Genomic DNA, 57,671 nt, shown 5'->3' on the forward strand with positions numbered 1-57,671 from the left:
TGCCTTTGGACGGATCCAATCGTGACGCTTCCATATTTGCCAAGGCAGAAGCTTTTTTAACAATCGCTATCGCTTTAATTAATTCTTCATGAACATGATACCCTGTAATGGGAAAGTTTTCTGTTGCGCGCAATGTCTGAATGCCGTAGTATGCATCAACAGGCACTTCCTTTGATCCTAAAAAATCATACTCCAAACGTGCATCGATGTTAATGTTTGGTGTTGTCATACTAACCCTGCTTTCTCTGAATATTTCATGTCTGTCAATCTGTTTCCTCCCTCTATATAATTATTGAAATATCAGACTCTTATCCATTTTAATTTTTAAAAAATGAGAACGTTGTGCTACTAAGCACCGCATTGACCCAGAATGCCTTTAATAGCTTCCCGAGCCAGGCCAAGTCACTAAAGACCTGAAAAAAGCCCAGGAAGCAGTGTTTTCGTTAGATATATAAATTTAACATTTAATCAAACAACTTAATCCATATTAATCCAAACATTTTTAACTTCCGTATAATTCTGTAAGGCATAAGATCCCATTTCACGTCCAAATCCTGACTGTTTATACCCGCCAAACGGAGAAGCTGGATCGATGACACTATAACAATTCACCCATACTGATCCAGCCTTTAATTTACTTGCAACATAATGTGCATTTTTAAGATTCTCGGTCCACACACCAGCAGCAAGCCCATATGGTGAATCATTTGCCCGATTAATAATTTCATCTATATTATCATACGGCATTGCAACAACAACTGGTCCAAAAATTTCCTCTTGCGCAATCGACATTTTGTCTTCTACATCGGTGAAGACGGTTGGCTCAACAAAATAACCTTTATCAGTATGGTTCCCACCAGCTAAAATTTCGGCGCCTTCGTTCTTTCCTTTATCAAGATAACTAACGACGCGATCCTGTTGTTCTTTTGAAACAAGCGGTCCCATCTCCGTATCTCTATCTAATCCATTACCTTGCTTAACATTTTTAGCATAGGAAACAAGATCGGACACAACATTATCAAAGTTATTTTTCGGAATATAAACTCTTGATCCTGCGCTGCAAATTTCTCCTTGGTTAGCCATTATTCCTGAGAAAACACCTGGTGTTGCCTTTGATAAATCTGCATCGGGAAGGACAACGTTTGGAGATTTTCCTCCCAATTCCAAAGTAACTCGTTTCATTGTGTCAGCTGCTATTTTCATGATCCTTTTTCCAATAGCTGTGGACCCTGTAAACGCTATTTTATTAACCTCCGGATGTTTCACAAGTTCTTCGCCAGCAGACTCTCCGAAACCAGGAACAAAATTAACAACACCTGGAGGAAATCCTGCTTCTTCGATAAGTTCTGCAAGATACAGAACAGAGAGTGGTGTCTGTTCAGCTGGTTTCAATACAACGGTACACCCAGTAGCTAAGGCAGGCGCGATCTTCCAAGCCGCCATCATAGCAGGAAAATTCCACGGTATAATTTGTCCAGCCACGCCTACCGGTTCATGGTAAGTATAATTAAAATAGGAATTGGAAATAGGTATCGTTTGACCAAAAAGTTTTGTCGTCCATCCACCAAAATAACGGAACTGTTCAATCGCATTGGGAATGTCCACATAACGTGTTTCATTAATTGGTTTACCATTATCCAATGTATCTAGTTGAGCTATTTCATCAATATGCTCTTCCATGAGATCTGCCAATCGGAACATTAATTTTCCTCTTTCAGCTGCACTCATTTTTGGCCAGGCTCCTTCTTCAAAGGCTTTTCTGGCTGCATTTACGGCTTTATCTATATCCGATTGACCAGCCTCACTTACTTTAGCTAAAACATCTCCAGTAGCAGGGTCAAGCGTGTTGAAAGTTGATTTAGAGTCGGAATCAACAAATTCTCCATTTATATATAGTTTCTTCTTATCATTCAAAAACTTATTTACCTTAGGGTATAATTCAGTTGTTTTTGTTTCCATTATGTTTCCTCCTTTGTACTCATGTAAGTTGATAAACAAAAGTTAAAACTCTTGTTTATCAACTGTTAGTTGTAGCTGACACATTTTACTTTATTTTCTTTTCAAACGCTGTCAGAGCTTCATCTATAATATTAAAGATTTTATCTATATCTTCCTTATTTACGATTAATGGCGGTGCAATAGCGAGAATATTCACGCCTTTTTCAAAATCAGCTGTACGTAAAATTAAATTGCGTTTGAAGCATTCATCGTCAACAATACCAGCAGCACCTACCGAGTCATCAAACGGCGTATTTGTACTTGGATCTTGTTGTAATTCAAATCCGGCAAGCAAACCAAGCGCTCTTGTTTTTGTAACATGTGGGTGTTTATCCTCTAAATATTCAAAGCCTCTTTTCATTTCAACTTCCATATTCTTTGCATTTTGAACAAGGCCATCTCGTTCAAGAATCTCAAGATTTTTCAAACCTATGGCACATGCTGTCGGATGGCCGCTATACGTAAATCCATGCCCAAGAATCTTATCGTATTCCACCAAGGTATCTCTTATTTCTTGACTCATCAGGACGCCACCCAATTGTGTATACCCACTCGTAATGCCTTTTGCCAGGCTCATAAAATCAGGAACAACATCCCAGTTATCCACACCGAACATTTTTCCTGTTCGTCCGAATCCGCAAATAACCTCATCAGAAATGAGCAGCACGTTATGTTCATCACACAAATCTCTGACAGCTTTCAAATAACCGTCGGGTGAGATATGAATGCCACCTGCACCTTGAACAGGCTCGACTATGACAGCCGCAACATTTTCAGGACCTTCCTTTTCAATGATATCACGTATACTTCCTTCGTAATTTGGATCATTTCTATCCCCGGCCTCACAGTTTGTAAGATGGGCTTTCGCATTTAATATATTAGTGTCTTCTGATCCTGCGAAACTATGAAAGGCATCGATCCCTGTCGCTGTTCCGGCAGCTGAAGTTGCACCATGATAGCCATTTGAAACCGAAATAATTTTTCTCTTCTTATCTTGTCCCTTTAGGCTCCAATAGAATCTTGCCAGTTTAAAAGCGGTTTCATTTGCTTCGGAACCACCTGAAGTGAAATAAACAGCATTTAAATCCCCCGGAGCAAGAGATACGATTTTTTCAGCTAATCGAACAGCCCGTTCATTCGAAAAGCCATAGAAAGATGAACTATAAGCAATATTGGTCATTTGATCATAAGCAGCTTTAGCAAGTTCTTGATTGCCATGACCTAAATTAACATTCCAGAGCATTGATACGCCGTCAATGTAAGTATCTCCGTTTACATCTTTTACGTTCATACCATTGCCTTCAGCAAAAACCAGCTTTGGACCTTGCTCTACAAATGTTTTAGGTACAGTTGTTGGATGTATATAATATTTTTTATCCAGTTCAGCTATTTCTTGTTCTTTTGAAATTCCTTGTGAAAGATCACTCATTATAATAACCTCCTTGAGTTTTTGATTGGTTCAAGTGTACTCAATCATATGCAGTCTACCTTGGACTGACGATGAGTTTAAGGGAAACGTATACATAACAGCTTCTTTATAATCTCCCCCTTTCATTTTACAATTAACAAAATCAACTAATTTCTTTCCTGATTCACTCACGTTTAAGTGTCAGTATACCTATTAAGGAAAAAATCCTTAAATATTCCTTTATACAAATAAGTCTCAACGCCTTCATCCAATTGTCCGCACATCGTATAATTTGGTTATTCATTCACTGAACCACCATAATGTATCTTTAATGAAGGTTAAAGAACCTTTAAAGAAAAATTCTCTATTTTTAACTTTAATAAATATTTAAATTTTTGTCAACAGTATATAATCTTTTCTGAGACATTTATACATTACTTATATCTTCTTTATCGTCTATGGAATGTTCTTCAGTTGAATGCTGTCGATGGTTGGTTAGTTCATCCAACGGAACCGGCTGAAAAACAGGTCTTTTCATTACGTATTTCACCCATATATATGAGTAAATGACGGATAATCCCAGAAATATCAACGAATATTTGTAAACATCAGCGGCTTGACTTGGGTCTGATGAAATATTAAAAATAATGTAAATTAGCCCCACTATACCTATTATTTGGAATGTTACACCGAACGGTGATTTAAATCCTCTTTTTGCCGCCGGATACCTAAAACGCAAAATAATGACATTCAAATGTGCGATAATGTAGGCAATCATCCAACATAAACTACCCGCCAATATAAATGTGGTGATGGATGTTCCTTCAGTAAACCCGATTATTAGAAAAAACACAAACAGAAACGACATGAAAAGAATAGCTGCTGATGGAGTCCCCCATCGGTTAAGCTTTCCAAACACTTTAGGCATTTGACCTTCTCTACCCATGTCGTAAATCATTCGCGCAATAGCATTAATCAATGTGTTTAATGTGCTCGTTGTGGCCAGGACTGTAACAATTCCCATCCAGAAGTATCCTGTTTGGCCAAGAATGGCTTCTGCTGCAACGACATGCGGCGATCCTGATTCAGCCAGATTATCCAACGGAGCATATTTAATTGCCCCAAAACCAAAAAGAGTATGCGCTATGAAAATAATAACCAATCCCAACACCATGGATAATGGAATGAACATATTCGGTCTTTTTATTTCTTCAGCAAGCGGCGTTACAAATTCCACTCCTACAAAAAGCCAAAACGCAAGCGCTGTTAAACTTAACACACTCCAACCCATGGGGTTAAATTCAAGATTTGTTGAAACTGTTTCACCGGTCCCAGACCCAGTTATGGCAATGATTCCTAAAATAATAGTAGAAGAAATTAAGAAAGTTGTCAGAACTACTTGAATGGAACTGAAAACTTTTACTCCGAATAAATTTGTGAAGCCTAAGAGTGCCACCGCTAACAACGATATAATAAGTGGACTAACATTCAAGGAAAACACATCTGTGAACACATTACCGATAATAGCGGCCTCCGCGCTTCCGGAAAAAACAGTGACCAGCACATAGCCACTAATAACCGCAATATTTCCAACTAATGGCCCCATTGCGGGAAGTGTGTAATGATTGAGTCCGCCTGCACGGGGAACGATGCCCGATAGTTCAGAAAACGATAACGCTACAAAAAGATTCAATATGAGCGCAAGCCCAATTGCGATAATAAAACCGGATCCACCTAAGCCAAATCCTTCTCCCAGAGAGACCATGGCACTTGAACTAACGACAATTCCAACTGCTGTTGCAATACCTCCCCATAACCCCACCGTTCGTTTCATTTGTTTACTCATTAATCAGCCTCCTCGTTGCATTTCTTTATCTCCTGATTGTTGGGTAAATGTTAGGGTATTACTTGTTCTTGAAACTGCATAATACAAAAAGAACGACATAATGATTCCTACCAGCCAAGCTAAATCCAGTCCTTCGAATGCTTCGGAGATAGGCCCTTGATAAATTTCAGTATTTATAAAAGGGATTTGACATATTATCGTTACAATATAAACTGAAACGGTCTTTATGTTGATCTTTCCAAATATTCCATTTTTCTTCATTAATTCTCTAGGATCGTAATTGGTGTTTTTTAAGATGTAAAAATCAGTTAATGTAATGACGCTCCAAGGAATGATGAAGAACAAAATAAAGCCTAAATATACTTGGAAATTAGCCATGAAATTATTAGCTCCAAATAAAGAAGTCATCACCACCAATAAACCTATTACAGAAGATGTAATAGTCCTTAGCCTGATGGTAGTTTTGAAGTTAACAAAATTACTGACAATTGATAATGCAATAATCCCCGCACCATAAATGTTTAACGAATTAACCACTATTAGGCCGAGTGATAATAGAAAGGCTATAATAGGCCCGATACCAAACCCTAAATCTTTTATCTGTGACATGACTTCTCCATTAATCGTCATTGTTGCAATCGCTGCACCCAAAATCATTAACCATGTGGAGCTGATATAACTTCCCAAATAAGTATATAAAAATGTCTTTTTTGCGTTATCCGGATGCATATATCTTGAATGATCTGAAACATAAGGTCCATAGGTCAGCTGCCACGTGATTCCAGTGGAAACTACTAGTAAAAATTGAGCGAAAGAAAAACTTCCTTCATTTAATAACTTCATTGACAGTTGGCTAATAACAAGTATACTTAGGACGATAAATACAGCGGCAAAGAAAATGGTATATAATTTCATTGATCGTTCAATTATTCCTTGACCATATATAGCTAACAACACCATAGGAATTATACTGAAAATAATAACTAGATTAAGATTTATTCCTAATGTTTCATTAATACCCTGCCCTACTAATACGGTATTTACAGACCCATAGCCCAAGTACATAATAAATGCAATAACCATGGGAAGAATGACACCGAAATAGCCAAACTGCACCCTACTTTGTATCATTTGTGGCGTACCTGTCTTTGGACCCTGTGCAGAGTGTGCGGCCATGATGCCCGCTCCAACTCCATTTCCAAGAATTAATGCAAGACTTCCCCACCAAAAATTTAAGCCTACAATAATTGCCAATGCACCAGTTACAAGCGTTGTTGAGACCGTGCTAGCAGCAAACCAAGTGAAAAAGAATTGCTTTGGACTGCCCTCTCTTTGCTCCAATGGTATATACTCATAACTTTTACTTTCAATTGATGTATTCGTATTGCCCGAAATTGTAAACGCCTCCATTTATCGGATACCTTTTAGCTATATCTCTTGATTTCCATTCGAACGGTCTTAATTAGCATGAAATAATTGCGAACCGGAATTATACGAGAGTCCCCCTTTGTTTCTATTAGAAAAGCGTTATGTTTTCCTAATAAATGAACAAAACGAAGGGGGGTTATTACACTGGTATGTTTTGTTCTACTATCTAACTTCTTGCCGTACTAGACTTTTCCAAAATACCGATTGAATTTTGATAACGTCGTCGATCGCTTCTTGCTGATTCGGGTAGACTTTATCAGGATAACCGTTTTCTCCTGGCGCAAATGGGTCTTCAACGTCGCTTCTCTTTTCTTTCAACGCTTCTATCACCCTGAGTGTGCAAAATGGAACATATCCATTACTGTATCCGCCTTCATGACATACAGCCAATTTTCCACCACACACATTTTCAGCAATCGTTTTCATTTTAGTAGTCATTTTTCCAAACCCTTCTGCTGTAACGGTCATCCGGCCCAAAGGATCAAACATACTTGGATCTTGTCCAGCGGCGACGAGTATTAACTCCGGTTGGAACTCCTCTGCCAATGGTTGAACAATAGAATCTAAAACCGTTAAGTAACCGGCATTTCCTGTTCCTGGCGGTAAAGGTATGTTAACGTTGTACCCTTCTCCTTCTTCTTCGCCAATATTTTCTGCATAACCGGAGCCTTCTGGGAAACTTAAATGCTGGTGTATGGAGACATATAATGTGCTCGGATCGTTATAAAATGCTTTTTCAATACCATTTCCGTGATGCACATCCCAATCTAAAACCAATACTCTATTTAACCCATAGTGTTTTCTGGCATACTTTGCAGCGATAGCTACATTGTTAAAAATACAAAAACCCATACCGAAGTCGGCTTCTGCATGATGACCAGGCGGCCTGGTAAGCGCATACACATTTTCCGTACGTCCTTCCATTACCGCATCAACTGCCGTCATCGCACCTCCTGCGGAAAGCAATGCAATTTCATACGAACCTTTGCCTACAATGGCGTGATCCCCTGCATCGCCACCTGTTGTATCGCTTAAATGATGCACTTTATCGATGTATGCACCTGTGTGACAGGATTCTATGTCGCTTCTGGTTGCAGAACGCGGACGTAGGTTCACCAATTCATCCATAAATCTGGATCTTTCCAATAAATTATTCACTCTGCGTTTTGTCGATGGAGCTTCAATAAACTCATCCTTTTCCAAATATCCGCCTGACGCTAAATAAAGTGTGCCGCTTCCTGTATCATGCCAAAAATAGCTTTCGTCAAAAATATAACCCGTTTTCAACCTTCCACCTCCATATACTTCTTCCTCTTCACATATTACGATTCTTCATGACATTAATCAACGACGTAGGTTGTTATCTCCTTTCTATATGCCCATTAACGGAAAATATCCTTATTTATTCTGTTATCAGCATTATACAGCGGAGAAGTGTAACTTTCAATATTATTTCTACTATTTTTTTAATTTGAAAGATAGCGTCAAATGTGTAAAGTTATTTACACCAAATCAATAGTTGGAGCGTAACTAAAAAAGGAGATCCTTGTTCTATGACTATTATGCGTCAACTGTATTCATAGAAAGGAAATCTCCCCAATAAACCATCATTTTAATGCATATTTAATCGAAACACTGATTCAAAAATAAGGTAAGAAAAGAATTATTATTACTTGAAACATAACGATATTATTGCGATTGATTAATCGTCTGGCTGTCATACCCGACCTTATTTTGCGAATCTCTCATACTGATAATTACCATAAGAATCAGTGACGTGATCGCTCCCAAAGGGCCTCCGATAAAAGGAGTGGGCATAGGAACAATCTGTGCGATAACCGTCACCGCAAAACCGCCAATCATGCCTGCAAGCGCACCCTGGGATGTGGCTTTTTCCCACCATAAACCAAGGACGAGCGGAACCAAAAATGCTCCGATCATCAAGGATTGCGCCAAGGCCATTACGAGCAAAATCAAATCAGGTGGATTCAACGTTACTAAAACAGCAATAACACCAATGATCACCGCGACAATTCGATTGACAAAAACAACAACATCACTAGACAAATGTTTCCCTGCAATAATACTGTAAATATCATTCGTAATAGCCGAGGTAGCATTGAGCAGCATCGCATCGGTTGAGGACATAGCAGCCGCTAAAACAGCAGCTACAAAAATTCCAGCTACAATTGTTGGAAGCAAGTCAAGTGTATGGAAATACCCCATATCCGGGTTATCCAAATTCGGAAAATTAGCTATTATATAAACCCCAACAATCAAAAGGACAAAATAAAATATACTCAAGTATGTTGTAGCTAATGCAGAAGTCGTTTGTGCTGATTTGTTAGATTTTGAAAACATGTACATGAGATAGACATACGGAGCACTCATGGCTCCCAACGTCATCATGATAAAACAACTGATTGCATATAACAGCCCTTCTTCACCTTTTAAATCAAATACTAATGGCTTATTCTGAAGAGCTTGTGCCGTGGAGCTGCCCCAAGGTTCTGCATTCAACACAACGATAGCTACGGTAATCATTGACACCGCCATCATTATAAACTGTATAAAACTCGCCATGATGGATGAGTGGCTGCCTCCCATGACCACATACGTAATGAAAACAGCACCGATGACAAGAACTCCTATCCAATAATCGATTCCTAATACATATTGTACCGCATATGCTCCGCCCTGTAATTGCGCTAGTATATAAACAAACATGGCGACAATCGTGACAATCGCACTTACAAAACGAACTTTCTTATTATAGCGCATCTCAAAAAATTGCGAAAAACTAAGGGCACCATAACTTCTAAATTTAGGAGCAATAAATATAGTGGCCAATGCAAACCCTATGATAACACCTGCATTTTGCCATAAACCAAATGCTACTCCGAAAGCGTACATGGCTCCCAACGTTCCAAGAAAGCTCGACGTACTGGCATACGTAGACGCTAGTGCGCCACCTCCAAGTCGTGGTCCCATACTTCTATCTGCAACCAAAAAATTTTCCCCATCTTTTGATGCTTTGTTTCTGTAAAGAAAACCAATGAAAATCATGGCTGCTAAATAAAGAATAACAATGACTATAATTGAATTCATCTGTGATCCCCCTGCATAAAAATACTTTTTTAATCAACGAGACTATCTTTTTTAAGTTTTAACTTTATGGATTAAAATCCATACAGTAGGGATAACACTTAAATATAAAACCCATAGCACAAATACATTAAGAGGTAAATGAAACACAGTTATACTGGATCCTGCAAGAAATGGAACCACCAACATCAGTATATCCAAGATAAGGATAATCATCAGCGCTTTTAAAGGTCTCATCGTTCAACAACACCTCACTTTCAATCTCTTTTACTAATATTCGTCTGTTAGCTGAATTCGTTCCAAAATCGGTTTTTAGTATCCAACACAAATGTAAACGCATACATAACAATGTTTTTAAAATATCTGTTCCCCAGTCTCCCTCCTTTTTAAAGGCCCAAATTCATTAAAGACATTATCCTTAAATGTTCTTAAAAAAAGTATACATTCCCTCATTAAGACTGTCAATAATATTTTGATTATTTTAAACTTATATATTCATTGATTTATAGACTGGCATGTCTCTCACAGGATTCTATATATTTTTCTGGGTCGTCCTTTGGAAGTCGGCACTTCTTCTCCCGCTATCTCAGCAAGACCTTCATTTAAAAGACCATTTAATATCCGTCTGGCATTGCGTTGCGTCATGTTTAACCACGTGGCAAGCTGAGACGCCGTTACACTTTGTTCTTTGCTTTGTTTCTGAACAGAAATGATTTTATTATAAGAAGACACGGACACACCACTTTTCTTCAATTTTTCCATCACCTTTGGGTCATCGGTGTGAAAACTGAAAGAAATGGATTGATTTTTTTCCAAGGGGCCTTCCACCGTATTTGTTTCATCTCCCAAAAAAATACACGATGCCTGATGATCTTCTGCGTATTGCAGGGCTAACGCCGCTTTATGATTAGCATGACTTGCTGTATCGCCGTACCCGATGCCAATAAAGACCATGGCATGTGTTATGTCAGTAATAGTTTGAAGAAGAGGACGCCCCATTTTTCCAGGGTTTTGAAAACTTTCCCTAGTTGAAAAGATGATAAATTGATTCATGTTCACAGCATAATAAATTCCGGATACCGATTCGGAATAATTCAGTATTTCTTTTTTTATCCTCAGGTTTAACCGATAAGCGTCGTAACTATCAACATCAATTTGAGAAGACCAATACTCCCGATCGTCTGCTAAGCTTATGTACATAATAGCGATTTGTGACTTTTTAAATTGCTGTGTTTGAAAGTGTAACGAAGCAGACGTTAATGTTTCCTTAATTGTTTGTTTGGATGGTGTGATTCTAAAGACAGGAATCTTTTTTTCTGTTAATGAATCATAAACGGATTTGATACTTGTAACACAACTGTTCACATCATCATTGTTATACAGATTTTCGTGAAAACGAATGATGTCATTGATTCCTCTCACGTCGTGGGATAATTCTTTGATAAAAATTTGATTGGTTGGAAGGTTTAATTCTTCATATACACTTGTTACCGAGTCCTTAGTGATGGTATCAAAGCTAACGTTTTCCAGAGGCATTTTATGGTGATAACTCATTTCAAGCATCGTCTGCTTAAGACTCGAATAATCAAGTTTTAAATAAAAGGAAAGACGGCTTGTGCCATGATTTACAGCATGCAAATAAGGAACAATCCCTGTAAACACCCAAATGTCAACCGTATGTTCATATCGTCTTATTATATCAACTGTCTCTTGACTATGTTGATAAGGAAGTGGAATGATGATTAACCCATCTTCTGATTCAGACAGATGACTGACTCGTTTCACCGAGTTATCAGCTCCCACTATACCAGCCCGTACTTTCATAACTGTTCCCCCTGGATTAGCGTACCTTTCATGCAACACATTTAAGTGTCGATACGAATCCGATATATTTGTCTTGGACGTCCTGCCTGCGCTGTTTCTTTCCCAATAATTTCTGCCAGATCATGGTTCACTAAACTATTCAAAATACGCCGGGCATTACGTTCGGTCATTTTTAACCATTCCGATACAATCAAAGCTGTTAAACTGTGGTTACCACTGTTTCTTTGCACGGATAACATTTTTTTATATGTCATGATACTAACACCAGCATTTTCCAACTTTTCGTTCATTTCCTGATCATCGGTACGATACCCATACGTAATACTTTCCCTCTCTTGCAAAGGCCCTTCTATCGTTCCATTATGATCAACCAGAAAAGCACAGAATTCATCATAGTTTTGTGCATGATAGACTGCTAAACGAGCATTGGCTTCAGCCGTTAATGCTGTATCTCCGTAGCCTATTCCTATATGGGAAGGATGATCGGTTATCAAAGCGAGTCGCTCCAAAAGCGTATAATCTTCGGACACGTGTTGTTCGATTGACCCTCTCGTTGAAAAAACGATAAATTCTCCAATTCCCAATGAGACAAACGAGCCGGTAATCGCTTCTGCGTAATCAACAATGGCCGATTGAAGCTGCAAATTTAAACGATGAGAATCATAAGATATAATATGTTTGTCTTGGCCACTATCCATATTTCCCGTTCTTACAAGCATGACCGCAATTTGCGAATGTTTAAATTGCATGGTTTCCCACCGTTGAAGAGACGTTTCTATCGTCGAGCGTATATTTGATTTTGTCGGTGTCACCCGATAGACCGGTATATTCTGTTTTTTTAGTTCTTCATAAACATAACGTAAACAAGTCATACAAACATTTACTTTGTTTTCATTATATAATTGTTGATGAAAGTTTAAAACTTCATCCAAATTTGTATATCCTGGGTATTCGTGAAAAAATATATCATTAACAGAAAGGTGCAAGTCATCATACGCCTCATAAACATCACGCTGTCTTATCATATCAATGCTTACACGGCTAATGTCGTGATGATCATGATAGTGCATTTTAGCCAGTACACTCGTCAAGCTTGTGCCATTTAATTCGAGGTAGAAAAAAGGTTGTTGGACGCTACTTTTTTTTGCATGGGAATAAGGGGTTAATCCTGAAAACAACCACATATCAACCATGTATTGATTCTTTTCCACAATCTCTACGGTTTCTTCCGCCGTTGTGTACGTGAATAATGACGGTTCGATGCTTTCTTCAAATTCTTTCAATATATTCATGATGACATTCGCGGTATCTTCCGGGCCAACTATGCCAGCTTTGACTTTCGCCATAGGTTCACTTTCCTTTCCGGCTAGTATTTTATAATTGCCTTTATATGCGTTACATACGTATTTTCATACAGGTGATACGTCTTAATCGCACAATAACCGGAAAGCCGTGATGTCGTAATGTTTTGAGTTCGGCATGTGCTTAAATCAAGGTGTGAAAATAGGCAGGGACAGGCATACAAAATTATGTCATTATATATTAAATCTGAATGCCTGTTTTTTCAAGAATAACTGCACGTTTACGTAACAGAAGATCTTAGAAACCGCCCATTTCACTACAATAAGAAACAGTCTATTATTGTTTGTAAAGTGCCTTTTGATCAATCTCTTTTTTAATCAATCGTTCAAAGTCCTCATATGGTAATGTCTTCGAATCGTTCTCTCCATATCGACGCACGTTTACGGCGTCATTATCGATTTCATTATCCCCTATCACTAATGAAAATGGAACTTTTTGCGTCTGCGCTTCTCTGATCTTATAACCAATCTTCTCATCACGTTCATCAACTGCAACGCGAACACCTTGGTATCGCAATTGATCAGCAACTTTTGACGCATAATCCAAATGAGCCTGAGGGGCGACCGGAATGACTTTTACCTGAACAGGTGCCAGCCATGTCGGGAATGCTCCCTTGTATTCCTCAATCAAAAATGCCACAAAACGTTCCATGGTGGATACAACACCGCGATGAATGACAACGGGGCGATGTTGGTTGCCGTCTTCCCCGATATAAGTCAAGTCAAACCGTTCCGGCAACTGGTAATCCAGTTGAACGGTGGACAGGGTTTCATCTTTGCCCAGCGCTGTTTTTACTTGCACATCAAGTTTCGGTCCATAAAAAGCGGCCTCTCCTACTGCTTCGATATAGTCAACATTCATTTCTTCCATCGTTTCCTTAAGCATGGCTTGTGCTTTATCCCACATGTCATCGTTGTCAATATATTTCTCTTTATCTTCTGGATCGCGATAGGATAGGCGGAAATAGTAATCATTAATTCCAAAATCATTGTATACTTTTTGCATAAGCTCTACTACCCGAACAAATTCATCCTTCAGTTGATCGGGACGGGCAAAGATATGTGCGTCATTCAGAGTCATAGCACGAACCCGCTGCAGCCCGGCCAGTGCGCCGGACATTTCATAGCGGTGCATGGTGCCAAGTTCGGCAATTCGCAGTGGAAGATTACGATAACTCCAAAGTTGATTTTTGTAAACCATCATGTGATGCGGGCAGTTCATCGGTCGCAACACCAAATCTTCGTTATCCATTTCCATTGCCGGGAACATATCGTCCTGGTAATGATCCCAATGACCGCTTGTTTTGTAAAGGTCGACACTGCCAAGTACCGGAGTATACACATGATCATAGCCCAAGCGTTCTTCCAGATCAACAATGTATCGTTCAATCGTGCGACGAATGGTCGCTCCTTTTGGCAGCCACAGCGGCAGGCCTTGTCCGACTTTTTGAGAAACGTCAAATATTTCTAGTTCCTTGCCAAGCTTGCGGTGATCGCGTTCTTTTCGTTCTTCTAGAATACGCAGATGCTCGTCAAGTTGCCCCTTCTTTTCAAAGGCGGTGCCATAAATGCGCTGCAGCTGTTTGTTATTGCTGTCCCCACGCCAATAAGCCCCGGATACACTCAACAGCTTGAATGCTTTTATTTTGCTTGTGGATGGAACATGAACACCGCGACACAGGTCAAAAAACTCTCCCTGTTGATAAATGGTTACCTGTTCATCTTCCGGAATATCGTCAATAAGCTCTATTTTTAATTCATCGCCAATCTTCCGAAACATTTCCTTAGCCTCGTTGCGTGTAACTTCCACACGTTCTATTTCCAAGCTTTCGTCGATAATCTTTTTCATTTCTTTTTCAATCTTAGGCAAGTCTTCCGGCGTCACAGAATGGTCCATATCCATATCGTAGTAAAAACCTTCTTCAATCACCGGTCCGACACCGAAGTTAACATTGCCGTACAGTCTAGTGACAGCCTGTGCCAACAGATGTGCAGTAGAGTGGCGCAAGATGTCCACTCCTTCTCTATCCCCATAGGTAACAATCGCAATTGTGCCACCATGGGGCAATTCCCGCCGGAGATCCATTAACGTATCGTCCAATTTAATGGCAAGGGCTTGTTTTTTCAATCCCGGTGAAATAGAAGCGGCGATATCCTCTCCTGTTGTCCCTGCCGGAAACGGTTTTGTCGTTCCGTCCGGAAACGTAATCATTACTTGTTCCATCGTTCATACTCCTTCCATTTCTCATGAGTATCATGCATCACACGTAAAAAAGCACCCGTCCCTCTGCATCATTGAAGCAAAGGGACGAGCGCTCACGTCACGTGGTTCCACCCTATTTTCCGCAATAAATATTACGGCTCATTGATCATTAACGCAGATCACACGCTGCTGTTTACTGCATAGGTTCCACAACAGAGTTCAAAGGGGGTGATCATTTATCCGGTCAGTGGAAGCTTCCAGCCAATGACCTCCTTCTCTTTGCTGCCGGAGGCAAATGATCGTGTCCTTATCGTCACTTTTTATTGGGGGTAACATCATTATTGATTATATTATAGCGTCCATTCCGGCTTAAATCAAGTTCTATATTATGTTTACGTTAATGAATATGGAAATGGAAAACGGCTCATTGGTTGAAATTTGACCCGCTCCTGAAAGATATTAATAATGGACATTGTTTTGGCATCCGACGGGCTGTCTCCGTAGATATTGATCGTATCGGGACACATGGCAATGAGTGGCGCCAGATTCCATTCATTTTCATCAAGACCGACCATATAAAGCGGCTTCTTTTGCATGATAGTCCGTAATTCCATCGTTGAAAACCGTTTTCCTTCCGGCTTGTAAAATGAAAATGGCTCACCCTGGAGAACGTGGACTTCATGGTACATTGAATGGCATTTTCCGATATGGTGACGCAGCATGTCAATAAACGCTTGGTGATCTTCTTCACGTTTAAATTCATCTATGGCAAGTCCCACATAATCAGCCAACTGATCTTTAAACATTTTTGATTGAAAGTTGACAATGGAATCAAAGTGAACCGCTCCGGAGTTTTTAATGTTGGCAAAAAAAAGCGCATAAAGCAGTCGACATGGATCCTTGTTATTTCTTATGATCTGATCATCGTCAATATCTCCCGTGACAATACGGTAGGACAAATCCATGATACGTTCGGTTTCATCCATATCTGTATAATAATAATAATCTTTGATGATGCCGTTGAGCATAGCCGTCAGCCGGTGCGATACAAACACACCGACCATTGCCTCGGCGATTGTTTCCATCAGATCACTGCCGGGAACTTGATAATCCAGCTGTAAATGATTCCCCCATTCCCTATTGTTTTTCCAGTGAAGTTCAATCTTTTTGTTGATTTGAAAAAGATACTCACAAAAACGGATGGCTTCTTTATCCGATTCAAAATACACTTCAAGCAAATACATCACCCTCATCCAAGACCAAACTGTTACATTATATGGACATCACTACAGAATCATGTATAATCCATGAAAACTAGTAACGAGTATTGTCCAAATGATCAAGGAGGGGTTGTAAAGGCGTGTTATTGATCACGTCGGTTTTTACCGGCAAGTTTGACGTCCATACTAACCTGCTTAATCCGTTCGATAATCCGTCCCGCTTTCACCGTTTCATTGCCGCCGCGGTTCGTCGTTTCCATTTGTTGTTCAAGCTGACTCAAACTGTAGTTGGAGGTAAAAAACACGGGTTTATTTTCCATCATTCGGTATTGCAGAATCGAGCCTAGTATTTCATCCCGGAACCAGGGTGACTGAGTTTCAGCTCCGATATCATCAAGCATGAGCACATCAGCCTCTTTAAAGTAGCTGATTTTTTCATTGATTGAGTCATCTTTAATAGAGCTTTTCATTTCCCGTACCAATTCAGGCATATAAATGAGCATGGATGATAAGTTATACTCTTTCAACGCGTTAGCTAGTGCCCCCATCATATATGTTTTACCAACCCCGAATGCGCCGTGAAAATAAATGCCCTTTGCCGGCAATTCATCGCTGATTTTATTAAGAAATAGAAGCAACTGACGAATACCTTCTCCGCGCTCCGCATCATGGTCAATATCACTTATCGTCGCGTTCAATATTTCTTTTGGCATGTACAGACTTTGAATTAAGCGTTGCTGTTCCCACTGTTTTTCCATATCGATCCTATTATGACATTTTTCATATACTAGATTGATGTCACCGTTTTCCGCTTGAAGAACCGGGGAATACCCTTGCAGCATGTTCACACACTGCCCAAATGAAGCACATTTGTCACACTGCTTGGACTGTGTCTTATATTCATGAAGCTTAATAAGATGTTTATCCACTGCCTGCTGTGTGAGCTGGGAGTTTTGTGACAAAAATGTCTGTATCTCCGGGTTATTGAGCACTTCCTCCCGCACACGCTGATAATTTTCCTTAAAGTTTTTATTTTGCTGCATCCATTTTTTTAGTTCGGATTGTACTGGCTTCATGTGAATCATCCTTATGATTGACTATTCCTTTTTCCGGAAAACTTTTTCAACAGCTGCTCTGTTTCATGCCACTCGTCGTCAGAAGTGGTATGCTGCTGGACAGTTTCCGATCCGGTATCTTGCTGTTTCTTTTTCCTTTCGGTGAACCAGTCGGGGACCACATCATTGGATGTTGATTTCCGCCCGGATTTTTTTCTGTTCTTACGTTCCTGATGTTGCATTTTTTCATGTTTTGCAAAGCGCATGGCTTCTTTTGCTGTCTGCAAATTCGCACGTGACCAGTGGCTGGCGATCGTTTCCATATAGGCTTTGGACAATTTCATGTTGGATTGAAGCAATACATAATGGATTAATACATTCATGACCGGAGACGGCAATCCTTGAGTTGTCATCACCTCCCGGATCACTTTCAGATCTTGACTAGAGGCCTGACCCCCATTAGATAAATCCTCAAGAAGCTGTTTCGGCGTTATCCGTTCCAATTCCGCAATTAACTGATCCTCTTTTGTTTCAAATTGTTGTACCGTTTCAGCGGAGGTGGTGTCCGGTTGTTTTTCCGTCAGCCTGACAGTTCCCTGATGATTTTTGAACAAATCATGGCATGCGTCTTTGAATTCGCTGCGATTAAGTTTGTTGTCTTCAGTCAGCGCCCATAGCACAGCTTTTTCCACCTCATAGTCCGGTAAATCATACACACTCATCATTTGTGCAATCAATTGCCGGTTCGACTGGGTCAACACTTGATCTTTCGGAATCATACGTTGTTGCAGCATTTGTTCCATCCATGAAAAGTCCGGTTCTCCAACCCAATCAGATGACTCTTCATTTAACGCGTCCGGTTCCGATCCCTGCGTCTTACTGTCCGGAGTAATGGTTTGAAAAACATCGTGAAACGAAGCTGTCATATTAACACCCTTATTATTATACGGACGTTTGACATAATGATCTTTCAACTTGTCAAATTTGGCTTGTCCGATGTGATGATACAAGAGTTGCGCAAGCATATCATCTGCAAAAAATCGGGACGGAGCAAACGGTGGGTGTAGCTCATACGTATACGTGTTATAGTCGTCCATCTGTTCCTGGAATGTTTTTAATAAACCAATTCCTTCTAGTTTTAATCTTGCCCGGTAAAGGTCATCCAGCGGCATATTCATATAATTCATCAATGTATGATGCGTCTGCACTGTTGAATCCAGATGCATTTCGATGTCATTTAACAGCGTCATATATAATGCCATTGCCCTGATGCCGATAAGCGGCTGGTATAAATGGGTCAGTGCATTTGAAAAATCGGCCGGCAATTCTTTCTCGAGTATCACCCGATACCCATCAATGGGTACTATTTTTCCAATATCATACATGGCACAAACCCTTTCCCTATATTAACCGTATTCCCTGTTGTTATTGATTATTTTGTTCTCTGTCCGTTTTGATAAGATCTTTTAATTCGTCCAAAAAAACAGAGATATCCTTAAATTGTCTGTAAACGGAAGCAAAGCGAACATATGCCACTTCATCAATGGTTGAGAGCTGCGTCATAACCATTTCACCCACTTCATTGCTTTCCACTTCTGAAATGCCTTCGTCGCGCAGTTCTTTTTCAACTTCCAGGGCTATTTCTTCAATGGATTCAAGCGGAACCGGTCGTTTTTCGCATGCTTTAATAAGCCCACGTATCACTTTTTCACGGCTGTATTCCTGTCTGGTGCCATCCTTTTTCACAATAATAAGCGGTACCTCTTCAATACGCTCAAACGTGGTAAACCGATATCCGCACCGTTCACATTCCCTACGCCGTCGAATGGACTGTCCTTCTTCAATTGGCCTTGAATCCAACACTTTTGTATTTTTGTTCTGGCAGTTTGAGCATCGCATGTTGTTTGACTCCTATCATCGTTGAGCAGACTGCTACGAACCTTCATAAGCAGTCACATTCGTTTCGTATAACACCATTCAAATATATATTATGATCAATTGTTTTGATTCTCTATTATATTACTATATTATAACATGATGATCATGGTTGAAGTAAATAAAGTGAAACGTCGTTTTTTATTTCACACTGATTATTGATCCAATAAAAAAGATTGACACGCTCTTTCATAAAAGCAGTCAATCTACTATGAAGTCCATTATCAGCGGCTAACTTCCATTTGATCATGACAAATGTGGCTTCCGACATGTCTGGCAAGGTCCGTCACCCGTCTGGAATAACCCCATTCATTATCATACCAAGCCAATATTTTTATTTTACGGTCATCCATAATCATGGTTGACAAACCATCAATGATGGCAGAATACTCCGTCGTCGTGTAATCAATGGAAACGAGTGGTTCATCGCTGTATTGGATAATGCCATTCATTCCATTCTTCGAGGCGTTCCGGAACAAATCATTAACCATTTCTTCTGAGACGGATTCTTCCACATCCATAACCAAATCAACAAGTGATACGTTTGGTGTTGGAACCCGCAGTGCTGAGCCGTGGATTTTCCCATTTAAATGCGGCATGACGTCTCCAAGTGCTTTCGCTGCACCAGTGGATGTCGGTATAATTGATTGTGTGCAACCACGGGCACGGCGCAAGTCCTTGTGAGGGTTATCCAGATTCTTTTGATCGTTCGTGAATGAATGAACCGTCGTCATAAGCCCATTGATAATGGTTAAGTTTTCATCCAGAACCTTGACAACTGGAGCAAGACAGTTCGTTGTACACGATGCGTTGGAAATAACATCATCGGTTTCAGGGTCATACATATCATCATTAACACCCATAACAATGGTTTTATCAATGTCTTTCCCAGGCGCAGTAATAACAACTTTTTGTGCACCTGCTTGAATGTGACGGCCTGCGTCTTCTTTTGTTTTAAATTTGCCCGTCGCTTCGATCACAATATCAATATTATAATCGTTCCATGGGAGTTTTTCAGGTTCACGCGAATGGACGATAGCGATGTCTTTTCCGTCTATCTCAAGGCTGTCGTCAAGCGCTTTCACTTCCCTGCCAAAAATACCATGAACGCTGTCATATTTAATAAGATGTGCTAACGTTTCAGGAGGGTAGTTTGCATTTATTGCCACAACCTCTAATTTATCATCCGTTACCGCTTGACGGAAAACCATTCGTCCGATGCGGCCAAAACCATTAATTGCAATCCGGGTCTTATTCATGTACGATCCTCCTATTATGTTATACTTATCAGTGCTTTATATTAAATAGTATAACATAATTAAGGGTGAATGTGACAACTTTTTTCGAATTCATTTACATGGATTATATGATTTCCCATGATTGAAGCAATGCTTCCATCTGCTCGAAGGATGCTTGTTTCGTTTTGTTATTATCAATAACAGCATCGGCCAACGCTGCTTTTTCGCTGACCGGCATTTGGGAATGTATTCGCTGATACGCCTCTTTTTCAGAATAACCGTCACGTTCCATAAGACGGTTTAATTGTACGTGCTCATCAACATAGACAACAACGGTCTTATCCACATAATGAGTCAATTTGCTTTCAAACAACAATGGGATATCCAAAACAACACATGTTGCCCCCGATGCGATTTCAACATCTCTTTTTTCAAGCATTTTTTCTCGTACAGCGGGATGCACCATACGATTTAACTGTTGGCGTTTTTCTTCATCAGCAAAAACAATCGCGCCTAATTCGTCGCGGTTAATGGTTTGGTCTTTCCGGAGAATTCTCTCCCCGAATGTTTCCACAATCTGATCATACGCTTTTTCTCCAGGCATCACAACATCTCTGGATAATTTATCTGCATCAATAACTGGAATACCGAAATCGTCAAACATTAACGAAACAGTGCTCTTGCCACTGGCAATACTACCGGTAAGTCCGACTGTCAACGTCATTTGTAAGCCCCTCATTTCATTTTTTGGCAGGAAACACAAACGTGTGTCCCGCGGTCACCGATTTTCATTTTGACGATTGCCCTGCCGCACATTTTGCAAGGGTCACCATCCCGGCCATATACAAACAAACGCTGTTGAAACATTCCTATATCCCCCTGTGAATTAACATAGGAGCGAATAGTCGTTCCACCTTGATCAACAGCCTCCCGCAATGTTGCTATAGACGCTTCCCAGATGGCTTTTGATTCCTTTTTCTTTAGTTTGTTCGCTTTATGCAACGGGTGGATATTGGCTTTAAACAATGTTTCATCAACATAAATATTGCCGAGACCGGCAACAACCGTTTGATCCAACAATACCGTTTTTACAACTCTTTCCGTTTTTTTCAGCCGCTGATACAGATATTCCGGTGTGAATGTTGCATCGAACGGATCCGGCCCCAATTGGTTCAGCGGCTTATGGCCCCATTCATCCCCTTTAGCAAATAGATGCATCGTTCCAAATTTGCGCACGTCGTTATAACGCAGCTCCTCCCCATTGTTAAACGCAAAAATGACATGGGTATGCTTGGGAACCGGTTTATGTGCAGGGTGAACACCGAATTTGCCTTCCATCCGCAAATGGGAGACTAGCACCACATCGTCCAGCTGAAATAGAAGAAATTTACCTTTCCGGGTGATATCCCGGATGGTCTGCCCAATGAGCTGATACTTAAACTGATCGGTATCATCCGGACACTTAACGATATTAGACCAATGAACAGTTACGTCAGCAATCGTTTTATGAATACAAAGCTGTTTTAATGTTTCTTTGATGGTTTCAACTTCGGGCAGTTCCGGCATGTTATCTTCCCCTTATTTGGCATCAAACCAACTGTCGCCATATTCGTATTCAACTTCCAATGGTACATCCAAATCTACGGTGGATTCCATGACAGCTGGTACCATTGTCTTCAGAGAGTCAATTTCTTCTTTCGGTGCTTCAAGAATTAATTCGTCGTGCACTTGCAAAAGCATACGTGCGTGCATGTTTTCATCTTTTAATGTGTGATTCAAATCGATCATGGCTCTTTTAATAATATCGGCAGCACTTCCTTGGACAGGGGTATTCATAGCCGTCCGCTCGGCAAAAGAACGCCGGTTGAAATTCCTGCTTGTGATATCCGGCAAATAACGTCTTCGTTTCATCAACGTCGTCACATATCCTTGATGTTTGGCTTGTTGAACAATATCATCCATATATCGTTTAACATCCGGATAACTTTCAAAATAACGATCAATGAACTGCTTCGCTTCTTTGCGTGTAATCCCAAGACTTTGGGATAAACCGAAATCACTAATGCCATATACAATCCCGAAGTTGACTGCCTTAGCCTGACGACGCATATTGTCTGTTACATTATCTTTATCAACGTGAAACACGTCCATGGCCGTCCTGGTGTGGATATCCAAGTTATTCCTGAATGCCTCTACCAATTTACTGTCGTTTGCTATATGCGCTAGAACACGCAGTTCGATTTGCGAATAGTCTGCTGCAAACATGATCCAGTCCGTTTGGGAAGGAATAAACGCCTGACGTATTTTGCGTCCTTCCTCCAGCCGGATGGGAATGTTTTGCAAATTGGGATCAATCGAGCTTAACCGACCGGTCTGAGTCAGTGCCTGATTGAAACGGGTATGGATTTTTTGAGTGTTCGCATCCACCACCCGTAGCAATCCAGTCAGATAGGTAGACTGCAGCTTACTGAGCTGTCTGTACAGCAAGAGTTTCGGAATAATGTCATGCTCATGCTGCAGCTGCTCCAGAACGTCAGCGGCGGTCGAGTAGCCGGTCTTCGTCTTTTTAATGACTGGTAACCCTAACTTTTCAAACAAAATCGGACCGAGCTGTTTTGGTGAATTGAGATTGAATTCTTCACCAGCCAAATGATGAATGTCTTCTTCAAGATCCTGCAAACGCTCCTTCAGACTGTTGTCCATTTCCCGCAGGCGTTCGGTGTCGACTAACACTCCGGTATATTCCATTTCACCCAAAATAAGAGCAAGGGGCAACTCCAGTGTCTTTAATAATTCATATTGTTCATTGTCTTTCAGCTGCGTTTCCATATCCTCTTTTAACCGGAAAAGAAGGCTCGCTTTACGAACGATATGGTCGCTTAATTCAGCCTGTTCAGGTACGTTCATTTTGGCGCCTTTCCCGTACACTTCTTCGTCAAATAATACATCGGTTTCCCCCAACCGACGGGCAATGGTTGGAATATCATGATTGTTATCAGCGGGATTAAGCAAGTAAGACGTCAGCAACATATCAAAGACAATTCCCTGGATGTGAATGCCTCGGTTTAGTAAAGCAACCAACGTTTTTTTAGCATCAAAAACAATTTTCTGTTTGCTGCTGTCCTCGACCCATGTCTGAAACAAATGGGAATTCAAAGCAGTTTGTGTAGGAATAAAAAAAGCATTTGTCGCATTCACAATCCCGATGCCTTCTATCTCAGCATAATGGTAATTGTCTTCAAGCATCTCCAGTACCAGCGCCGATTTATCGCCAAGCATGTCTTCAGTAACATCATCAGCAATCACGTAAGAAATAGCGCGGAGTTCTGTTTGTTCGTCGTCTTCTTCAACCGCCTGCTCACTATTTATCCGGCTCAAAAGCGACTGGAATCCCAAGTCCTTAAAGATGGCTCGGACATCCGCCTGCGCATAGCCACTATACGCAATATCATCTATCGTCACGTCAATGGGGGAATATTGATCGATGGTGACAAGCTGTTTGCTCATAAAAGCTTCTTCTTTATAATCATCCAATTTTTCTTTTAATTTGGCACCGCTCACCTCATCCAGCCGGTCATACACGTTATCGACTGAATGAAATTGTTTCAGAAGTTTGGTGGCTGTTTTCTCACCAATACCAGGAACACCTGGGATATTGTCCGAATTATCCCCCATCAATGCCTTAAGGTCGATAAGTTGATGTGGGGTAATGTCCATTTTTTCTTTCATAAAAGCAGGGGTATACGGTTCAACGTCACTGATTCCTTTTTTGGTTAAATGAACGGTGACATGCTCCGATACAAGCTGAAGCAGATCTCTGTCTCCGGAAATGACCGTGATATCCCATCCTTTTTCCTGGGCCTGGTTTGAGAGTGTACCGATAATGTCGTCCGCTTCATATAGTTGAAGCTGATAGTGAGCTACGTGAAATGCATCCAAGACTTCTTTCAGAAGTGGAATTTGTTCCGACAGCTCCGGTGGTGTCTTTTGACGTCCTCCTTTATATTCCTTATAGGTTTCATGACGAAATGTGGTTTTTCCAGCATCGAAAGCGACAAGCAAGTGAGTCGGCTGTTCGTCCTCCAATATTTTTAGAAGCATATTCGTAAAACCATACACGGCATTGGTATAGACACCTTTTTCGTTATTTAACAGCGGCAGTGCAAAAAATGCCCGGTAAATCACACTGTTGCCATCAATCAATACAAGTTTGTTCGACATACGTCAAATCCTCCGATCCGTGTCTGCCTGGTAAATATAGTTTATCATTATCCATGCCTGATTCAAAAGATTATCTCCCGGTTTTCAGACCAGTAAAAGAAATCATTTACAAAAAACAGAAACGAGGCTGGGACAAAAAACGTTTAGTCAAATAAAAATCCGAACTATGATTCGAAAAAACCTGAATCAGTTCGGATTTTTCGTTTAGCGTAGGAAAAACACGGAGATTCCTGCGGGATGAAAAGCCTAGATAAGACCCCGCAGTGCGATAAGCACAAAGCAAAGCTTCCATGAGTAGGCTTCGACCTGCGAGGAGCGTAGGCTTCGACGAATAAGCTTGCAACGCGACGAGCACGAGGAGGCTTATCAGCGCCCGCGGCAAAGAAGACACTGTGAAAGCGACCAAAGAAAGCTTGAACAGATGTCGCGCTTGTGCCTGGTAAGGTGAAAGCGCAGTGTTTTTCCGGAGCGATGGCCACACCTTAAATATATCGTTCGTATTTAGAAGCAATTTGTTCAGTCTTGTCCCAGCCCCGCTTTGTTTTATTTGGGCAAGTAAACATGAAACGTTGACCCGTTATCCGGTTCACTTTCAACGGATATATGGCCATCATGAACTTCCACAATATGTTTTACAATAGCCAAACCGAGTCCCGTTCCACCTGTATTCCGGCTGCGGGCCTTATCCACTCGATAAAATCGTTCAAAAATTCTCGGGATTACTGCCTGGTCAATGCCAATGCCATTATCGGACACGGACACATGAACATATTCCGTTTCATCAAACACGGTTAGTATCACCTCGCCATTTTCTGGTGAATAATTGATAGCATTGGTCAGTAAGTTGATAACCACCTGTTTGATTCGCTCCCTATCGCCTTGCAACGTAATCCCTTCCTGAACATTCATCTCCATGTTAATCCCTTTTTGTTCAGCACGATGTTGAATAATTGGAATAATCTCTCCTGTCAATTTATCCATATGCACCGTTGTTTTGGCAAGTTTGAAATTATCTTTTTCCAATTCGGATAACGTCAGCAGGTCTTCAATTAACCCTTGCAGACGATAGCTTTCGTCATAGATGATGGTTAGAAAACTATGCAGTGTTTTTTTATCATTCATCGCCCCATTCAGCAATGTTTCGGCAAATCCTGTAATGGAGGTGATCGGTGTCTTCAGTTCATGCGATACGTTGGCTACAAAATCTTTTCGCATCAATTCAAGTTTCTTCAGATGGGTGATGTCATAAAGCAGCAACACGGCGCCTTTCAGCATATTCCGTTCATTAAAAATGGGCGCACCAATGATCTCAATATACCTTTTATCGACGTCAATGACTTGTGTAAACGATTCAATAATATTTCTTTCATACAGAAACGTTTGTTGAACAGTTTCATGAATCGTTTCATTTTCCAGCACATCATAGTATAAAAAACTGCGGTAATCCCCGGATTCGCCACCGAACATAGATAGAAATTTCCGATTCACCAAATGGATATACCCTTTTCCATCCAGTAAAACAAGTCCGCTCTGTGTGTTATCAATTACCGTGGACAATTGCTCTTCCTTCATTTGTTCTTGCATCCGAAATTCACTTAAATTCCGTGCCAGTTCATTTAATTTGTTATTTAATTCACCAATATTACCGCTTTCTGTATGTTGAATACGGGTTCGATAATTTCCTTTAAGGAATTCATTCACAGCTTTTGTAGTTTTTTTGATGGGTTTCATATATTTTTCATAAACGTGTAGCATGATTATAAGCAAGCCTACGTATTCCACAATCAAAATTGATCCGAGAATAATATACTCGTTTGTCAGTAGGCTGATGATCGCACCTGTTGCAATCAATAGTATAAAAATACTCGCATGATAGGCGGCCAATGGTTTTGTGAATAATGGACGCAATCGCATTATGTTGGTTCCTCCAATTTATACCCCAGTCCCCTTATGGTTTTAATATAGATTGGTTTTCTGGTATTCGGTTCAATTTTTTCCCGCAAACGGCTGATATGGACATCAACGATACGGGTATCACCTGCGAAATCATAATTCCAGACTGCACGTAAAAGCTGCTCACGTGATAAGACATTTCCTTTATGTAATACAAGATAATGTAATAACTCAAACTCCTTTTTGGTAAACGTTAGAAGTTTTCCATTCATTTCCGCTTCATACCGATTTGGAAAAATAACAAGACTGCCTATGTTCAATGAAGCGCCGGAAATTTTGTCAGTCTTTTCAGTCCGTCTTAATATCGCTTTCGTCCGTGCAGTGACTTCTTTCACACTGAAAGGCTTGGTCAAATAATCATCTGCGCCAAGCTCTAAACCGAGAACTTTATCAAATTCATCATCTTTGGCCGTCAACATCAGAATCGGTGTGTCAATCTGTTTGTAACGCAAATGTCTGCATACTTCCCTCCCGTCCATTTCCGGAAGCATCAGATCAAGTATGATTAAATGATAGGTTTCTTTTTCTGTTTTTCGGACTGCTTCTTTTCCGTCATATGCCGTATCCGTTTCAAATCCTGACTGTTCCAGGTTGAATGTCAAAAGCGTGACAATGGATGATTCATCATCAACAACCAAAATCCGTTTTTTCATGACACATTCTCCGTTCCCCATCAGCTTAGTTGTTTTCATCTTACAATGAACAGGAAATGATGTGAATAGATCGTAACAGAAAAGCCATGGTTATGCTAGTGATGAATGGTTGCATTCGGTATATAGAAAAAGCTTCTCTCTACTTTGAAGAAGGTAGGAGAAGCTTTTCCTATTATTGTCATGAACGAAGCACATCAAGTACATTTTTTACGGTTTCGGCTGACCGGTCCAACGCTGCTGTTTCATCATCGGTCAGATCCAATTCAATGATATCTTCCAGACCATTCCCGCCAATAACTGTTGGCACACCGAGATAAATGTCACGATAACCATACTCCCCTTCGAGATAGGCAATGGATGGAAGGACGCGCCGCTGATCTTTCAAAATGGCTTCAGCCATAACGGTGAGGGAAGCGGCCGGTGCGTAATAAGCACTGCTATTGCCCAATAGACCGACGATTTCTCCGCCACCTTTGCGTGTGCGCTCAACAATGGCATCAAGGCGGTCTTGAGAAATCAGCTTGTCGAGCGGAATACCGCCTGCATGGGAATAGCGAATCAATGGAACCATGTCATCGCCATGACCGCCAAGGACAAAACCAGAGATGTCTTTTACGGACAGGTTTAATTCCTCTGCAATAAACGTGCGGAACCGCGCTGTATCCAATATGCCGGATTGACCGATCACCCGTTCTTTCGGAAGTCCGGATTCTTTAAATACCGTATAAGTCATAGCATCCACCGGGTTAGTCAAAACAATAATAGTCGTCTCCGGTGAATGAGCAACAATGTCCTGCGTGACGGATTTCATGATTTTGGCATTTGTGTTAACCAAGTCGTCACGACTCATTCCGGGTTTTCGCGCGATACCGGCTGTAATGATAACCAGATCGGAACCTGCTGTATCTTTATAATCCGCCGTTCCGATAATGTTGGCATCAAATCCTTGAACAGGACTTGCTTCTTTCATATCCAGCGCTTTTCCCTTTGTTGGGTCTTCCTTATCCGGAATATCCACTAATACAACATCACCAAATTCTTTTTGTGCCATCATCAGGGCAGTGGTGGCGCCAGTGGATCCAGAACCGATGACAGTTATTTTCTTGCGTCTAATAGACATAGTCTTTCACCTTCCAATAAGAAAATGTAGTATGCCGAGTGCTCCGGATTTGACAGTCAATTCATATTTTTGATGAGTTCATCAGCGAATCCACTTGTTTTCACTTCAGTAGCCCCATCCATCATACGTGCAAAGTCATAAGTAACCACTTTGGAAGCAATGGTCTTGTCCATCGCTTTTGAAATCAAGTTGGCTGCTTCTCTCCACTCCAGATGTTCAAGCATCAATACCGCTGACAAAATGACGGAAGATGGGTTCACTTTGTCCATGCCGGCATATTTAGGAGCTGTGCCGTGGGTTGCTTCAAAAATGGCATGACCGGTATCATAGTTGATATTCGCTCCCGGCGCAATACCTATACCGCCGACTTGTGCAGCCAGTGCATCGGAAATATAATCCCCATTTAGGTTCATCGTTGCAACAACATCAAATTCTTTTGGACGGGTCAGAATTTGCTGCAAAAAGATATCGGCAATGGCGTCTTTTACAACCAATTTGCCGGCAGCAACTGCTTCATCTTCCGCCTTGTTGGCTGCTTCTTTGCCTTCTTTTTCAACAATCCGGTCATACTCTGCCCATGTAAAGACTTTGTCACCATATTCTTGTTCGGCAACTTCATAACCCCATGATTTAAAGGATCCTTCCGTGAATTTCATAATATTGCCTTTATGTACCAAGGTGACATTTCGGCGACCTTCCTTAATGGCGTAATCAATGGCAGCACGAATCAGGCGCTTTGATCCGTCTTCGGATACCGGTTTAATACCAATGCCGGATGTTTCAGGAAAACGGATACTATCAACACCCATATCATCCTGCAGAAAACGGACTACTTTTTCTACATCTTCAGTGCCTTTTTGCCATTCGATGCCAGCGTAAATATCTTCTGTATTTTCACGGAAAATGGCCATGTCTACGTCTTCTGGATGTTTAACCGGGGATGGAACACCACTGAAATACTGTACCGGACGCAAGCATGTAAACAAATCCAATTCCTGGCGAAGCGCAACGTTCAACGAACGGATGCCACCGCCGATTGGTGTTGTGAGTGGTCCTTTAATAGCAATTTTATAGTCATCAATGGTTTGAAGGGTTTCATCCGGAAGCCATTCACCGGTTCGATCATACGATTTTTGACCGGCATAGACTTCTTTCCATTCAATCTGCTTTTCACCGTTATAAGCTTTTTCAACGGCTGCCTCAATCACGCGGCGTGCCGCTGCCCAAATATCCGGACCGGTGCCGTCACCTTCGATAAAAGGAATAACCGGGTGGTTGGGAACATTCATTTCACCGTTTTCAACAGTAATTTTTTCACCTTGTGTCATTAAGATTACCTCCTGTTTAATTTCATACACGTTCATTTTACCATAATGTCAGGTATCACGGTAAAACCTTGATATACCAAACGGATTGGCCATACAATAGCCGGGCTTTTTTGATATGGCATCAGCCCGGCGCTGTATGATTAAGTTCTCAAAGGTTTCAGCGATTTTCAATGGGAATATAGGTCTGTGTTTCTGGTCCGACATATTCAGAACGCGGACGGATCAGGCGATTATTATCGTATTGTTCCAGTATATGAGCCAGCCAGCCGGATACACGGCTTGTTGCAAAAATAGGTGTAAACAGGTCGTGATCAATACCCAAACTGTGATAAACCGATGCGGAATAGAAGTCAACATTTGCCGGCAATCCTTTTTCTTCTTTGATGTAGTCTTCGATCGAAACCGACATGTTATACCATTTCGGTTGTTCAGTAATTTTTGTTAACTCCTTCGACATTCGTTTTAAGTATTTCGCACGTGGGTCACCATTTTTATACACCCGGTGGCCCATTCCCATAATCTTTTCTTGATTGGCCATTTTCTCTTTGACGTATGGAATCGCCCTGTCTTCGTCACCAATGTCTGTGAGCATCTCCATCACACGCTCATTGGCTCCGCCGTGCAGCGGTCCCTTTAATGCCCCGATAGCCGCGGTCACACCGGAATAAATATCCGACAGTGTTGCAACACACACGCGCGCTGTAAATGTGGATGCATTCAATTCATGATCCGCATGCAATATTAACGCCTTATTGATGGCTTCTTCCTCGATGTCTTTCGGTTTCTCGCCATTCAACATATACAGGAAATTGGCCGCAAAGCTCAGATTTTCCTTTGGTTGGATGGGTTCTTTGCCTTTGCGGATGCGGGCAAAAGCCGTTACGATCGTTGCAATTTTAGCCTGCAGGCGCACCGCTTTTCGCTTATTGGACGCTTGTTCCATCACATCAGCTTCATCGTCATGCAACCCCAATATTGATACAGCAGAGCGGAGAGCAGCCATTGGATGAACTGTTGATAGATCATATGAATGTAAATGGTCAATAACCGCTTCCGGCAATGTCATGTTGATAGACAGATCATGTTTAAACTGATCGAGCTCTGACTGATTCGGGAGCCGTAAATTCCACAATAAAAAGACGACTTCTTCAAAACTTGAATTCTCAGCCAAATCATCAATCGTATAACCAGCATAGGTGAGCTGATCATTAATAATGGAACTGACGGACGACTGTGTTGCCACAATTCCTTCCAACCCTTTTGCTGTTGACATAACAAACCCTCTCCTTTTCTATGAATGGTTCATTCATCAAGTTCAAGTAACCGTGATTATTACAAAGTGATTGCCATCCCCAAGCCCAATTATAAAGTATTATACAACTAATGTGAATGAAAACTGATTAAAACCAGCAATATTTCTACATTAAGAAGAAGCTTCTTACAAAAAGTTATGTCTTTCATCATGTAATAATGCTGGATGACGTCTATTTCGCCGTTGTTTATCATATGTAAAATAGTACAAGTCTAATGGGCACTTGGAGGGGCGGTATTGTACAAAGAAAAGTTGTTTCCAGTGCTGCGCGCATGCGTTGTTATAGGTGTTTTTATAGCAGGGTACATAGTGTTGAAGCATACATTGCCTTACATATACCCTTTTTTGCTTGCTATATTGCTTTCGATAGTTCTTAATCCCATCGTCACATTTTTGGAAAATAAAGCTCGGCTGCCGCGCGCTCCGGCTGCTTTCTTTGTGATGGCAGCGATTATCGTTATGGCTGCGTTCTCGCTTTATTTTATTACGGCCGAAATGGTTCACGGAACCACTTATTTAGCTGAGCGCGTCCCGGCTTATTTTGAGCATTTGCTGATTATTATAAGTGATGTGTTCGACGACAAACTGTTTCCATTATTTGAAAAGTTTAGCTCCTTTTTCCATTCATTGAGCTCCGACCAGCAAACCACCATTTATGATCACGTCAATAAACTGATCAGCCAATGGGCGAATGACGTTGCTGTTGTATTGCGGAATGTTCTCATGCAAATCCCGGCAGTATTAGCCAAACTCCCTGGCTATGTAGCCGTTTTTCTGTTTATTGTCATGGCTGCTTTTTTCATGACAAGCGATTGGTATGCTTTGACCCACACCTGGAATAAAAAGGTTCCGGCAACCGTCCGTACCATCTGCAGCACTATCTGGGTTCAATTGAGACGAGCTGTATGCGGATTTATCAAAGCTCAAATAGTACTGCTTACGATAACAGCAGCGACAATCTATATAGGGCTTTCGGCAGCCGGTATCAATCATGCCCTGACCATCGCGCTGCTTGCGACAGGTTTGGATATACTGCCATTTATTGGTACAGGCATTGTTTTCATCCCATGGATCATTTACGTATTTATGACAGGCGATCATTCCATAACAATTAAGCTGGTGATCCTGTATGCGATCGTCGTTGTACAACGAGAACTGCTTGAGCCAAAATTGTTATCGAACTACGTGGGACTCAGCCCCCTGGCGACACTGACGGCAATGTTTGCCGGTTTTCAATTATGGGGTGCAGGCGGACTGCTGGCAGGACCATTCATAGCTGTTGTCGGTAAAGTTCTCTATCAAGCAGGCGCTTTCCACTGGTTGGCCCATTTCATAAAAGGGGCTTGATCCATGTCTACCATCGACGGTATATAATGTTACTGTTATTCATCATGTGCCGTAATAGGTGCTGGACCATACGTTTGAAAGGACGTCTTGTAATTGGGATCACGAGCATAAAGCCGACCGCATCAGTTATGAATCCCGGGGAGAACAGAAATACACCGCCAATAAAGATGCAGATGCCATCAATTAAAGCATCGGCAGGCACCTGCCCGCTATTCATGGATCGTTGAGCCCTCTGCCACGTCTCAGTTCCCTGTTTTTTAGCAAGGGAAACACCGGCAACCCCGGTTAAAATAATTAATGCGACAACCCACCAGGGACCGATGATGTTGCCCGCCCAAATAAAAACACCTATTTCCAAAGCGGGTATAATCAGTAAAGCTAATAACAGCCAACGCACGCTATCACCCTTTTAGTTTTTTCGGCTTTCATAACATTTATGATAAAAAGTAAACGGTTCCCCCGTTATGAAACATCGTGACGCCAATGGCTCAGTCGGAATTGGCATTCTATAATACACTGGCATGTCCTCGGTAAATATCACCTTTTGCACCATCAATGGTGATGTCCATTCCGTCTTCCATATGAGTGAACACGTCCTTCACCCCAACAACAACAGGAATTCCGAGACTTAAACCGACGACCGCTGCATGAGACGTCAATCCACCTTCTTCGGTAACGATACCGGCTGCTTTTTTAACGGACTCCATCATATCACGATCTGTTCCATACGTCACAAGAATATCATTTTCTTCGACCTTTGCGAGCGCATCTTCAGCATTCCGGGCAGTAACCGCTCTGCCATATGCACTTCCGCGGCCTATTCCTTGACCTTTAGCCATTACATCTCCTATGACATGAACTTTCATCAAATTGGTTGTGCCGCTTTCGCCGACTGGAACACCTGCTGTAATAATCACCCTGCTTCCTCGTTCAAACAAGTCAGTGCTCAAACTTTGGTCAATGGATATGTCCAGCATTTCATCGGTTGAACGCGCTTTGTTGCCCATTATAGCATGCACACCCCAGACCAACCCCAATTGCCTGTTGACTACTTCGGAAAATGTAACAGCTACTATTGGTACCTTCGGGCGATATTTGGAAATCATTCTGGCGGTATGTCCGCTTTCTGTTGGTGTAATGATGGCACTAACAGATAAATTCATCGCCGTATGAGTTACTGATTGACTGATGGCATCGGTGATTGTCATATGGGAAGACTTGGATCGGTTGCTCAGTATCAATGTGTGATCCAGAGCCGTCTCGGTTTTCCTCGCGATAGCATTCATCGTTTGAACCGATTCAATTGGATAATCTCCCGCAGCTGTTTCGCCGGAGAGCATGATTGCATCCGTTCCGTCAAAAATAGCATTTGCTACATCCGAGGCCTCCGCTCTTGTCGGGCGTGGATTTCGCTCCATGGAATCAAGCATCTGAGTGGCAATGATAACCGGCTTACCAACTGTATTGCATTGTGCAATCAGTTCTTTTTGTACAAGCGGTACATCCTGTGCGGGGGTCTCCACGCCAAGGTCGCCGCGGGCCACCATCAGACCGTCACTGACTTCCAAAATGGATTCAATATTGTCAATACCTTCCTGATTTTCGATTTTAGGAATGACATTTAGATGAGTGGCATCGTATGCTTCAAGCAATTCCTGGATTTCCAGTATATCGGACGGGCGCCTAACGAAGGATGCTGCGATAAAATCCACACCCTGCTCGATGCCAAATTTAATATCTGCCGCATCTTTATCAGTGATTCCGGGCAAATTGATTCTAACATTCGGCACATTGACACCTTTTTTATTTTTTATAGTACCTTCATTCAAGGCTTTAGTTTTCAGTTCCCGTCTTTCATGGTCAATTTCCAGCACTTCCAGTTCAATCAATCCATCATCCAGTAAAATTTTCGATCCCGGATGGACATCATCAATGAGTCCACTGTACGTGATGGAAAATCGTTCGGCGGTTCCTTCGATGTCATCCATGGTCACATAAACAATGCTATCCTTCAGAATGTCGGCTTCTCCGTTAATAAACGAGCCCGTCCTTATCTCCGGCCCTTTTGTATCCAAAAGAATGGCAACTGTTTTTCCTGTTTTGGCTGCTGCCTCCCGGATTTGGTTAATCCGCATTTTATGCTCGTCATAATTCCCATGGGAAAAATTCAGCCTCGCTACGTTCATTCCCGCATCTATCAATTGTGTCAACGTCTCAACAGATTCCGATGATGGTCCGATGGTACACACAATTTTTGTTTTTCGCATTTTCCAGCCTCCTTAAATCGACAGCTCTTTTGATAATTGGTACATGCTGAAATCAATGGTGTGTTTTTGTGCCAATACATCCGCGAACGTATGGGCAACCAGCCTATTGTTTTGAATACCTGCCATCTTCCCGGCTTCACCGTTTAAAAGCAACTCGATGGATTGTGCTCCAAGCCGGCTGGCAAGCACCCTATCCGAGGCTGTCGGGGAGCCGCCACGTTGAATATGGCCGAGAACGGTAACACGCGTTTCCAAATCAGCCTGTTCTTTTATTTTATCGGCATAGCCAAACGCACTTCCAACACCTTCAGCAAGGATAATAATGCTATGTTTTTTCCCGCGGTTTTGTCCGCGATTGAGACGATCGACAATTTCTTGGAGTTCATCTTGTTTTTCCGGTATCAAAATGCTCTCGGCCCCATCAGCAAGACCAGCCCATAGTGCCAAGTCACCAGCGTTTCTGCCCATCACTTCAATGATGAATGATCGTTCATGTGACGATGCTGTATCGCGAATTTTGTCAATGGCGTCAATAACGGTGTTTAACGCTGTATCAAAGCCAATCGTGAAGTCCGTACCAGCAATATCGTTGTCAATCGTTCCGGGAATTCCAATGCATGGATATCCCTTTTTTGTCAGTTTTTCCGCACCGCGAAAACTACCGTCCCCACCAATGATAATCAATCCTTCAAGGCCATATTTCTCCATTTGTTCCATCCCTTTTTGCTGCCCTTCATCGTGTTTGAAATCCTCACTTCTGGCTGAGTGGAGGATGGTGCCACCGCGCTGAATAATGTCGCCAACAGAACCAATATCCATCTTCTCTATATAACCATCAATAAGACCCTGGAAGCCATTTTTCACACCATAAACGTCAATGCCATGATAGATAGCTTTACGCACAACAGCACGAATGGCCGCGTTCATGCCAGGTGCATCTCCACCGCTTGTCAAAATGCCAACTTTCCTCATTGTTTCACCTCATACTTAAACACTGTTATCTCCCTACAAGATATATGTAAATCGAAAAAATATCAATCATTTCAGTTGCCGGATCCATACTGATGGGGATGATAAAGTGAAAGAGGCTGACGTTTGTCAACCTCTTTTATCACTGCATCTATAAACATACAGAATATTACATTTCCTGGTATTCACCGATTTGCTTATATTTTTCCCATCGCATTTCAAGCAATTCATCAACAGGCTTAGCTATCAATTCATCAAGGGATTTTGCCAATACAGCATCCACATTTTGTGCTTGCTGATACGTGTCCTGATGAGCACCACCTCTTGGCTCGCTAATAATTTCATCAACAATATCTAATTCCTTCAGATCATAGGCGGTGATTTTCATCGTTTCAGCAGCTTTCCTGGCCAAAGTCGAATCTTTCCATAACAATGCTGCAGCTCCTTCCGGTGAAATAACGGAATAGGTGGAATTCTCAAGCATATGAATATGGTCCCCGATACCCAATCCCAATGCACCACCGCTTCCACCTTCACCAATGACGATGCAAATGATGGGCACTGAAAGTCCGGCCATCTCCACGAGGTTATGGGCAATAGCTTCACTTTGACCTCGTTCTTCAGCAGCCTTGCCTGGATAAGCCCCTTTCGTATCAATGAAACAGACGATGGGACGATTGAACTTTTCCGCCTGGTGCATATGTCTCAGTGCTTTCCGGTAGCCTTCCGGATGCGGCATGCCAAAGTTTCGTCGAATATTTTCCTTCGTCTCTTTCCCACGTTGATGGCCAATAACGGTCACTGGTCGATCATGATAAAAAGCAATACCAGCAACGATGGCTTCATCATCTCCAAACGAGCGATCACCGTGGAATTCAATGAAATTCGTGAACAATGCTTCGATATAATCCATTGTTGTCGGACGTTTTTGGTGACGTGCCATTTGCACTCGATGCCATGGTTGCAGATTGCCGTAAATATCGTTCTCCAATTTTTCCAGCCGTTTTTCCAGTGTTGCTATTTCCGTTTCCAGATCAATATTGCTGTCGTTTGTAAACGATTTTAACTCAGCAATTTTCTCTTTTAAATCGACAATCGGCTTTTCAAAATCAAGCACTTGATTCATGCATTCTCCCTCCCTTGTGCATGCATGGAAAGAAGAACGGTCAGGAGGTTCTTCAGATCATGACGGTGTACCACTTTATCAAGCTGACCGTGCTTTAGAAGAAATTCCGATGTCTGAAAATCTTCCGGCAGTTTTTCACGGATGGTTTGTTCAATCACCCTTCGGCCAGCAAAGCCGATCATGGCCCCAGGCTCAGCCAGATTGTAGTCACCGATGGATGCAAAACTCGCGGTAACCCCGCCAGTCGTCGGATGCGTCATAACAGAGATCATTAAACCACCGGCTTCAGAAAACCGTTTCACTGCAACGGATGTTTTGGCCATTTGCATGAGACTGAGCACACCTTCCTGCATCCTGGCACCGCCGGAAGCAGTAAAAATGATAAATGGCAATGATTCATTTTTGGCATTCTCGATAGCACGGGTGATTTTTTCACCAACGACCGATCCCATGCTTCCCATACGAAAACTGGAATCCATTACACTGAAAGCAGTTTCCTGTCCATTCATCACACCTTTGCCGGTGACAACACCTTCCTGGAGACCGGTTTTTTGGCGATCTTTGTCCACTTTTTCCTCGTATCCGGGAAATTCAAGCGGGTTAGTCGTCGTTAGATCTCTATCCCATTCCTCCAACGTCTCCTCATCAAATAAACTGCCTATCCGATCCCATGCTCTCAACGGATGGTGATAGTCACAGTTCGGACAGACGTTCATATTCTTATTCATTTCTTTTCGATAGTATATTTTATTGCAATGATGACATTTTTTCATTAAACCTTCGGGAATATCAATTTTACTATCTTCATTGGGAATGGTAGCATATTTTCTTTTTTTGCTGAAAAAATCCTTTAGCAAGGGAATTCCTCCTTTTCCTAACAAACCCGGACCGTTACTGTCTGCTTTAAACAGTCGGACACACCAATCATCGAAGACATCAATTATTTTTCACCGGCAAATCGTGAAACAATTCCTCGATGGAAGCGTAGTGGTTGCCCTGATAAAGATCGATGAGTCGCAAATAAAAGGACTCATCGTATGATAGGCTGGAAATGGTATACGAAAATTCATCCATGAGCTGCCACACTTTGGCAAGCAGCAAATTTTCTGTCTTATAAAATAAGTATTGAAAGAAGGCGACATGTTTGGCATTTTCGTTGAGTGATTGATCCCAGACGATGTCAATCAATTGACCGATATCTTCACCCTGCATATCATCATAGGCAATCTTTGCAGCTTCTTTTTCAATGATTCTTTTTGCAATTAAGAGATCATTTTTTGTGCTATTTCTTTGCAAAATAAATGAGGAAAGCACCTCTACCGTATGGTACGGCCGATATGTGCTTAAAAAAGTGCCTTCCCCATGTCTGGTTTCAATCAATCCCAAAAGCTCCATTGCACGCAATGCTTCGCGGATGGATGACCGTCCCGCCTGCAGCTGCTCAGAGAGCACACGTTCCGATGGAAGTTTATCCCCTGGCTGCAGATGATTCGCTTCAATATAGTTCCGAAGCTCCTGTAAAATACCATGGTATACTTTTTGTTTTGGTAGCATGGACACAGCCGGAGTCACCCCTTTTATAGGTTATACGGTGTACAGATGGCCGGATCGGCGAGACAAACTCGCTCAGCCGGCACATGGGTAGTATTGTACATCAGTCCTCATCAATCCGTGTCAATCGTCTTGTTTTCTCGGCCACCTTTTCCGGATCGGTATCCATTCGGGCCACACCGGATTCCATCGCTGCCTTGGCGACATGGGATGCAACTAGCGGCGCCACTCTCGGATCGAACGGAGCAGGAATAACATAGTCGTCACGCAGCTCGTCATCTGCAATCAAGGATGCGATCGCTTCGGCCGCGGCTATTTTCATCTCTTCATTAATCCTGGTGGCCCGGACATCGAGAGCCCCCCGGAAAATACCAGGAAATGCCAGAACGTTATTGACTTGGTTCGGAAAGTCCGAGCGCCCGGTACCGATCACTTTCACATTGGCCTCTTTGGCATCTTCCGGCATAATTTCCGGATCTGGATTGGCCATCGCAAAAATAATTGGGTCATCTGTCATTTTTTCAATCATTTCCTTGCTTAACAGGCCGCCGACAGAGACACCGATGAAAACGTCCGCGTCTTCCAGCATATCTTCCAGGCCGCCTTCTTTTTTATCTTTGTTGGTCATTTTGGCGACTTCCTCTTTGACGTCATTCATACCATACGACCGGCCTTCAAAGATTGCCCCTTTTGAATCACACATAATCATATCGCGGACACCAACATGATACAATAATTGAATAATGGCAATACCTGCTGCGCCCGCACCATTGGCTACGACTTTAATATCCGAAAATGCCTTGCCGCTCAATTTCAACGCATTGATCAATCCGGCAACGGTTACGATAGCAGTGCCGTGCTGATCATCGTGAAAAATCGGGATACTGGTTTCCTTTTTTAGACGCTCTTCAATGACAAAACAGTCTGGAGCAGCAATATCCTCCAGATTAATCCCACCAAACGTTGGTTCCATCATCTTCACCGTCTGTACAATTCCATCTATATCGTAGGAATCCAGACAAATTGGAAAAGAATCAATGCCCGAGAAACTTTTGAATAATACTGATTTTCCTTCCATCACAGGCAACGAAGCTTCCGCTCCAATATTGCCGAGTCCCAACACCGCTGAACCATTACTGACGACGCCCACCATGTTCCCCTTCATCGTGTAGTCGTAAACGGTTTCTTTATTATCATAAATTTCTTTACAGGGCTCGGCCACACCCGGTGAATAGGCAAGACTCAAATCCTTGGCATTCCGCACTTTCACTTTTGACTCTGTGGAAAGCTTCCCCCTGTTCACTTTATGCATATGCAACGCTTCATCACGCAGTCTTGACAAAATAGTCACTCCCTTTTATGTATTAGATGTCTCCCGGAAGGTGGTCTGACCAATTAATGGATTCATTATAACAGATGGAGATCATCTGTAAAGTTAAACATAAAGCGTCATTCAGTGAGTACATTTATGAGATTGTTATCACATCTCCGGGGACGACGAGGCTTAAGACAAGCCCCAACTGGAACGACACTCTTTCCATCACCCGGTTGTTTTCCGTTCATCCAGCGCCACATTCTGACTTCCGAAACGATCACGCAGCATCTGTAAACAACGGGCCTGAGGATCAACCCCGTATTCTCCTGACAGTTGATAGGCCTTTTTTTCCGTCTGTTGATAAATGATAATCGGCGTGTTTCCCGGATAGTCTTTTGCCACACTGCGTATAGTCGCTAATGCCTCGCTATCATTCGTGTCTGTCAATTGGATAAACAGTCGCTGATGTTGCTTTTGTTCCCACTCTGTCTGGCTAAACGGCTGTACATCATTCATTATCCACTGACGCTGCCCATTTCGATCTTCCACTTTTCCGTTGAACGTAATCACCATTTCCTCAGACAGCCAACGATTCACTTGGCGATACAATGGTGGAAAAACAACCGTCTCTATTTCATCCGTCTCATCTCCGACTGTCATAAATGCCATCGTATCTCCGCGCTTGGTACGAATGACTTTCATAGTGTGAACAACCGCTGCACCGGATAGATTACGCGCTCCGGGAGGCATATGTTTGGCCCTACTCAACGAGGTGTAGCCGGCTTGTTGCAGTGCTCGGCGGAATTTTTTTAATGGGTGACTGGACATATAGAACCCAAGCAATTCTTTTTCATCCTGTAGCTTACGCATCAGACTGAAATCTTCTATATTCACATAGGTTTCTTCTAATTGAATGGTATCCTGAAAAAGATTCGATTGATCGCTGAACTCTTTAAACAACTCGCCCTGTTCCAGTGCGTGATCGATGGATGCAAGCAAACCCGCCCGGTTCGGGTAAACATCATCAAACGCTCCTGCCATCACTAATGTTTCCAGAACCTGTCTGTTGACAGTTTGCTGCGACACACGCATGCAAAAATCAAACAGACTTTTGAATTGGCCCTGCTTTCTCACTTGAATAATCTCTTTACCTGCCTGATGACCAATGCCCTTGATTGACAAAAATCCCATTCGGATACCTGATCCTTCCACGACGTATTTTCCAAAACTTTTATTGATTGAAGGCGGAAGCAATGGCATGCCCAGTGTTTCCAGCTCTTTTCTGTACATGGTCACTTTATCCTGTTGAGAAGAGACAGACGTCAGCAATTCCGCAAAAAAACTTGCTGGATAGTGTGCTTTCAAATAGGCAAGCTGATACGATATTTTACTATAAGCAACAGCGTGGCTTTTGTTGAACCCATAGTTCGAAAACTGGACAATCCACTCGAATATTTCGTCAGCAACCTGTTGCGAGTACCCGTTATCCAGACACCCTTGTATAAAAGCTACGCGCTGTTGATTCATCAGCTGCTCATCCTTCTTACTGACTGCTCGCCGGAGAAGATCAGCATGACCCATCGAAAGGTTGGCAATCCGGTGCGCTATTTGCATGATTTGTTCCTGATAAATAAGCACACCGTACGTCTTCTTTAGAATCGGTTCCAAATCCGGATGCGGATAAGTCACTTGTTCTGTCCCATGTTTTCGATTAATATAAACCGGAATCTGTTCCATCGGCCCTGGCCGGTAAAGCGCATTGACCGCTGCTATTTCTTCAAACACGGTCGGCTTCAGACGCCTGAGTACTTCTTTCATTCCTTGGGATTCCAGTTGAAAAACGCCATTTGTCCGTCCTTGCTGAAGCAACGTATACGTCTCGGGGTCGTCGTCAGGAATCGATGCCAATGATACATTATCACCTTCTGTATAACGGATGGTACGAGTAATTCGTTCCATCAATGTTAGATTCCGCAAGCCGAGAAAGTCCATTTTCAAGAGACCAAGTGCTTCCAGGTCATTCATCGCAAACTGTGTCAGATTAGTGTGATTCGTGCCGGCCGTTAAGGGAACTGTCTCCATTAACGGAGCATCACTGATAACGACACCGGCGGCATGGGTGGACATATGTCTTGGAATGCCTTCCAGCTTTGTTGCAACGGCAACTAACATTTTCAGTTTTTCCGACTGTTTGATATACTGTTGCAAGTCGTTGGAGGATCGTACGTATGTTGCTATGGTGTGATTCGCCTGTACAGGAATCGCTTGCAAAAGAAACCGGGCATCGTGTGATTCAACTTGCATTGTTTTTATCAATTCCCTTAAAAGCGCCCTTGCCGAAAAGGTGCCGAACGTAATAATTTGTGCAACATGGTTACTTCCATACTTGGAGCGTACATAATCGATGACTTCATCACGCCGGTGATCGGAAAAATCAATATCTATATCAGGCATGGACGTTCGCTCTGGATTCAGGAAACGTTCAAATAATAAGCCATGGCTGATCGGATCCACGTCGGTAATGCCAAGCACATAGGCCACGATCGACCCGGCAGCTGATCCACGCCCTGGACCTACAAAAATCCGCTTCTTTTTGGCATAGGTGATAAAATCCCAAACAATTAAAAAGTAATCACTGAATTCCATCGATTCAATGACTTCCAGTTCATGCGCTAGCCGTTCTTTCACTGTATGCGTAACAGAATCATACGTCGCAAATACGTTTTCCCAGCAGACCTCTTTTAAGTATGTATGCGTATGCATTGGTTCCGGAACCGGGTACGAGGGCAACATGTTACGGTTGAAATCAAACGTAACGTTACATCGTTCCGTAATCCGCTCCGTTTCATGGATCACTTCCGGCCAAGAGCCTCCAATTCCCTCCTTCATTTCTTCCTGTGAACGCATATGGCGATTTTGAACGGACGAATCTGTTATTTTCATCTGCCATGTTTGTCCTTTTGCAATAGCTTGCAAGCAGTCATAAGCAAAATCATCGTTTTCATGGAGGTACCGCACATCCTGTAATAGCACAGCGGGAAACGAATATTTGTCACAGAACGCCTGCACAGACTGGTTCACACGTCGCTCCGTTTCAGCACCATGATCCTGTACACCCAAATACAAGTCCTCTGAATAGAACATACGCCATTCGTCATTCAAATATGTTTTTACGCGGTCATACGTTTCATGTTGTAGTAAGGATCCGATGTCGGACACTGCTGTCACCAGAATACAGATTAAATCATCACTCATCGGTTCCAAATCCTCTTTGCTGATACCATTTTCTCCCGACATCTGCACATGGGTGCTAATTTTGACGAGGTTTTTATACCCATCGTTATTTTTCGCCAAAATAACACACATGTCACTCCCATCCTCAGCATTATTAACCGTAACACTCATACCGATGATAGGTTTGATTCCGTTTTGTCTGCATGCTTTGTAAAAAGGAATGACGCCATGCAAAACATCCTCATCCGTAAGGGCCAAAGCGCCAAACTGCAATTCGCGTGCCTTGGAAACCAGTCTATCCACTGTCATGGTGCTTTTCATGAAACTGTAACCGCTACGAACCTGCAAATGTGTAAATGACATCTTGCCCCTCCTTTTGCCATGTATGCATGCCTCCTATTTTACTCAATAAGCATCTGCGTCTCCAATGATTACATCGAGCATCATAACATATCCTGTCCATTGCTATCATAAAATGAACCAGTACACACATAAGGGGCCAAAATCATGGAAGAACGGTTTCTAGCTCAATTCATTCATTGCTTTTTTATAGCATTTGGTGTCGTTATAGGTGGCACTATTATCGGAAGCATCGGCGCTTTTGCCACTGGAGATGCGCCCTTCACCCAAATGAAACGTATTTCGCTTAGTCTACGGATTTGGGCAATTGTTGCTGCCATCGGTGGTACGTTTGATGCCATTGCTAATTTTGAAAAAGGGATTTTTACCGGTTCCACCTATGACCTGTTTAAACAGATTATGCTCATTGTGTCTGCCATGGGCGGTGTTAAAACAGCTCTATTAATTATTGGGTGGGTCATACAGGAGGATGTTGAATAATGCATATACCCCCTTACTATAAAAAAACAACATGGCAGAGGTTTCTAGCGGGAGCATTTGCCGGTTCGATTATTGGCTATTTGATATTCGTTTATATGTATGGCTCCATGTACGGGCAAATGCTTGAAGAAAACCGTGAGTTAAAATCCGAGGTGACCGAACTAAAAAACGAAAACGACGCATTGCTTGATGACAAAAAAGATCTTAATGAGAAAACGAAAGAATCTGCGAAAGTGGGCTCGATCACCATAACCATTACCAACGATGACGATTTGCCGGATAGACTTATCACCCATGAATTGGAGGAGTTAATAAAAGATGAAATTAACCATATTGTCGGAAAAGAGGTGTCCGTCATTTCCGAAAGCGATGAATTGCTGGAGGCCACCATTGAAAACAAAGAATTTACCATCGATGATTTTACATTTACATGTACAGTACGGAAGCTCATTATCACCCCAACCGTAAAGCTTTCCGTCAAAGCGGAATCATACAGCGGGCCTTGAATCAATTGTCCTTTATTGTTAAATTTCTACGAAAAAATGAGATAAATGAGCATCACAAAAGCCCACTTTTCCATATACTATAATGCATAAGCTGACATGACTAAACAAGAAAGGATTGTTCACCATGCATGTAATGGATCAGCGTCGACTACGAGACGAAAAGATGGCACAGCTGAAGGCAGGCACAACCGCATACGCCGAATCAGCTGAATTAATTCGGCTGATGAAGCGCGGCATTGAACGGGAAAATTTGCTTGTACATGATGATGAAACCAATGTAGGCTGCTGGTTTATTCCGTTGTATTAATACCATGGGCCAAAAATTCAAAAGAACTATAACCTCGACAACAACTGCGGGAATAGTTCTTTTTTTATCGCCCACTAATGGACATGTCACTTTATGAGTGTTTTATTCATCGGTATAGGATTGGCAGGCATTATCCAGATCGCTCATGATGTGTTCCATTTGTTCCCATGTGCTTATCGAAGCACCTGCCGCCATCGGGTGGCCGCCACCGTTATAGGCAGAAGCAATACCATTGACGACCGGCCCATTGGAACGCAGACGAACCCGTATTAAGTCGTCTTCTTCGATAAAAAACGCCCAGGCTTTTACACCTTGAATATCACCCAAAACGCCAACAAGCTGCCCTGTTTCCATCGGAAGGACACCGTAGCTGTCGAGCATATCCTTAGTCAGCACTACGGTACTCATGCCTGATGCCGAACGTGTGAAATGTTGCAGCACATAGCCGCGCAGTCTGGCAATATTATCTTTCATACGGTAAAGGCCATCATAAAGTCTGGAACGGTCAAAATTATAGGCAACCAACTCAGCCGCATGTTGGAATGTTTTTTTCGTGCTGCTCGGAAACAGAAATCGTCCTGTGTCACCGACAATACCGGCATATATGAGGCGCGCTGATTCATCAGTCATCACCAAACCGTCATCCTTGCCGAAAAGATACAAATCGTAAATCATCTCACTCGTTGAACTGGCCTCTGTATCAACCCATAATATATCTCCATATGGACCTACGTTAGGATGATGGTCAATTTTGATCAATTGCTGGCCGAGATGATACCGTTGATCACTGATTCGTTCAGCATTTGCTGTATCACATACAATAACCAATGCATTTTGATATGTTTCATCATCAACATCATCCATAACCGTTAAAAATTCAAGTGATGGATCATCTTCTCCAGTGATGAAGACATATTTAGACGGAAAGGACTCGCTTATAATGTCTTTCAAAGCCGCTTGAGACCCAAATGCATCCGGATCCGGCCGTACATGTCTGTGAATAATAATCGTTTCATATGCTTTAATGGCTTCAATAATTGATTGGATATGTTGCATCATATTCTCCCTACTTTGTCACATTTTTCACTTTCCTCATGAATCAAAACAAGCTACAATGGTTGAAGGTACATAAACGATGCCCAGACGCCATTGCATATCAGTACCTCAACCGGGGCAACGGAACAACACGCAACCGTATATCCGGTTATTTTAATTCAGCTATTTAGGAGCAGATTCATATGGTCATTTTCCCTATTATTATTGTGCTTTCCGCTGTTTTCTGGATTTATTACAAAGTCGCCATTCTGAAAAGCGGTGACGGACTGACCAAGGAATATTTTAACGCAAAATCCCGCGTTTGTCTCGGATCACTCATTTTCTTCTTTGGTATTAACCAGTATATGTTCTATGAAACCCGCCTCTCCCTGTTCATTGGAATTGTTTTCCTCTTCTTTGGCGGATTACATCTATATGTCGGGATGAAAGAAGCAAGGCATTACAGAAATGAATGGAGGCGCCTGCGTGCTTAACTCCCGTTCCAGGCTTTAAGGGCGTAAATGAAAAAACAGCTAAAACAGGATCGATGAATACAACATATGGGATCCCTTCTCTTACCGATCCTGTTCACCTGTTCATTAACTGTGCCATTAGAATCCCTTTTCCAACCATTTTTTGTCCGTTAAACACTTCCACATCCACCTTGGCATAACTACGCCCCGCATCCAATATGACTGGTTTAATAAGCAGGTTTGCATCAATTTGCACTGGTTTCAAAAAGTAGACAGTAAGATTCTCGACGACAAGATCCCCCTTTTGGGAATAGCGAAGCAACCGGCCGGCTGCCTCTGTCATCAGCGACGTGTAAACGCCATTGGATAATGTTCCGAGTTGGTTTGACATTTGCGGGGAAACTTGAGCACGAAACATAGTAGTGTCACTTTCTTCCTGAACCAAACTGCTTGCAATAATATCATCGATCGTTTGACCCATTTGCGGCTGACGCTGGCTTTCCTGGAGCGCTTTTAATACATCCTGACGCGAGATAACACCTTTCAGCCTGTCCGATTCATCAGCAACGGGAACAAGCTCAATGCCTTCCCAAACCATCATGTGGGCAACATTAGCAAGTGATGATTTATCCTGGACAACCATCGGATTTTTTGTCATAAGTTTCTCAATGGAGATGTCTTTATTTTTGCCAATAACATCTTTGGACGTAACAATGCCGGCTACACGTCCTTTTTCATCCACAACCGGATAACGGGTATGGGTTGATTGTTCGTTCAATTCATACCATCGACCCAATTTGTCTTTCGTGTACAAATAATAAGAATGATCGTATGGTGTATAAATATCTCCAACAGAAACGATTTCTCTTTTGATTAGCTGATCATAAATGGCTCTGTTGATCATGGTGGCAACTGTAAACGTATCATAACTTGTGGACATAACCGGAAGCTGAATTTCATCAGCCAATCGTTTAACATCTTCAGCCGTATCGAACCCGCCTGTTATAAGGACAGCCGCACCTTCATACAATGCCAGCTCATGTGCTTCCACACGGTTTCCGACAATAAGCAATGACCCGGCTTCTGTATATTGCATCATTGCGTTAAGTTGCATGGCTCCAATAACAAATTTGCTGAGCGTCTTATGCAATCCTGTTCGTCCGCCCAAAACTTGCCCATCAACAATTTTGATGACTTCAGCAAATGTCAGTTGTTCAAAGTTATCTTTCTTTTTCTCTTCAATACGCACGGTTCCCACACGCTCGATTGTGCTGACAATACCACGTGTTTCTGCATCTTTAATAGCACGATAAGCCGTACCTTCACTGACATTCAATGATTTAGCAATCCGCCTGACGGAAATTTTATGACCAATTTCCAATGACAAAATATGTTGCATAATTTGTTCGTGCTTGGTCGCCATTGCGTTCACCGACTTTCAACTGTACTAATCATTCTTCTCATGTGTTATTATACAGTTGAATCAGTCACACCTCAACAGTTAAGCACGTTGACGACGTTGGATATTTTCCTGTTCCATTACCGGGGGTGTGACCATCTGTAATAGGGAAGCGAAGTTGGAACCGGCCACCAGCAGGAAAAAACCCAGCCACAAGCCCCAGAACAGGGTCGCTTCTGTTGTTACAGCCTCCGGAATAACCGGCCAGGCAACATAAAGAAAAAAACTCGCCAGCAATAGTCGTAATATAGCATAATGGCGCACATATATCCCTCCTTTATCAATTATTCTATGATAACGGACAGCCTGTAAGAACAGAGAAGATCCTAACTCAATATACCAAGATACCAATTCAGAAGACCATCACCAAAAAAGTAAGCAAGCACAGCAGCTACAACAATATACGGACCGAATGGAATAGCCTGTCCACGTTGTGTCCTCTGAAGCAAAAGCATCAGCAACCCAATCACTGCTCCGATCATCGTTGCCAGGAAAAATGTAAGAATGATCTTTTCAAGCCCAAAAACGACTCCGAGCACACCGAACAGTTTCATATCCCCCGCACCCATTCCACCCCGGCTGATGAGAATAATCAGTGCCAATAGTCCAGTTCCAAAAAGAACCCCGACGATGGATGACCACCAAGGATCAAGCGGCTGTATCACCCGCATGATAATAAATAGCGGCAAAAAAAATAATAAAATCGTATTTGGAATAAGCATATAGACGATATCAGAAATAAATAAAATGACGACCATTGCCATCAGCAAGAGGGCTGTTAAAAGCTCCGCCTGAAAGCCGATCTCTGCATAACTGAGAGCAAATAATCCACCACTCGCCAGTTCAACAACGGGATAAGTGATGGCTATACGTTGCCCGCAGCTCCGACATCTCCCACGTTGCATTATGTAAGATAAAATGGGGATGAGTTCATACCATGTAAGTGTATGACGGCAATGCGGACAAATGGAACGGTCATTAGCGAAGGGCTGTTTCTGAGGTACACGTAATCCAACAACATAAAAGAATGAGCCGAAAACGAGGCCGAGCAGGAAGAAACATAGTAGCAACAGAATGTCCATAGGTCTGACTCCTTGTCCAAAATTTAGAATACATTAAAAACGGATCCGCTGCAAGGCAACAGAAGCATATTTCTTCCATTATAGCATGTTATCGGATATGTTGAATTATTTTTCTCTAAATCATAAAAAAGCAGACACTCATTTTAGTTTAAAAAAACGTGAGCAGCCCCGCTCACGTTTTTTCGATTTCTTATAATTCTACAGAATCGCCTATGTTCATCGCCAGCCCTTTTCCGGTTTTTACGCTGGATGCAAATTGATTCCCGTCCTGTTCAATCAAAGGGAACGTATTATAATGTATCGGAACAACCGTTTCAGATTTTATCCAATCCGTTGCGATCAAGGCGTCGTCAGGACCCATCGTAAAATTGTCTCCAATTGGTACGAAGGCTAGATCAATATCATTCATATCACCAATCAGTTTCAAATCACTGAACAGCCCCGTATCACCCATGTGATAAATCGTTTGACCATTAATTGTCAGTAGAATTCCTGCGGGCATCCCTGTGTAAATAATGGTGCCGTCTTCTTCTGTAAAGGAAGAACCATGAAAAGCTTGCGTTAATTTCACTTTGCCGAAATTAAATTCATGTGCACCTCCAATATGCATCGGGTGCGTATTGAACCCTTTTCCGCCCAAATACTCAGCCAATTCATTCGGGGCAACGATGAATGCATCATTCCGTTTTGCAATTTCTTCTGTATCCCCGTAATGATCATTGTGTCCATGCGTCAACAGAATAACATCTGTTTCAACTGTTCCGGCGTCCAAGTCACACGTCTCATTACCGGAAATAAACGGGTCAATCAAAATGGTATGGTTATCTGTTTTCACCCGAACAACAGAATGGCCATGATAAGATACGTCCATGTTTATCGCTCCTTTTGTTAAATGATGTGCACTTTTATCCTTCAATAAATGCCCCAATAAGTCCTTTACCCGTTTTATCATTTTTTTATGCATCGTTTTAAAAAATTCCTATTCATAGTAATACGTCGTTCGGCTAAAAATATAAGATGCTCTTTTAATATACAGTCCTCTTAAGTTTTTATATAGTTGCAGAAGGGTATAGAGCCATTATAATTAAGAAAAGAGGGGTAGCATGAATCAAACCAAATGGTCAACCGTTCGTGATAGTTTCTGGTTTCTCCCCATCGTTTATGGGCTATGTTCAATCATTACAGCATTGGCTATAACAGCCTTGGATGTTTGGCTTGTTCCCAAAATATCCAGCGGTATTCCAAGCATTCTTCTTACAGGACAAAGTATAGCAAAACAACTTTATGCCGCTTTAATAACAGCAATGCTAACAATGACAACGATAAGCTTTTCGACGATTATGGTTATGCTAACAACGTACTCATCTCAGTTTTCTCCTCGGGCACTGCAGGACTTTATGCAGAGTAAACTCACACAACACGTGCTAGGTGTTTTCACGTTTGGTTTTATTTTTGTACTAATCAATTTATGGCTATTAACCGAAACAAAACAAAAAGACTTGCTCAGTCCCTTTTTCACTGTTATTTTCACGATTATCTCGCTTGGCTTTTTTGTTTTATTTATCCATTATTCGGCGCGCTGGGCACAAGTAAACTTTTTGATTGGGGTCATACGAAACAAAACATCAAATTTAATTAAAGAAACATTTCAAGAAAGATCGTACGGTGAACATCAACATTGGGATCATTCGCAAACGGAAAGTATAAGAAAAAGAGAAAGAAAAACAATAGAAGCCAGACGATCAGGCTATATTCAACAAGTCGATTATAATTATTTGATTAACTGGGCAGCTAACAACGATATGGTATTAGAGGCAACGTTTCAAGTCGGTGATTATGTTCCTAAAGGAATGCCGGTATTTTATTATTGGTCTTTAGGTGACACTAACGTTGAAATAGCCAAGCACGACTATTTTTTAGCAATCGGTGATGAACGTTCTGATCTTCAGGATATTCCATTTTCAATAGAAAAATTGGTGGAAATTGCTGTAAAGGCATTATCCCCCAGTATGAATGATCCAAATACAGCGATTAATTGTATACATCGCATTGGTGGTTTGCTTACAGAGTTAGGCGGCAATTACCGTTCTGTCACGTACTATTCCGATAATAATGGGAATTTAAGGTTGATCATGGAACAAAAGAAATTTAGAGACTATTTATTTAAAAGTTTTTACCAAATTAAACATTACGGGAAAGACGACATCTCTGTTGTATATAGTATCGTAGACACGTTATATAAAGTTGCTATCGTTAGTGAGGAATCCATTCAAAAAGAAGTATGGCGTTTCACTAAATATGTGTTAGAAGCCGTAGATATAAATAGCCTTTCCTCGATGGACTATCAACATCTTAAAAATATAATGGAGCGATTTGCTTCCTTTTCGGGGGAGGAACTGAATATGTGAAAAAATGGCCCTTTTGAATACCCGGACAGGACATACTTGCTCATTTAAAAGGATAAAAACCGTCACGAGTATTCCCTTCGCCGAGAAGCTGACCGCGAAAAACAAAGCTATTGATGCATCGAGCGTGGAAACAGCTGTCAGGGATAACGACCAAGCCGCCCGCGAGGCCACCGCAAATGCGGGAATGAGGAGGGGAATGATCCCCCCTTTTCATACTACATTAAATCCTTTACGAAAAAGACCGCATCCTATCGCCCATTTCCAACCATATAAATGTTCTTATTGTTTCTGCCTTCAATTTCTACATCCGCCGGTATTTCCAGATAAAGCAATTCCGTACTGTGCAAACGCCCATTGTTTTTATATTCCCATGGCGAGGATGCCTTATTTCCGGTTGTTTCACTGGTTGAAACACCAAATCCTCCCCTTTCATCCAATGAACTGAGCCATCCCTTTTGTGTGAACTGACGGACAGAAACGTTCTTTTGGAACACCGATATATCAACTCGCTTACGATCCGGTGTTTCAACAGCTAAGGTACGTCCATGCACTTCCATATGTGTCTTTGGAAGGAACCCGGTCGTCATATCGATGCCATCAATGACATATGGCGTAACATAAAGTTCTGCTTCCACAACGCCATCAGCCGCTTTTTTTCGCTTTACAGCAATATTGTTTAAGTTTTCTTGCCCTCGAATGACAAGATGCAATGTCTCCTCGTCCGTCTCCAACTTCCATGTATTCACAAGATAGTCATCAAGCATGTCAATCGATCCGGTATTTTGCGGGATCATGAACAAGTCGGGCAGCTTTTTCTTATGAAACGTCCGATCGCCCGACGCACCTGAATCACCCTCAAGGGGTAAAACAAATGATAATCCAAATGCGATGACAAGAATGAGCAAATAACCCGGGAATAACCAGCGTCTGACGATTCCTGATAGCTTAGTGGATTTTAAAAGACGCATGCCTACAGCGAACAACAAGCCAATTACAGCTAACAAGAGTAAAATAGGCATAATGCCAATCAAAACGTTACTCATGGTCGAACCTCCTTTTGCCGAAGTGGAACAAACGAACAAGCGAATAGAAACACCGTTGTAACCACTGTTTTCAACAGAAAGAGCAGTATATTCGTTTCACCGACAAAAAACGCATATATCTTTAACGTTATAGGTGGATCGAACAGCAATCCCCCCACAACCAAAACGGGAATGATCACCATGAATAACCGGTGCAGTTGAATGATATTGCCGATCAAGTAACCAAACGCACAAAACATTACCACATATAAAGCGACTGTAACAATGCTGATCAACGGATCGATAAACGTTGTGGGGTCATCGATCATACCGGCAAATGTTGCTTCATCTGACGTCCAATAAATAATAACCCGAAGCAAATAACCGGCCAATGTTGCTGTTAACCCACCAATGACGCTCGCTGTAGCCAAAAAAAGCATATTGGAAAGATGCTGACTTTGCCGGTTGGTGACAAATAGAAAGTCGTCTTCCCTGTAGGCTTTTGTTGTAATGGTTATTGCATTGATGAATCCCCACAGGAAAGTAAATATAATGATAAGATCACCAGTATATGTGTTTAGATGCGCATTAACGCCATAACTTCCGCCTCCGCTTGTCATAATTCCCCCGGAAGAAAATAACAATGCGAGTAGCTGCATCACAACAAGCGATGTGAATACTTGATAGTACGCCCTGAGTTTATAACGGTATTGTTTGAGAACAATTTGCGTGATCGGCACGTTGTTAAAGGACATCATCAATTCCTCCTTTCGTTTTGGCGGTCAAGTAAATACATACATCGCTCGCAGCGACAGGTGTGGCTTTCATACCCAATCTCTCTGCCTGTTCAATGGCAAAGTCCTGTTTCACCACGGCTTGCATCATCCCGGGAGCAGACTGTTTTTTAGCAAGCACTGTTTTATCATACAGCCATTGACCGACTACAGCATCGGGACCGGTGAGACTAACAGCATATTCCTTTAAATCATCCATCGGCATATGCAGCACCTGCTGCCCCTCATCCATTAAGAGCACATCCTCCAATAGATGGTCGAACTCATCCAAATGATGACTCGAGATTAAAATCGTGCGCGGATGAGCCAAGTAATCCTTTAACAGCACCCGGTAAAAATCGTTTCTGACCGCAGCGTCCATGCCGGTCGTTGGCTCATCGAAAATCGTCAGTTCCGATCGGGTGGCCAACCCAAATATCATGTTGAATGTCGTTTTTTTCCCTTTTGACAGTTGGTTGTGGTGTTGATCCGGGTGAAACGAAAAATAGTCGAACAACGTCTTCGCAAACGTCATATCCCAATTAGTATAAAAACGTTCCCCCTCCTTCAGAAGTTCACCAAGAGTCAATGCATCGGGGAAAAGCATGTGATCATCAATAAAAATACTATTGGCCGACACATGCAAACTGTTAAACGGATGTTCGGAAAACACGTTCATCTCACCTGATGTTTCCTTTATAAAACCGACGAGCATTTTTAACAATGTTGTTTTGCCCGCCCCGTTTCTGCCAATGATACCGGTAATGGCATCGGATTTTATGGTTACTGTTAAGCCATCGACAGCAGGCACGCCTTTATATGTCTTTGTCAAGTCCGTCGCTTCAATAACATTCATGCTTGATCCTCCCCCCGTTCGTGAATCGCATCTCTAAGCATTTCCATTAGTTCCGCATCATCCATTTGCAAGTGAGTTGCTTCTGTTACCACGTCCCGGAGCATGCGTTTTAATGTATCGTTCTTTCGTTTTTTACGAATGATGGCTACCGCGTCACCGGTTACAAATTTTCCCAACCCCCGTTTATTGTATAAAATATGTTCGTCATGCAACATGTTCAGTCCTTTAGCTGCTGTGGCTGGGTTAATATTAAACAAATCCGCTAACGTATATTGGGAATGGACTTTATCATGTGGTTGAAAATACCCACTCAGCATTTGGTTTTCCAGCCATTCGGCTATCTGGATATAGATCGGTTTGGACCCTTCCATCTCAACCATTGGGCATGAGCTCCTTCCTTTGGAGTCCAGTGAATTAGTTATGTAATGCACTGATCTACATACTTAATATAAATGCTTTTCAAACGAACGTCAATAAAAAATGCCTCCCAAGCAAATGAGAGACATTGTTCACGTATTCAAAGGGCGTTAATCCCAACTTCCAGCCGCATCCTAACGATAAGGATTGAACAACCCGTTCATTCCTCTGACACTGAAAGATAAACGTCCATTGATTTATATTTCTACCTATAAACAATACTGGCCAATCGGTACCAAACAAGCTAACGTTTAACATCAACTCCGCCGGTAATGTCCATTATGGCACCGGTAATCATGTCGGAATCCTGATCACAAAGATACATGATAGTCCTGGCTATATCTTCCCCTGTTCCTGGTCGGCCAATGGGGGTTGTATCATCATGCACATTCCTGCTGGCATCGATGCCCGCTTCTTTCATATCGCCGGTAATATCCCCAGGGCACACCATGTTGGCGGTAATCCGATTGGGTGCTTCTTCAGCGGCGACGGTTTTTGTCAATGAAGCCAAACCGCTTTTGGCTGCAGCAAAGGCGGAACGGTACGGCCAGCCGGAAGCATGGTTCGCCCCTTGAAAGCCATAGTTAATAATTCGGCCAAATTGTTGTTGGCGCATATGCGGAACCGTTAATTGCAGCAGATGAAAAGCCGCATCAAGATTGCCATTGACCATTTCTTGCCATTCCCCATCGGTATAATCAAGAAGTTTCTTATGGTTGAAAATAAACGGGCCGGCATTATTAACCAAATAATCGATTCCACCATGCACATTTACGGCTTGTTCGGTCAAACGAGTCAAATCCTGTTTGTCGGTTACATCAACCTGTTCCGTATGTAGCAAATCACGATAAGGAGCCAGCTCCGTTTTGACAGCCTGAGCTTTTTCACCGTCACGATGGTATGTAGCTGTCACCCGATGCCCTGCCATCAGAAACTTTTCCGTTACTTGCCTTCCCAGACCGGACGTTCCTGCTGTTATTAAAGCATGTCCCATAAATCGTTCCTCCCCCTTTCATGCGTTTGACGACACAGCATAGCTTTTATTTTAACATATGTAGCGTTCGTTCATAAGCAAAATCCACCCTGTGGCGGGTGGATTTTGCCTGGATCATTTCTTCTGATTATTATACGTGTGAATACTACGGTTATTGGAAAGCTTTTCTTTATCTTCAATAACGCCCTTCTGATAACTTTCAAATAATTGATTTTGAACAGCTTCGACACCTTTTTTATCTTCAGTGAATGGATGGTTTTTCTTTCCCATTGCTATCACCTCCATGCTTAGTATGCTCACAGACAGGAGAATCATCCCATTTTTGTCGTTGCCAATTTCGGTAAATGTGATTGCCAGCTAACCAAAAAGCGATTACAATAGTACAAAAGGGAAGGGTGATAACATGGATTTTGAGTATGAAAACATTATTGTTGCAGTGGATGGTTCAGAAGCTTCGGAACACGCATTCAAGAAATCGCTGGATATCGTCCGGCGGAATGATGCCCGGTTAATTATTGCTAATGTCGTTGATTCACGGACATTTGCAACCGCGGAAGCCTATGACCGGACACTGGCGGAACGTGCAGAAGAATATGCCAAAGAATTGGTGGACAGCTATGTTGAAAATGCCAACAGTGCGGGGATAACGAATTTAGTACGATGCGTAGAGTACGGGTCGCCAAAAGTTAAAATCGCCAAAGACGTCGCGGAAAACTTTGAAGCGGATTTGATTATTTGTGGAGCAACCGGAATGGGCGCGGTTGAACGGTTTCTCATCGGCAGTGTTTCGGAAAGCATCACTCGGCATGCCGAATGCGATGTGCTGGTCGTCCGCTAAAATCATGCAGAGGCCGACGTGGGGCGGGCGCGAGCAATGGATCGCGCCTGCTTTACGATTTATCACTGCTGAATGAACCTGTTTCATCAAATGCTTGACCGTCTTTTTTCAATTCACCGGCGACGTGGGCCAACTCCGGAACAATTAATCGATTCATCGCTAACATCACCGCCCCTGATGACCCAGGTACGGCAAAAACCGCAGTATCACCAATGACACCTCCAATTGCCCTGGAAAGAATCGCCGCTGAGCCGATATCGTCCGTATAACTGAGCATCCGGAAAAGCTCACCGAAGCCCGACATTTCCTTATCCAGCATCGGCGTAACCGTTTCAATTGTTACATCGCGATAGGCGATGCCGGTACCGCCGTTCAATAAAATAACGTCAATGTCTGGATTCGTGCACCCGGCAGAAATTTTATTGGCAATAGCGCTGCTTTCATCCGGGACCATTTCCTTAACCACGTTGTAATGGCCTGCTTCTTTCAGCAAACGAACCATAAGATCGCCGCTTTTATCCGATGCATCCGTTCGTGTATCACTTACCGTCACGACCATGCAATGAACGGACGTATTGCTGTCTTTATGCTCTTCCACAGACACATGAATCCCTCCTAATCCTGTCCAGTAAGGCGGACGGTATCTCTAGCGATAACCACTTCTTCATTCGTTGGTATGACAAGCACTTTCACCGGCGAATGCGGATAATTAATAAAAGCTTCCTGTCCTCGAATATCATTGCGCGAAGAATCCCAGTATACACCCATAAATTCCAGTCCCGTTAGTACTTTTTCCCGTACAACGGTGCTATTTTCACCAACACCGGCTGTGAAGATAATGGCATCCACACCCGACATTCTTGCTGCATAGGAACCGAGGTATTTGTGTATGCGTGCCGCAAATACATCCAGCGCCAATTCAGCCCGATCGTTTTTATCCGCTTGTTGTTCTATATCGCGCAAGTCACTGGAAAAACCGGACAAGGCGAGCATTCCACTTTTTTTATTTAAAATGTGAACAACGTCTTCAGCAGTTTTACCAGTTTTCTCCATAATAAACGGAATAAGAGCCGGGTCGATATCGCCCGATCGCGTTCCCATGGTTATTCCGGCAAGGGGGGTGAATCCCATCGATGTATCAATGGACTGTCCCTTATCAATAGCCGCTATACTTGCTCCATTCCCTAAATGACAGGAGATGAGACGCAACTGCTCAAGTGGTATTCCTAGCAATTGAGCTGCACGGCGGGACACATATTTATGGGATGTACCGTGAAACCCATATTTACGAATACCATATTGTTCATAATACTCGTATGGAAGACTATACAGATAAGACTTCTCAGGCATAGTCTGGTGGAACGCCGTATCAAATACAGCCACCATCGGCACACCCGGCAACTTCTCCCGGAATGCACGTATACCTGTCAAATTAGCAGGATTGTGCAAGGGTGCCAGATCAGACACATCTTCAATATTCCGGATGACGTCATCATTAATCACGGCCGAATCACTAAAACGTTCACCGCCATGGACAACCCTGTGTCCAACAGCATCCACATCATCCATGGATTGAATGACACCCGATGAGGTTAGCTTATCAAGCAAATGCTTCACGGCCGTTTCGTGGTCAGACAGATCGAT

50 protein-coding genes and 1 pseudogene (1 of these 51 cut by a window edge) are annotated in these 57,671 nt (G+C 42.3%); 7 read left to right on the forward strand and 44 right to left on the reverse strand.

The annotated features are described in order from the left end of the window. The 23 genes and pseudogenes from aspA to citZ all read right to left on the reverse strand — a co-directional run. Positions 1 to 229 (reverse strand): annotated as a pseudogene (gene aspA, locus ABDZ72_RS01040) (aspartate ammonia-lyase); the annotation flags it as partial. 248 nt (positions 230 to 477) lie between these two features. Continuing rightward, positions 478 to 1,959: an aldehyde dehydrogenase family protein gene (locus tag ABDZ72_RS01045; protein WP_343750590.1), complete on the reverse strand. Its 1,482-nt coding sequence runs from the start codon at positions 1,957 to 1,959 to the stop codon at positions 478 to 480. 85 nt (positions 1,960 to 2,044) lie between these two features. After that, positions 2,045 to 3,427 carry an aminotransferase family protein gene (locus ABDZ72_RS01050; protein WP_343750591.1) on the reverse strand — a complete coding sequence of 461 codons (1,383 nt, stop codon included), beginning with the start codon at positions 3,425 to 3,427 and terminating at the stop codon, positions 2,045 to 2,047. Between the two features lie 406 nt (positions 3,428 to 3,833). Beyond that, the gene (locus ABDZ72_RS01055) at positions 3,834 to 5,252 is read right to left on the reverse strand and encodes an APC family permease (RefSeq protein WP_343750592.1); all 1,419 of its coding nucleotides are present in this window, start codon (positions 5,250 to 5,252) and stop codon (positions 3,834 to 3,836) included. A gap of 3 nt (positions 5,253 to 5,255) precedes the next feature. Then, entirely contained in the window at positions 5,256 to 6,662 is a 1,407-nt protein-coding gene (locus tag ABDZ72_RS01060; protein ID WP_343750594.1) for a purine-cytosine permease family protein, read from the reverse strand. Between the two features lie 180 nt (positions 6,663 to 6,842). Continuing rightward, complete coding sequence (locus tag ABDZ72_RS01065) at positions 6,843 to 7,967, reverse strand: class II histone deacetylase (RefSeq protein ID WP_343750595.1); 1,125 nt, start codon at positions 7,965 to 7,967, stop codon at positions 6,843 to 6,845. Between the two features lie 402 nt (positions 7,968 to 8,369). Continuing rightward, positions 8,370 to 9,788, reverse strand: a complete 1,419-nt coding sequence (locus tag ABDZ72_RS01070) for a sodium:solute symporter family protein (RefSeq protein WP_343750596.1) — start codon at positions 9,786 to 9,788, stop codon at positions 8,370 to 8,372. 519 nt (positions 9,789 to 10,307) lie between these two features. Continuing rightward, the gene (locus ABDZ72_RS01075; RefSeq protein WP_343750597.1) at positions 10,308 to 11,609 is read right to left on the reverse strand and encodes a helix-turn-helix domain-containing protein; all 1,302 of its coding nucleotides are present in this window, start codon (positions 11,607 to 11,609) and stop codon (positions 10,308 to 10,310) included. A 41-nt stretch (positions 11,610 to 11,650) separates the two neighbouring features. After that, positions 11,651 to 12,955, reverse strand: a complete 1,305-nt coding sequence (locus tag ABDZ72_RS01080; RefSeq protein ID WP_343750598.1) for a hypothetical protein — start codon at positions 12,953 to 12,955, stop codon at positions 11,651 to 11,653. 292 nt (positions 12,956 to 13,247) lie between these two features. Then, positions 13,248 to 15,194: a threonine--tRNA ligase gene (thrS, locus tag ABDZ72_RS01085; protein WP_343750599.1), complete on the reverse strand. Its 1,947-nt coding sequence runs from the start codon at positions 15,192 to 15,194 to the stop codon at positions 13,248 to 13,250. A gap of 371 nt (positions 15,195 to 15,565) precedes the next feature. Continuing rightward, positions 15,566 to 16,417, reverse strand: coding sequence for a sporulation protein YtxC (ytxC, locus tag ABDZ72_RS01090; protein WP_343750600.1), 852 nt, complete (start codon positions 16,415 to 16,417; stop codon positions 15,566 to 15,568). A 119-nt stretch (positions 16,418 to 16,536) separates the two neighbouring features. Continuing rightward, positions 16,537 to 17,469, reverse strand: coding sequence for a primosomal protein DnaI (dnaI, locus tag ABDZ72_RS01095; RefSeq protein ID WP_343750602.1), 933 nt, complete (start codon positions 17,467 to 17,469; stop codon positions 16,537 to 16,539). A gap of 11 nt (positions 17,470 to 17,480) precedes the next feature. Beyond that, positions 17,481 to 18,833 (reverse strand): replication initiation and membrane attachment family protein, encoded by a 1,353-nt coding sequence (locus tag ABDZ72_RS01100; RefSeq protein ID WP_343750603.1) that lies wholly within the window; start codon positions 18,831 to 18,833, stop codon positions 17,481 to 17,483. 40 nt (positions 18,834 to 18,873) lie between these two features. Next, entirely contained in the window at positions 18,874 to 19,347 is a 474-nt protein-coding gene (nrdR, locus tag ABDZ72_RS01105) for a transcriptional regulator NrdR (RefSeq protein WP_343750604.1), read from the reverse strand. 260 nt (positions 19,348 to 19,607) lie between these two features. Further along, complete coding sequence (locus ABDZ72_RS01110; RefSeq protein ID WP_343750605.1) at positions 19,608 to 20,642, reverse strand: glyceraldehyde-3-phosphate dehydrogenase; 1,035 nt, start codon at positions 20,640 to 20,642, stop codon at positions 19,608 to 19,610. A gap of 103 nt (positions 20,643 to 20,745) precedes the next feature. Continuing rightward, positions 20,746 to 21,345 carry a dephospho-CoA kinase gene (gene coaE / locus ABDZ72_RS01115; protein WP_343750606.1) on the reverse strand — a complete coding sequence of 200 codons (600 nt, stop codon included), beginning with the start codon at positions 21,343 to 21,345 and terminating at the stop codon, positions 20,746 to 20,748. 11 nt (positions 21,346 to 21,356) lie between these two features. After that, positions 21,357 to 22,187: a DNA-formamidopyrimidine glycosylase gene (gene mutM, locus ABDZ72_RS01120; RefSeq protein WP_343750607.1), complete on the reverse strand. Its 831-nt coding sequence runs from the start codon at positions 22,185 to 22,187 to the stop codon at positions 21,357 to 21,359. Positions 22,188 to 22,199: 12 nt separating this feature from the next. Further along, positions 22,200 to 24,842 (reverse strand): DNA polymerase I, encoded by a 2,643-nt coding sequence (gene polA / locus ABDZ72_RS01125; protein ID WP_343750608.1) that lies wholly within the window; start codon positions 24,840 to 24,842, stop codon positions 22,200 to 22,202. Between the two features lie 543 nt (positions 24,843 to 25,385). Then, positions 25,386 to 26,756, reverse strand: a complete 1,371-nt coding sequence (gene pnpS, locus ABDZ72_RS01130) for a two-component system histidine kinase PnpS (RefSeq protein WP_343750609.1) — start codon at positions 26,754 to 26,756, stop codon at positions 25,386 to 25,388. Next, entirely contained in the window at positions 26,756 to 27,448 is a 693-nt protein-coding gene (locus tag ABDZ72_RS01135) for a response regulator (RefSeq protein ID WP_343750610.1), read from the reverse strand. The genes pnpS and ABDZ72_RS01135 overlap by 1 nt, the downstream gene beginning before the upstream one ends. Before the next feature lie 178 nt (positions 27,449 to 27,626). Continuing rightward, positions 27,627 to 28,568 carry a malate dehydrogenase gene (gene mdh / locus ABDZ72_RS01140; RefSeq protein ID WP_343750611.1) on the reverse strand — a complete coding sequence of 314 codons (942 nt, stop codon included), beginning with the start codon at positions 28,566 to 28,568 and terminating at the stop codon, positions 27,627 to 27,629. 56 nt (positions 28,569 to 28,624) lie between these two features. Beyond that, entirely contained in the window at positions 28,625 to 29,932 is a 1,308-nt protein-coding gene (gene icd, locus ABDZ72_RS01145; RefSeq protein WP_343750612.1) for an NADP-dependent isocitrate dehydrogenase, read from the reverse strand. A 121-nt stretch (positions 29,933 to 30,053) separates the two neighbouring features. Continuing rightward, positions 30,054 to 31,169: a citrate synthase gene (gene citZ, locus ABDZ72_RS01150; RefSeq protein ID WP_343750613.1), complete on the reverse strand. Its 1,116-nt coding sequence runs from the start codon at positions 31,167 to 31,169 to the stop codon at positions 30,054 to 30,056. A 276-nt stretch (positions 31,170 to 31,445) separates the two neighbouring features. On the opposite strand from citZ, the gene ytvI reads away from it, so the two are divergent. After that, positions 31,446 to 32,555: a sporulation integral membrane protein YtvI gene (ytvI, locus tag ABDZ72_RS01155; protein WP_343750614.1), complete on the forward strand. Its 1,110-nt coding sequence runs from the start codon at positions 31,446 to 31,448 to the stop codon at positions 32,553 to 32,555. Positions 32,556 to 32,562: 7 nt separating this feature from the next. Here ytvI and ABDZ72_RS01160 read toward each other — a convergent pair whose 3' ends face one another. From ABDZ72_RS01160 to dnaE, 8 genes are all read right to left on the reverse strand, one after another. After that, positions 32,563 to 32,952, reverse strand: coding sequence for an FxsA family protein (locus ABDZ72_RS01160; protein WP_343750615.1), 390 nt, complete (start codon positions 32,950 to 32,952; stop codon positions 32,563 to 32,565). A gap of 109 nt (positions 32,953 to 33,061) precedes the next feature. Then, a complete protein-coding gene (pyk, locus tag ABDZ72_RS01165; RefSeq protein ID WP_343750616.1) occupies positions 33,062 to 34,822 on the reverse strand; it encodes a pyruvate kinase in 1,761 nt (586 codons plus the stop codon). Between the two features lie 12 nt (positions 34,823 to 34,834). Beyond that, positions 34,835 to 35,794 (reverse strand): 6-phosphofructokinase, encoded by a 960-nt coding sequence (pfkA, locus tag ABDZ72_RS01170; protein ID WP_343750617.1) that lies wholly within the window; start codon positions 35,792 to 35,794, stop codon positions 34,835 to 34,837. Between the two features lie 166 nt (positions 35,795 to 35,960). After that, entirely contained in the window at positions 35,961 to 36,917 is a 957-nt protein-coding gene (gene accA, locus ABDZ72_RS01175; protein WP_343750618.1) for an acetyl-CoA carboxylase carboxyl transferase subunit alpha, read from the reverse strand. Further along, complete coding sequence (accD, locus tag ABDZ72_RS01180) at positions 36,914 to 37,774, reverse strand: acetyl-CoA carboxylase, carboxyltransferase subunit beta (protein ID WP_343750619.1); 861 nt, start codon at positions 37,772 to 37,774, stop codon at positions 36,914 to 36,916. The genes accA and accD overlap by 4 nt, the downstream gene beginning before the upstream one ends. Before the next feature lie 79 nt (positions 37,775 to 37,853). Beyond that, on the reverse strand, positions 37,854 to 38,471 hold the full coding sequence (locus tag ABDZ72_RS01185; RefSeq protein WP_343750692.1) for a FadR/GntR family transcriptional regulator: 618 nt from the start codon (positions 38,469 to 38,471) through the stop codon (positions 37,854 to 37,856). A gap of 100 nt (positions 38,472 to 38,571) precedes the next feature. After that, positions 38,572 to 39,780, reverse strand: coding sequence for an NADP-dependent malic enzyme (gene ystJ, locus ABDZ72_RS01190; RefSeq protein ID WP_343750693.1), 1,209 nt, complete (start codon positions 39,778 to 39,780; stop codon positions 38,572 to 38,574). Between the two features lie 228 nt (positions 39,781 to 40,008). Beyond that, entirely contained in the window at positions 40,009 to 43,380 is a 3,372-nt protein-coding gene (dnaE, locus tag ABDZ72_RS01195) for a DNA polymerase III subunit alpha (protein ID WP_343750620.1), read from the reverse strand. Positions 43,381 to 43,524: 144 nt separating this feature from the next. Between dnaE and ytrH the strand changes: the two genes are divergently transcribed. From ytrH to ABDZ72_RS01210, 3 genes are all read left to right on the forward strand, one after another. Next, positions 43,525 to 43,857, forward strand: coding sequence for a sporulation membrane protein YtrH (ytrH, locus tag ABDZ72_RS01200; protein ID WP_343750621.1), 333 nt, complete (start codon positions 43,525 to 43,527; stop codon positions 43,855 to 43,857). Further along, complete coding sequence (gene ytrI, locus ABDZ72_RS01205; protein WP_343750622.1) at positions 43,857 to 44,363, forward strand: sporulation membrane protein YtrI; 507 nt, start codon at positions 43,857 to 43,859, stop codon at positions 44,361 to 44,363. The genes ytrH and ytrI overlap by 1 nt, the downstream gene beginning before the upstream one ends. Before the next feature lie 124 nt (positions 44,364 to 44,487). Continuing rightward, complete coding sequence (locus ABDZ72_RS01210) at positions 44,488 to 44,670, forward strand: YtzJ family protein (RefSeq protein ID WP_343750623.1); 183 nt, start codon at positions 44,488 to 44,490, stop codon at positions 44,668 to 44,670. Positions 44,671 to 44,772: 102 nt separating this feature from the next. Here ABDZ72_RS01210 and ABDZ72_RS01215 read toward each other — a convergent pair whose 3' ends face one another. Further along, the gene (locus ABDZ72_RS01215) at positions 44,773 to 45,729 is read right to left on the reverse strand and encodes a DHH family phosphoesterase (protein ID WP_343750624.1); all 957 of its coding nucleotides are present in this window, start codon (positions 45,727 to 45,729) and stop codon (positions 44,773 to 44,775) included. A 179-nt stretch (positions 45,730 to 45,908) separates the two neighbouring features. Between ABDZ72_RS01215 and ABDZ72_RS01220 the strand changes: the two genes are divergently transcribed. Then, entirely contained in the window at positions 45,909 to 46,199 is a 291-nt protein-coding gene (locus ABDZ72_RS01220; protein WP_343750626.1) for a YtpI family protein, read from the forward strand. A 94-nt stretch (positions 46,200 to 46,293) separates the two neighbouring features. On the opposite strand, the gene ABDZ72_RS01225 is transcribed toward ABDZ72_RS01220, so the two are convergent. The 4 genes from ABDZ72_RS01225 to ABDZ72_RS01240 form a co-directional block, all read right to left on the reverse strand. Continuing rightward, positions 46,294 to 47,601 carry a DRTGG domain-containing protein gene (locus ABDZ72_RS01225; protein ID WP_343750627.1) on the reverse strand — a complete coding sequence of 436 codons (1,308 nt, stop codon included), beginning with the start codon at positions 47,599 to 47,601 and terminating at the stop codon, positions 46,294 to 46,296. 78 nt (positions 47,602 to 47,679) lie between these two features. Continuing rightward, positions 47,680 to 47,901 (reverse strand): hypothetical protein, encoded by a 222-nt coding sequence (locus tag ABDZ72_RS01230; protein WP_343750628.1) that lies wholly within the window; start codon positions 47,899 to 47,901, stop codon positions 47,680 to 47,682. A 62-nt stretch (positions 47,902 to 47,963) separates the two neighbouring features. After that, positions 47,964 to 48,719, reverse strand: a complete 756-nt coding sequence (locus ABDZ72_RS01235) for a prepilin peptidase (protein ID WP_343750630.1) — start codon at positions 48,717 to 48,719, stop codon at positions 47,964 to 47,966. Positions 48,720 to 48,909: 190 nt separating this feature from the next. Continuing rightward, positions 48,910 to 49,590 carry a metal-dependent hydrolase gene (locus ABDZ72_RS01240; protein WP_343750632.1) on the reverse strand — a complete coding sequence of 227 codons (681 nt, stop codon included), beginning with the start codon at positions 49,588 to 49,590 and terminating at the stop codon, positions 48,910 to 48,912. Positions 49,591 to 49,822: 232 nt separating this feature from the next. Here ABDZ72_RS01240 and ABDZ72_RS01245 point away from each other — a divergent pair, with 232 nt between their 5' ends. Next, positions 49,823 to 51,127 carry a DUF2254 domain-containing protein gene (locus ABDZ72_RS01245; protein ID WP_343750633.1) on the forward strand — a complete coding sequence of 435 codons (1,305 nt, stop codon included), beginning with the start codon at positions 49,823 to 49,825 and terminating at the stop codon, positions 51,125 to 51,127. A gap of 248 nt (positions 51,128 to 51,375) precedes the next feature. On the opposite strand, the gene ABDZ72_RS01250 is transcribed toward ABDZ72_RS01245, so the two are convergent. From ABDZ72_RS01250 to ABDZ72_RS01275, 6 genes are all read right to left on the reverse strand, one after another. Next, positions 51,376 to 52,170: a hypothetical protein gene (locus ABDZ72_RS01250; RefSeq protein WP_343750634.1), complete on the reverse strand. Its 795-nt coding sequence runs from the start codon at positions 52,168 to 52,170 to the stop codon at positions 51,376 to 51,378. Beyond that, positions 52,167 to 52,904 carry a hypothetical protein gene (locus tag ABDZ72_RS01255; RefSeq protein WP_343750635.1) on the reverse strand — a complete coding sequence of 246 codons (738 nt, stop codon included), beginning with the start codon at positions 52,902 to 52,904 and terminating at the stop codon, positions 52,167 to 52,169. Before ABDZ72_RS01255 ends, ABDZ72_RS01250 begins: the two co-directional genes overlap by 4 nt. Further along, entirely contained in the window at positions 52,894 to 53,778 is an 885-nt protein-coding gene (locus ABDZ72_RS01260; RefSeq protein WP_343750637.1) for an ATP-binding cassette domain-containing protein, read from the reverse strand. Before ABDZ72_RS01260 ends, ABDZ72_RS01255 begins: the two co-directional genes overlap by 11 nt. Then, on the reverse strand, positions 53,775 to 54,158 hold the full coding sequence (locus tag ABDZ72_RS01265) for a GntR family transcriptional regulator (protein ID WP_343750639.1): 384 nt from the start codon (positions 54,156 to 54,158) through the stop codon (positions 53,775 to 53,777). Before ABDZ72_RS01265 ends, ABDZ72_RS01260 begins: the two co-directional genes overlap by 4 nt. 281 nt (positions 54,159 to 54,439) lie before the next feature. Then, positions 54,440 to 55,189 (reverse strand): SDR family oxidoreductase, encoded by a 750-nt coding sequence (locus ABDZ72_RS01270; protein ID WP_343750641.1) that lies wholly within the window; start codon positions 55,187 to 55,189, stop codon positions 54,440 to 54,442. A gap of 114 nt (positions 55,190 to 55,303) precedes the next feature. Beyond that, entirely contained in the window at positions 55,304 to 55,459 is a 156-nt protein-coding gene (locus ABDZ72_RS01275) for a hypothetical protein (RefSeq protein ID WP_343750642.1), read from the reverse strand. A gap of 133 nt (positions 55,460 to 55,592) precedes the next feature. On the opposite strand from ABDZ72_RS01275, the gene ABDZ72_RS01280 reads away from it, so the two are divergent. Further along, complete coding sequence (locus tag ABDZ72_RS01280; RefSeq protein WP_343750644.1) at positions 55,593 to 56,027, forward strand: universal stress protein; 435 nt, start codon at positions 55,593 to 55,595, stop codon at positions 56,025 to 56,027. A 52-nt stretch (positions 56,028 to 56,079) separates the two neighbouring features. On the opposite strand, the gene ABDZ72_RS01285 is transcribed toward ABDZ72_RS01280, so the two are convergent. Then, entirely contained in the window at positions 56,080 to 56,631 is a 552-nt protein-coding gene (locus ABDZ72_RS01285; protein ID WP_343750645.1) for a MogA/MoaB family molybdenum cofactor biosynthesis protein, read from the reverse strand. A gap of 11 nt (positions 56,632 to 56,642) precedes the next feature. Continuing rightward, a protein-coding gene (locus ABDZ72_RS01290) for an acetate kinase (protein ID WP_343750646.1) crosses the window boundary here: on the reverse strand, positions 56,643 to 57,671 show its 3' portion. 162 nt of this gene lie beyond the right edge of the window; only the last 1,029 of its 1,191 coding nucleotides appear in the window; its start codon lies off the right edge, out of view; its stop codon occupies positions 56,643 to 56,645.

It is taken from the genome of Lentibacillus halophilus, assembly GCF_039522485.1.
GTDB classification, from domain to species: Bacteria; Bacillota; Bacilli; order Bacillales; family Amphibacillaceae; genus Lentibacillus; species Lentibacillus halophilus.

Bases quoted from the DNA above. Each gene is read 5' to 3' on its own strand.
- ABDZ72_RS01045 (WP_343750590.1), bottom strand. From the start codon at position 1,959: ATGGAAACAAAAACAACTGAATTATACCCTAAGGTAAATAAGTTTTTG.
- ABDZ72_RS01050 (WP_343750591.1), bottom strand. From the start codon at position 3,427: ATGAGTGATCTTTCACAAGGAATTTCAAAAGAACAAGAAATAGCTGAA.
- ABDZ72_RS01055 (WP_343750592.1), bottom strand. From the start codon at position 5,252: ATGAGTAAACAAATGAAACGAACGGTGGGGTTATGGGGAGGTATTGCA.
- ABDZ72_RS01060 (WP_343750594.1), bottom strand. From the start codon at position 6,662: ATGGAGGCGTTTACAATTTCGGGCAATACGAATACATCAATTGAAAGT.
- ABDZ72_RS01070 (WP_343750596.1), bottom strand. From the start codon at position 9,788: ATGAATTCAATTATAGTCATTGTTATTCTTTATTTAGCAGCCATGATT.
- ABDZ72_RS01075 (WP_343750597.1), bottom strand. From the start codon at position 11,609: ATGAAAGTACGGGCTGGTATAGTGGGAGCTGATAACTCGGTGAAACGA.
- ABDZ72_RS01080 (WP_343750598.1), bottom strand. From the start codon at position 12,955: ATGGCGAAAGTCAAAGCTGGCATAGTTGGCCCGGAAGATACCGCGAAT.
- thrS (WP_343750599.1), bottom strand. From the start codon at position 15,194: ATGGAACAAGTAATGATTACGTTTCCGGACGGAACGACAAAACCGTTT.
- ytxC (WP_343750600.1), bottom strand. From the start codon at position 16,417: ATGTATTTGCTTGAAGTGTATTTTGAATCGGATAAAGAAGCCATCCGT.
- dnaI (WP_343750602.1), bottom strand. From the start codon at position 17,469: ATGAAGCCAGTACAATCCGAACTAAAAAAATGGATGCAGCAAAATAAA.
- ABDZ72_RS01100 (WP_343750603.1), bottom strand. From the start codon at position 18,833: ATGTATGATATTGGAAAAATAGTACCCATTGATGGGTATCGGGTGATA.
- nrdR (WP_343750604.1), bottom strand. From the start codon at position 19,347: ATGCGATGCTCAAACTGCCAGAACAAAAATACAAAAGTGTTGGATTCA.
- ABDZ72_RS01110 (WP_343750605.1), bottom strand. From the start codon at position 20,642: ATGAATAAGACCCGGATTGCAATTAATGGTTTTGGCCGCATCGGACGA.
- coaE (WP_343750606.1), bottom strand. From the start codon at position 21,345: ATGACGTTGACAGTCGGACTTACCGGTAGTATTGCCAGTGGCAAGAGC.
- mutM (WP_343750607.1), bottom strand. From the start codon at position 22,187: ATGCCGGAACTGCCCGAAGTTGAAACCATCAAAGAAACATTAAAACAG.
- polA (WP_343750608.1), bottom strand. From the start codon at position 24,842: ATGTCGAACAAACTTGTATTGATTGATGGCAACAGTGTGATTTACCGG.
- pnpS (WP_343750609.1), bottom strand. From the start codon at position 26,756: ATGCGATTGCGTCCATTATTCACAAAACCATTGGCCGCCTATCATGCG.
- ABDZ72_RS01135 (WP_343750610.1), bottom strand. From the start codon at position 27,448: ATGAAAAAACGGATTTTGGTTGTTGATGATGAATCATCCATTGTCACG.
- mdh (WP_343750611.1), bottom strand. From the start codon at position 28,568: ATGTCTATTAGACGCAAGAAAATAACTGTCATCGGTTCTGGATCCACT.
- icd (WP_343750612.1), bottom strand. From the start codon at position 29,932: ATGAACGTGTATGAAATTAAACAGGAGGTAATCTTAATGACACAAGGT.
- citZ (WP_343750613.1), bottom strand. From the start codon at position 31,169: ATGTCAACAGCAAAAGGGTTGGAAGGAATTGTGGCAACACAGTCGTCC.
- pyk (WP_343750616.1), bottom strand. From the start codon at position 34,822: ATGCGAAAAACAAAAATTGTGTGTACCATCGGACCATCATCGGAATCT.
- pfkA (WP_343750617.1), bottom strand. From the start codon at position 35,794: ATGAGGAAAGTTGGCATTTTGACAAGCGGTGGAGATGCACCTGGCATG.
- accA (WP_343750618.1), bottom strand. From the start codon at position 36,917: ATGAATCAAGTGCTTGATTTTGAAAAGCCGATTGTCGATTTAAAAGAG.
- ABDZ72_RS01185 (WP_343750692.1), bottom strand. From the start codon at position 38,471: ATGCTACCAAAACAAAAAGTATACCATGGTATTTTACAGGAGCTTCGG.
- ystJ (WP_343750693.1), bottom strand. From the start codon at position 39,780: ATGCATAAAGTGAACAGGGGGAAGCTTTCCACAGAGTCAAAAGTGAAA.
- dnaE (WP_343750620.1), bottom strand. From the start codon at position 43,380: ATGTCATTTACACATTTGCAGGTTCGTAGCGGTTACAGTTTCATGAAA.
- ytrH (WP_343750621.1), top strand. From the start codon at position 43,525: ATGGAAGAACGGTTTCTAGCTCAATTCATTCATTGCTTTTTTATAGCA.
- ytrI (WP_343750622.1), top strand. From the start codon at position 43,857: ATGCATATACCCCCTTACTATAAAAAAACAACATGGCAGAGGTTTCTA.
- ABDZ72_RS01210 (WP_343750623.1), top strand. From the start codon at position 44,488: ATGCATGTAATGGATCAGCGTCGACTACGAGACGAAAAGATGGCACAG.
- ABDZ72_RS01215 (WP_343750624.1), bottom strand. From the start codon at position 45,729: ATGATGCAACATATCCAATCAATTATTGAAGCCATTAAAGCATATGAA.
- ABDZ72_RS01220 (WP_343750626.1), top strand. From the start codon at position 45,909: ATGGTCATTTTCCCTATTATTATTGTGCTTTCCGCTGTTTTCTGGATT.
- ABDZ72_RS01225 (WP_343750627.1), bottom strand. From the start codon at position 47,601: ATGGCGACCAAGCACGAACAAATTATGCAACATATTTTGTCATTGGAA.
- ABDZ72_RS01235 (WP_343750630.1), bottom strand. From the start codon at position 48,719: ATGGACATTCTGTTGCTACTATGTTTCTTCCTGCTCGGCCTCGTTTTC.
- ABDZ72_RS01240 (WP_343750632.1), bottom strand. From the start codon at position 49,590: ATGGACGTATCTTATCATGGCCATTCTGTTGTTCGGGTGAAAACAGAT.
- ABDZ72_RS01245 (WP_343750633.1), top strand. From the start codon at position 49,823: ATGAATCAAACCAAATGGTCAACCGTTCGTGATAGTTTCTGGTTTCTC.
- ABDZ72_RS01250 (WP_343750634.1), bottom strand. From the start codon at position 52,170: ATGAGTAACGTTTTGATTGGCATTATGCCTATTTTACTCTTGTTAGCT.
- ABDZ72_RS01255 (WP_343750635.1), bottom strand. From the start codon at position 52,904: ATGTCCTTTAACAACGTGCCGATCACGCAAATTGTTCTCAAACAATAC.
- ABDZ72_RS01260 (WP_343750637.1), bottom strand. From the start codon at position 53,778: ATGAATGTTATTGAAGCGACGGACTTGACAAAGACATATAAAGGCGTG.
- ABDZ72_RS01265 (WP_343750639.1), bottom strand. From the start codon at position 54,158: ATGGTTGAGATGGAAGGGTCCAAACCGATCTATATCCAGATAGCCGAA.
- ABDZ72_RS01270 (WP_343750641.1), bottom strand. From the start codon at position 55,189: ATGGGACATGCTTTAATAACAGCAGGAACGTCCGGTCTGGGAAGGCAA.
- ABDZ72_RS01275 (WP_343750642.1), bottom strand. From the start codon at position 55,459: ATGGGAAAGAAAAACCATCCATTCACTGAAGATAAAAAAGGTGTCGAA.
- ABDZ72_RS01280 (WP_343750644.1), top strand. From the start codon at position 55,593: ATGGATTTTGAGTATGAAAACATTATTGTTGCAGTGGATGGTTCAGAA.